The following is a 57,671-nucleotide window of genomic DNA, read 5'->3' on the forward strand; positions in this document are numbered from 1 at the left end:
GCCTACGACGCCCCGCTCTTCACCACTCAACAGGATGAGCGTTAGCTCCTGCAGCTCTTGATCTGTAGGGCGACGTCGGAAGGCTGAGTGGAGGGATTGATCCGGGCGTGGGAGCGCAGCGACCGTTTGGCGCAGCCAAACACAGCGAGAGGAGGTGCAGCGAAGCAAACCGTAGGCGCTGCGCCCGGATCGATCCCGCAGCGAAGGAACCCCGAGCCTTAGCGAGCGGGCCGCACGTAGGAGCAAGCGTTTTTTTGCTTACTTTTTTTAGGCGTTTGAAAAAAAAGTGAGTCGCCGTCAGGGCGAAACCCTAAGTGGCCGTTACCGCAGGAATGGATATGTACTCAGCCAGCCAGAAAATCATCGCCAGCAGGCTGGCTCCCACAGTTGGAACTGGGTACATCTGCCAGAGATTGGTCGGCTGTAAGGCCGCCATCGCTGGCAAGCCAGCTCCCACAAGGATTTGGGTACATCCGCAATGGCAACTGTGTCTGTGAGATAGCTATCGCGAGCAGGCTCACTCCTACAGGTTTAAACCGGTTTCGGCCAAAAGAGCTTGGTCGGCCCGAAGGCCGCCACGTTCACTCCGCCTCAGGATCAACCTTGTTCTGCGTCAAATACCTATTCAGAACATCATCCTGCCCAGGCACAGAAGCGTCCCCCGCCACCTGCCACAAATGCCGCTCAATCCCCTGCGCCACCATATGCCCCACCGCCGCCTCAATCGCCGACAACACACAAAGCTGCGCCGGCTCGTTCGTCGTATACCCAACCTCAGCCTCAAGCAACTTCTTGAACTCGATAAACTTGAAAATCCCGGCACTGCGCGCCACCGAATAAATCGTCTTGCTGGTCATCACATTCGCCAACACCTGCCCGCTACGCACATCCACCGCACGCAAGTTCACCGTCACCTGATCCACCCGATACTCACGCTGCAAATCAATCCCCAGATACCGCGCCCCTTCCCCACCGCTACGCACATTGGTGTCATAAGCGATGATCCCGCCTTCGAGCATCATGTTCGCCGCCTGCAACGGCGGCAGCTCACCCTGAATATTCACCGGCGTATTCGGCTTCTTCTGCGACGCGCGAATAATCTTGCGTTCAGTCAGCAAGTTCTGCAGCCCTTCCCGCTCCAGCACGACAAACCAGCCACTGGCCTGCATCGCGTCCATCAACATCGACGCCGCACCCTGAGTCACGCTGGTGGAAAACGAACTCGCCGGCGTCGGCTTGTACTGCCCGGTCTGGTCACGGAAGCCGTACACCACTGCCATCAACCGGCCCTTGGGTCGCGGCATCTTCAGCAAGTCGTAATACGTCGAAGCCCTTGGAGTCAGGGTCGGGGTTTCGGTGTCCTGCTCGGCCGACATCGGCTCACGCAGACTGCACCCTTGTAATGTCGCCAACAGCAGCCCTAACGCGATGATCTTTTTCATGTCCGTTCTCCCCGGAACCGTCAGCCCGTCATGGGTTGAGGCCGTTCACCTGAATTTCCGAAACCTCACCGGTCGCTCGATCGGTCACTTCAATGCTCAGTGCCCCGGAGTCGTCGATGACGTTGACGATAAAAGAGTCGGTGGACAGGCTCCCCGTGTTGCCGGTGGAGATGTTGTCCAGCAACTGCCCTAGCAACCGCGATTGCAATTGACTGGTGAAGCGCTCCAGCGCCGAGGTGCCGGCCACGCTCGAACGGCTTTTCAGGTCCGGATCGTCGTGATCGTTTTGTGCCTGCGCGTTGTTGAGCAACCAGGTGCCGTTCAGCGGGTTGCCGCCGAACGACGGGTTGACCGGCGTGTAGACCAGTTCAGTGGCCTGGACAGCGGCAGCGCTGGCGAGCCCGATCAACAACCCCGAGATCCACAATCCGCTGCGCCGTGAGAACGTTGTGCTGTTCATAGTTCGTCCTTCTCAAGGTCGGTGGTGTCCTGCAACAGAGCCTCCAGCTTGCGCTGGACAACCTGGCGTCGAACCCAGTCAGCGGCGTCATACGCCTCGTCCTTCAGTTCCACGGTGTTCGGCGGCAGGAAGCGCCGATAAACCAGGCGTTGCTGATATTCCACGGTCACCAGGCTGCCCCAGCGCGCGTCGGGCCGCTCGCGCACCACCAGGTTGAAATCCATCGGGCTGGTGTCGCGCAGGCGTTCACTGAACGAGTAGTAAAAGTCGTGGCCGATGTGCGAGATCGTGTCGTCGACGATGAAGCCCATCATTTCGTCTTCTTCACCGGCGCTGGCGCAGCACGCCACAGCGGTAAAGATCAGCGCGCACCACCACTGACGAGTCATGGCTGCAACGCCTGCGGCAAATTCGACTGGCCTTTGGCCGGGCCATTAGTGCCCTCAAGAAAGGCTTTTTCAGCGACGAACTGCCAATCGGAATAACGCTGCATGCCATCGAAATCCGACCACTGCGTCGGGAAGTCCGCCTGCTTCAACGGCAGCTCGGTCGACGGGCTGTTGAGGCCGGTGATACGCCCGTCGAAACCGCGTTGCAGCGCCCATTCACCCTGACCGATCGGGTCCGGATAAAGCTGACGCATATGATGCTTAGCCTCAGGAAAACGCTGATCGTCGAGCAGGTCTTCAAGCTCTTTCGGGTACTGCGCCAGCCCCGGCGAACTGCGGTAATAGCTGCGCAGCGCCTGGGCGTATTGGGTGCCAACCCAGAGCAACTGGCGTTCACGATCGCGGCGCGAAGCGGTCGACCACAACTCGCCGGCACTGGCCAAACCCATCCCCATCACCACGATCAGGAACAGCACGCCCAGGTAAGTGAAACCACCCTGCTGCGCACGGTTACCACTCGGAATACTGGCTGCCATCACGCGCCCTCCCGGTAGCACCGCTTTTGATATCGGCCACGCCGCCGGCGACGCCGTCCGGTGGCGCGATCAGCACCCACTGGTCTTTGCGTTCGGTGATCGGATCGAGTGGCGCGTTGCGCAGGTAACGCTGTTCGATCAGTTGCTCGATGGAATCCGGATAACGCCCGGTGTCGCCGTAGAAATGATCCAGCGCCTCGCGCATCGCCGACAGGCTCTGGCGCAAGGTGGTTTCCTTCGACGCCTCGAGGCTGTTGAAGTAGCGCGGCAGCGCGATGGTCATCAGCGTGGCGATGATCGCCATCACCACCATCAGCTCCAGCAAGGTAAAACCTTTTTCCCGGCGCATGAGGTTCACCACTCGCGGTAAGCGACACCGTTGAGGCCCTTGCCGCGGGCGTGGGAGTAGACGTCGAAAACGTCCTCGCCATCGCGCGGGTTCTGAGCCGAACTGTTGTAGGCGCGCACGCCCCAACCCCCTTCGTCATCACGTTTGGCCGGCACCAGCGGATCGCGCGGGATACGGCGTAAAAAGTAGAACTTGGCGCCTTTGGCACTGCGCACATCGCGCACGCCTTCGACCAGCACTTTCAGGTTCGGCGGGTAGCCGCTGCTGTTCAGCGACTTCTCGATGTAACCGGCATCGAACGCACGTTTGTAGGCGTCGATACCATCGCGAATCTGGTACAGCGCATTGCGTAATTCCTGCTCCTTGCCACGCCGCACCAGCGTCTCGGTCAGTGGCGCGGCCATGCTCGCCAACAGGCCGATCAGGGCCAGCGTCACCACGACTTCGATCAGGGTGAAACCGCGTTGGGAGGCGTTCATGATCAAGGCTTCTCGACGGTGACGCGGGTGGTGGCCACGGCCGATTCACCGACGGCACGCGGCTGCGCGGCCGGTGACGGCATCACGTAGCTCTGCGAACGATCCGGTGCCTGGATGTGCATGCTGGTTTCGGTGCCGGTGGAGAATTCCATGTCCGACGGGCTCTGATACGGCAGGTTGCGCACGATCCGTGGGGTGATCGACAGCACCAGTTCCGATTTGCCGATGGTGTCTTTGTTGCTGCCGAACAAGCGGCCCAGCCCGGGAATGTCGCCGAGGCCGGGAATCTTGTTGCCGGTGGCGCCGTGATCGTTGCGCACCAGTCCGGCGAGGATCTGCGTTTCGCCGTCGTGCAGACGCAGCGAGGTCTGCGCATTGCGGGTGTCAACCTGCACCGGGATCGTGCCCTGGCGGGTCGGTTCCAGCGGCGTAGCGTTACTCACTTCCAGCGCGATCTTGATCGCCACTTCGTTGTTCAGATGCACGGTCGGGGTCACTTCGAGCTTCAGACCGACATCCAGATAGGTCACGCTTTCGGTGATCACCGGGCCCTGTGTCGACGGCACCGAGGTGGCGCTGATGATCGGCACGCGCTGACCGATGTGAATGCGCGCCTGCTCGCGGTTGCTGACGCGAATCACCGGGCTGGCGAGGGTGTTGATGTCGTTGTCCTGCGCGTTGATCTTGGCCTGCGGCGACGGGCCAATGGAGATGCGGTCAGAGTTGATGCCCTTGAGCTGCCCCAGCAGGGTGACCGGCGAACCATCGGAATTGACCACGCCGAAGGTGCTCGGCCATTGCAGGCCAAGGTCGAGAATGCGCTGGGTGGCGACTTCCATCACCTCGACTTCGAGCACCACTTCCGGGTTGGACTGGTCTTGCGATTGCAGGAGTTTCTCGGCCATGCGCACCGCGTCTTCGGTGTCGCGCATGGTCAGGGTATTGAGGCGTTCGTCGACGAACACGTCGCGGGTCTTGAGCATGGTTTTGACCATGTTCAACGCGGTGTTGGCGTCGATGCTGGTCAGGTAAAAGGTGCGCATCACCAGTTCCTGGTAATCCTTCACTTTCTGCGGCGAATCCGGGTAGATCAGCAAGGTGTTTTCGTTCACCACTTTCTGGTGCAACTGGTTCTGTTGCAGCAGCAGGGTCACGGCGTCTTCGATGCGCACGTCACGTACAAAGATTGTGGCTTTCATGTCCGGGCGCAGGTCTTTGTCGAAGATGAAATTCAGCCCGGCAACCTGTGACAGCACTTCGAAAATGGTCTTGAGGTTGGCGTCGCGAAATTCCAGGGTCACCGGCCGATCGAGCTTGGTGCGCAGTTGCGGATAGGCAATCACGTTGCGGCTCTGCACCAGGCGAATGTTGCCTTGCAGCTCCAGCGCGCCTTGGTTGGCCGGGTCGAGTTCGAGGATCTGTTTGACCTGACGATCAGCGCCGTAGATGTCGCCGCGACGCAGGTCGCCACGGGCCAGTTCGAGTTTCTCGTCCATGCTGCGCAGGTATTCCATCTGCTTCAGCGCATCCTGCGCGCGGCGGTTGTTCGGCTCGATGGTCAGCACGCGCATGTAAGCGGTGCGCGCCGAGGTAAAATCGCGGCGCGAACGGTCGGTATCGCCGGCCGTCAGCAACGCCGTGATCGCCTTGGCCCGACCGGTGTTGAGCAGCAGGTGCAGTTCGGTGTCGCGAGGGTTTTCACGCAGGCCTTCTTCGATCCGCGCCAGCCCCGCCTCGTACTGACCCTGTTCAATCAGGTCGGCGGCTTCCTTGTTGGCCACCTGCGCAGAGCTGCACGCGGCCAGCCCGGCACACAGGCCCAGGCTCATCAGCAAACGGGAACGGTTCATTGCGTACTCCCCACAGACAAGGTCTGCGACAAATGCAAAGGCAGGTAAACCAGGCTCAATTCCAGGTCGGAAATGCCGGTGATCTTCCAGGTGTCGTCGATCACATCCCCGTTGCGCACGACGTAGATTTTTTCGCCGTTCTGCAAAAACACTTGCAGGTCGCTGCGGTCATGCAGCCTGCCGACGAACTGAAACGGCACCGGTGGCAGGCTCGGGGCTTGCACCACTGTGGCCGGGTTGATCGCTTGTTCGGTGACCGTGGCCAGGGTTGGCGCGGCCTTCCAGGATTTGGCGGCGAACAGGTCGCCGGCCGGGCTGAGGTCTTTGATTGGCGCATCCTTGGCCTTGGCGGTGCTGGCCGGCAGCGCGCCACGGGTTTTCCCCGGTGTGGCGACGGCAACCTGGTTCGAATCGGCGTCTTCGCTCGGCGAGAAATACTCCGGCAACCACGCCAGCGCGACCGCTACACCGAAGAACGCTAGCCACCCTGTCACGCGCTTGGTATTCATCACGACCTCGACAGGTAAAGGGTCATACGGATCCGGCCATTGAGGTCGGTGTCGCCAATCTTCTTGCGTTGCAACTCGAGGTCTTCTACTACCACCGCTGGCAACTGGCCGAGCAAGGCGTGCACAAAGCGGCGCAGTTGCGGGTAGCTGCCGCGCACTGGCAGAAGAATCTGATAGCGCGCCAGATGGGTTTTCGGGTCGACACCGAGCGCATATTCACCGCGCGCAAGAGTGATGTGTTCCTGGGCTGCGAGGGCGTAGATGCGGTCGATCGCCACGGTGGCTTGCGGCTGCGCCGGCAGTTTGTTGCGGAAGTCGTCGAGTTGACGCTGCGGCACCACCGGCGGCGCTATGCTGCCGTCCTCAACCTTGGCCAGGTACTCAGTAGCTTCCTGAGTCTGCTGGCTCAAGTGCTGCAACGATTGCCAGCCCGGCAGCAAACCACCGAGCGCCCATGCCACGGCGACCAGCAGCAGCGCCAGCCCGGCCAGGCCCGGAATGCCGAGGCCTTGCAGGTATTCGTGGACGATCAGTCTAGGGATTCGCATCGCCAATCTCCCAAGTCGCCGACAGGTTGAATTGCACCGGTTGTTCCGGCGATTTGACGACGATTTCGTGGCTCAGCAGCGAGACGTCGGACAGCTCGTCGCTGGCTTCCAGACGTTTGTGGTAGTCGAGCATCGCTTGCAGATCCCGCGCTTCAGCGCTGATGCGTACCTGGCCTTTGCGCGCATCCGGGGTCAGGCTGAGCAGTGCGACGTCATCGCGCGGCATCGCTTCGAGCATGGCGAACAGGCGCTCCCACGGGCGGCGCAGTTGCTGCGAGACCTTGCGCATTTCGGCGAGGTTTTGTGCCTGCTCGCGGGTTTCCGCCGGACTCAGAGTGGACTTGGCGCCGCTGTCGCCAGTGAGCTGGCGCTGAGTAGTTTGCAGGTGGCCTTGTTGCTGTTCGGTGTGCGCGTCGAGGTGCTGTTGCACGCCGAAGCACAGCAGCGCCAGCAGCACTCCGCCGCCGAGCAGGCTCCAACCCAACGGGCCCGAACGCGGACGCGGCTGAAAGTCGAGATTGAGCGCGCGCATGTCAGGCCACCGCCCGGGACATGACGTACAAGCCGTCACGCACAGTCATCGAGTCGTCTTCAAGGGTGCGCAACTGCACACCCGCCACGTCCGGATGCGCATCGAGGCGCGCCGGTGCATGCAGATAAACGTTGAAGGCGCGTTCACTGGTCGAGGCCTGCAACTGCCGTTCGCGACCGATCAATGCGCTGAGTGCCACATCACTGTCACTGCCGCCCACCGAACGCACGCCAGCCCAGCGCCCTTCCCTCGCCAGCAACAACACGCTGCGTTGCGGCTCGGCGACAACAAAGAGGAAGTCGCCGGCATCGAGGCTTTTGTCGAAGCGGTTGAACGCCGCCATCAGGTACGGCTGCACCGAGCGCAGGCGCAAACCGCGACCGCTGACCAGCGTGCGCAGGCGTTCGAGCAAGTCTTGCGGCAAGGCGCTGGCGATGCGGTCGTAACCGGCTGGTTCGGCGGACAACACCAGACTCCACGGCTGGGTTGGTGCACCGAACAGGTCTTCGAAACACAGTTGGGCGAAACCACGCAGTTCTTCCGGGCTGCTGATCTGCGCGCTCCATGGCACCAGGCAGAAGCGGCTGAAGTGCCCGGAGATGACCACGCTCAACTCGGCACCGGCACGGGCGTGTTCACCGAGCAGGCAGTCGAGGGTGTCCAGTGCCACCGCGTAGCTCTGGAAGCCTTCGTCGATGTAACCGACGCTGCCCAGCCACAGGGTGTCGCTGCCACGCCGCTGACCCAAGCCAACACCGCTGGCGCCGAGCACGGCGACAAAACGCTCACGCGATAAAAGTGACACGATTGATCTCCTCCAGCGTGGTGCGACCTTGTTCCACCAGCTCCAGCGCCGATTCGCGCAGCAGGCGCAAACCACGGGCACAGGCCAGGGCTTTGATTTGTTTGATCGGTTGGCGCTCGACGATCATCTGGCGCAGCTCGTCGTCGAGGTGCAGCAGCTCGGCAATCGCCGTGCGCCCGCGATAACCACTGCCACGGCAATGCCCGCAGCCCTTGCCGTGAACGAAGTGGTAATGGTCGACTTTCTGCGGATCGAGGCCGGATGCGCGCAGCTCTTCATCGCTCGGATTGACCGGCGCGCTGCAGCTGGCGCAGACCAAGCGAATCAGGCGCTGGGCGAGAATCGCGTTGAGTGCCGAGACCAGGCTGTAGGGGTCGATTTCCATTTGCGTGAAGCGGCCAATCACGTCGAAGACGTTGTTGGCGTGGATGGTGGTGAACACCAGGTGTCCGGTGAGCGCCGATTGCACGGCGATCTGCGCGGTGTCCGGGTCACGGATTTCGCCGACCATGATCTTGTCCGGGTCGTGGCGCAGGATCGAGCGCAAACCCCGGGCGAAGGTCAGGCCTTTTTTCTCGTTGACCGGGATTTGCAGCACCCCCGGCAACTGATATTCGACCGGGTCTTCGATGGTGATGATCTTGTCCACGCCGTGGTTGATCTCGGTGATCATCGCGTACAGCGTGGTGGTCTTGCCGCTGCCGGTCGGGCCGGTGACCAGCACCATGCCGTAGGGTTCGGCGGCGAGGCGACGCAACTGGCGCAGGGTTTCGTCTTCAAAGCCCAGTGCCTGCAATTGCACGCCGCAGACCTTGTCGGCGAGGTCTTGCTTATCCAGCACCCGCAGCACCGCGTCTTCGCCAAAGATGCTCGGCATGATCGAGACGCGGAAGTCGATCTGCCGGCCACTGATGCCGATCTTGAAGCGACCGTCCTGCGGCACGCGTTTCTCGCCGATATCCAGTTCAGCCATGACTTTGACCCGCGAGATCACCTGCTCGGAGAACTCGGTGCCCTGGACTTTGCTGATGTTGTTGAGCACGCCGTCGATGCGATATTTGATCACCAGACCGTTGCCGGTGGTGCCGAGGTGGATGTCGCTGGCGTGCATTTTCAGCGCGTCGTAGAGGGTCGAGTTGACCAGTTTCACCACGCTGCTGGCATCTTCGCTGATGCTGGTCAGCGACAGGCTTTGCAGGGTGTCGATTTCGTGGTGAGTGTCGCCTTGGGCGTTGAGCGATTCGACGGCGTGGAAGCTTTCTTCGTGGCGGGCCAGATAGGCCTTGAGGTCATCGGCGTGCACCAGATACAACGGCGCGCCGTGCAGGCAATCGTCGATCCAGGCCAGCCGCGCCGGGTCGAAGGGGTCGGCAAACACGCCGATGACTTCGTCGTTGTGGCGCAGCAGGATGAATTCACGTTTCAGGCACTGTGCGAGGGTGACCCGGTCGAATACCGGCGTCGCTTGAAACAGGCTGTCGGTGTCGAGCACCGGGTAATGCAGGGTGGCGCCGAGGGTGTGAATAAACGGCATCGCTGCCAGTTCGCACAGCACGCCGAGCGCCTCAAGGACGCGTTCGCCAGAGGTGGCGGCCCGCGCCCGGGCCTGGGACAACTGCTCGCTGGAAAAGTATTCACTGGAAAAGCGCGCGGGGGCGCTTTCGGCCGGCAGTGGTTCGACGACAACGGACAGACGTTCCATGGCTTGCTCTCCAACCGGGGCTCAGAGCCCTGTCGGCGCGGCAAACCTAGGCGGCAAGTGCCGGAACGTCTGTTCGCGCCATTACTCCCCGGTGAGCATTTGATCGTCGTCCGGTGCCATGGCGTGCAACTGTCGTCGCCGATCCGCCAACACCCAACTGCCATCGTACAACTGCAACGGGAAGCTCTCGGTCCTGCTCTGGCGTCGTTCGACAAACCCTTCGGAAGGGCTCGCACCGGGTTTCGCTTCACGCTTGATGCCCAGAAGGTCGCAGACCGCCCGCGCCAGTTCCGCCAATGGAAACGGTTTGAACAGGATGTGGCTGACCCCCAGTTGCCGCGCCCGCTCACAGACTTCAGCGGTCGGGTGACCCGTAATCAGCACAAAATGGCACGTCCTGTTCTGGCGGACCGCGTCGAGCACCTCAAAGCCTTCCATATCGGGCAAGCGGTAATCGAACACCAGCACGTCGGGGGCAAAGGTTTCGGCCAAACCGATAGCCGTCGCCCCGTCATGTGCAATCCGGACGTCCAGCCCTTGCGCCGACAGATAATCCTGAAGGTTCTGTGCAAGCAGCTGCTCGTCTTCGACAACCAGTACTTTGTTAACCAAGGTCGACTCCTTGAAACAGCAGGTCCGATGACCCCGTCCTGAGAGTGCGCCTTACCATCGGTAACGCACACTTCATGCCAGGCTGAGTGCCGGTAATTTTATGTCTTCATGTCCTTGAATTTAATGACAATGCCCGCTCGTCCCGGTACCCCGTTCCCCAGAAACGGGGAAGCACCTGAATGGGCATCGAAGCCATTCCCCACTATTGGGGGGGAACCTTCAATCGTCGTCAATTCGTTCGATCCTGTTCTGCACCCGTAATTGCGCGAGCACTTGGCGACGAGCCTGGGTCTGTTGCTGTCGGGCGAGCTTTGCCCTGACTGAATCCAGCCCCTGCAAATCTGGGACATCGGCGGTCTCCAAGTGGTTCGGCAAATAAATCACATGCCAGCCGAACGGTGAACGCACCGGATCGCTGGCGAAACTCGCCCCGCTGACAATCGAGGCGCGCATTTGCATCAAGCGTAGACGCGCTGCGGCCACTGTGGCGGCATCCGCTTGCGCGGGCACACGGATCAGCAAGTGCCGGGGTTGCAAGGTATTGGCGCGGATCAGCTCGGCGAACATCTGCTGCGCCGCCAGTTCGCGGCGGGTGTACTCGGTGAAGGACGCCTCATCGAAACCGGCGTCCTGCAAGCGACGCACGAATTTATCCGCGCCGCCGATGGCCATGCGGGTTTGCTCGATTTGCTGACGCAGCGCTTGCTCGTCGATCTGCCGGCCACGCTTCTGCGATTCCTGCCACAGCAGTTCTTTGTCGATCAGCATTTGCAACGCCGCCTGGCGCAGTTCCTTGTAGGCCTTGGGGCTGCGAATGCTGGTTACCGCACGGCCCTGATCTTCCAGGTATTCGGCAAAGAAACGCTCGAAGCGAAACCCGGAAATTTCCTCGCCGTTGACCCGCGCCACGGCCGGCTCGTTATTGGCCCACGTCAGCGGCAACCAGCCGGTCAGCAGCCATAGCAGCGCTATGAGTTTCATGATCGGGCCCTCCGTTCAGGGGCTGGCAGCAATCGGTTTATAGGGTGCGACCAGATAGAAACGCTGATCGGGCAAATCCACGGTGACCACGTGTGCACCGCTCAAGCCCAGGCGGCGACCGGGGCCGAAACTCAGGCGCGGGGTCAGGCCGGTGTCGAAGTCGTGCAGGCCTTCCAGCGCTGTAACCAGTTTTTCGCGGCTGGCGTCGCGGCCGGCCTGTTTCATGCCTTCGCTGAGCAGCAGCATCGAGGCGTAGGCGCCGACTTGCAGCACCGCGTGTTGCGCACCGAGACCCTGGCCTTCGCGCAGCAACGTCAGGGCCATGCGCCCGGCCTGGGTCCAGTCGCTCGGCACGAACGGATAGGCGAGAAACACCCGTCGGGTGAATCCGTCGGGCACTTGCAGCAGATCACCGGCCACCTGGCTCGAAGCGGCAAACAGATACGGCACTTGACCGGCACTGTGCAGCCGCGTCGCCAGACGACTGAAACCACCGCCATTGCCCAGATAGAACACTGAGCGCGAGCCCAGCGGCAGCGCGTCCGCCGCCGGGTCGTAGGCTTGCAGATGGACGTTCTGCCAGCCGTGATCCTGTAAGTACTGGCCGAGGTTTTGCGCGGCCAGCGTTTGTACTGGGTCATCGGGATAAGCAATCAGCGTCGGCCCTTGCAGCACGCGCAGGCTGGTCGTGGCGTAATCGGCCAGCGCGATCAACTGTTCACGTAATCCTGGCAATGGCTCGAAAATCTGCGGACTGGCCTGCATCGCCCCGAGCGACGACAAGGCGCCGATCAGCGGCACGCCGGCCTGCTCCAACCGGTTCGCCAGTTCGCCGTCGAGGGCCGGTGCCAGCGGTGCGATCAACGCGAATACTTGTTCACGCTCGATCAACTGCTGCAAGGCTTGCTCGGCGCTGGCGCGATCCGGGCCGGGGTCAACAACCGTCAATCGCAGTTGTCGCCCATGAATGCCGCCGGCCTGATTGATCCGCGCGACGCTGCCGTTAAGCACCGCTGCGATGGTCATGCCCTCCTCCGCCAACGGTCCCTGACTGGGCAACAACGTGCCCAGGTGCAAGGTCTCGGAGTCGAGGCCGGGGTCGCGTTCATCGGCGAGTCTTTTAAGGTACGCAGTGAGGTTGCGCTGATCCTTCATCGACAGCACAAAGCGCGGCATGCTCGGGTCGAGACGATTGTGGCCGGGGTCGCGACCCTGCTCGATGACGGTCGCCAGACTGCTCTCGGTGTACGCCGGATAACTGCGTCCGTTGACCTGTTGCTGACCGTAGGTGCTGGTCAGTCGCGCCCAATTCAATGGCGGCGGACGCACCCCGCCTTCGGGTCGACCGAGGCCATCAGCGCCGTGGCAGTTGGCGCACGGCAGGCTGGTCGCCGGCAGCAACACGTCCGCCGCGCCAACTCGCGCCGTGATCGCCTCGCCACTGGCCGACAAGCCCTGACGGTACAGGCGCTTGCCCGCCGCCTCTTCCGGGGTCAGCGGCGCAGCACCCGCGCCTAGGCTGAGGCCAGCGAGCAGGATCAGGGCGAGTACGCGGCAGCGGTTCATGGCGCGGGCTCAGCGACCGGCCACGGGCATTGTCAGCAACTGCAAGCGCTGGGCAATGGCGGCGGCCGGGGCATCGGGACGGATCTTGCTCCAGCGTTTATTGGCGACGTCGCCGACGATCAACTGCGTCGAGTGCTGCTCGGGCGTCGGCACGATCTGGCCGATGCGACTCAGCACCAGATCCATCTGCGCCTTGTCGCCGGTAAGAAAAAGCCAATGAGGGTCATCGGAACCCTGCTTCAAGGTGTAAGCCTTGAGCACCGCCGGCGTATCGCGCAGCGGGTCACTGGTAAGGGAAATGAAGGTGATGTCCTGTGCCTTGTCACCGAGCAGCTCGCGGACTGCTTTGAGCTTTTGGGTGATCAGCGGACAGGCGTCGTTGCAACTGGTGAAGATCACGTTGAGCAGCACTATGCGGTTTTGCAGCGCGTCGCTGTAGAAGCGCAGTGTCTCGCCGTTCTGATCCTGCAACGGCGTGTCGGTGAACCAGGTTTTCGCATCGTGAGTGCCTTTGGCCGGGGCGGCGGCCACAGCGGTTTGCGGCTCAGAGACGTGGCCATCGTGAGCGAACGCGACGTTACTAAGAATCCAGAAGCACACGGTCAGGGAGATCCAGTCGAGCGTTCTCATGGCTGCTGCTCCATGGCGATGGCGGTGTGTTTGGCGTGGGTGCGCAGGCCACTGAGTTTTTCCACTTCCTTGGCCAGCAGCGCCGGGTCGGTGAAGCCGTAGTAGCGCATCCAGTGGCGGTTGTTGCCGTCACCGACGAGGATCAGCGGTTGATGACTCTTCAGGTCGCTGCTGAAACTGCCGAGGCCTTTGAGGGTTTCATTGATCGACTGCGGCGAACCGGTCAGCCAGCTCCAGCCCGGCCCGCGCTGGAAGGTGCGCGCATAATCCTGCAGGCGTTTCGGATCATCGCGTTGCGGGTCGATGCTGATTGAGACCAACTGCACTTCGCTGCCGACTCGTGCGCCGAGCTGTTTCTGCACCTTGCCCATGATCGACGAGACCACCGGGCACACCGTGGTGCAACTGGTGTAGATAAAGCTCATGACGACGATTTTGCCCTGCACCAGATCCTGCTCCAGGCGCACGGTTTTGCCGTTCTGGTCGAGCAGCGGCACGTTGGCGAATTTCACCTGGGCGTGCTCTTGCGTGTTGCTGGCCGGGGCTTTGTGCCCGGCGTGTTCGTCCGCCGAATGAGCGTGGGCTTGTTGGATGCCGAGGCTCAACAGGCACAGGGTCAGCAGGCCAGTGGATGCAAATAGGTTCATGTCGAAACTCCTCTTCAACGGGCCTGGCCGGGGGCTACCCGCACACTGGCAAAGGTCTTGTCATCGAAACCGGCACCCAGCGATGCCGCGCGCACATGCAGATACCAGGCGCCGCTGCGGTCGAGGGTGATCGGTGCTTCGTACACGCCGTCGGCGACTTCCAGCGCCGCCACTTCACGCGGGTGCGAGGTGGGCGCGAGGTAGTAGCGCAATTGCACGTCTTTGACGCCGCTGCGCTGGGTTTTGTCTTTGCCTTGAACGATGCGGAAACGCACGACGTACGGGTCGTTGAGTGCCACGGCGGTCTTGTCGAGAAGGAACTCGACCTTCGGCTGGCCGAGGTGTTTTTGCGGTTTACCGTCAGGATCAATCTGTGCGGTGAAGCAGTGAATGATGTTCGGCTGATTGAGCAGGAACGCCACATCGAAGCGCCCCGCTGCCGGCAGTTTTACCCGCGCGCTGTACAGGCCCGGCGAGACTTCGCGCAGGCTGCGGTCGATAACCATGGCAGCGCGGGCGATCTGACCACGGTTGGGGTAACCAGACATCGGCGCGTTCATGCCTTCGGCGTAGAAGTAGGTGGTGTTGTCGACCGGATTGACCACGAACACTGCGTTGTCGTCGCGTGAGACGGCGAGGCTTGAGGCCAGCGGCAAGTCACCGGCCAGGCGCGGTGCTTGCGGGCCGGCTTCGAAACCTTGGCTGATCGGCTGGCGACCTTCGCCGAGGGAGGACAGGTTGATCATGGTGACTTTTGGTGAAGCGAGTCCGCGGATGTAGGCATAGGCCTGGGTGAACACCACTTGGTAGGGTTCGGCGCTGACGTCCAGATCATGGATGGCGCTGTTGGTCGCGGCGTCGATGACGCTGGCGCGGTTTTCCACGGTATTGAGTACCACGCCGAAGCGGCCGTCGGCGCTGAATCCCATGGGGCCGAGGCCTTGTTGCAGTTTGATCACCCGGCGAATGGCGTGGGTGCTGGCGTCGATCACGGTGACGGTGCCGTCCTTGCCATCGGCCACGTAGACCGCGCCGGACAGCGCAGAGTAGGCGACTGACAGAGGATGGGAGCCGGTTTTGATCTGCTGGACGATGTTCAGGCTGGCGATGTCGATCACGCTGACAGTGCCGTCGTCGCGGTTGCTGACGAAGGCGAAGCGGCTGCCTTTGCTGAAGCTGATTTCGTGGTGGCCGCGACCGGTCTGCAAATATTTGAGGGGTTTGAGGCTTTGGCTGTCGATCACGGTGACGCCAGAGTCTGCAGGTTTGCTGGCGTTGTTGCCGACCCAGAGCAGGCGTTCGTCCGGTTGCAGGGCGACGCGAAACGGTTGGCTGCCGGCGCTGATCGAGTCGATGACTTTGAATTGTTCACTGTCGATCACCGCCACTTCGCCGGCTGTCGGCATCGAGACGAATACGCGTTTGTTGTCTTTGGGGGTGACCCAGTCCATCGGCGGTTGTTTGAGTTCGATCCGCGCGAGGGTGCTGGTGATGCCGCCGACCGAGACCGACGGATCGACCACGGCGATGCTCGCGTCGCGGTTCATCACCAGCAGGAAATAACTGTTGAGGTCGAGCAACGGCCGCGCGCCGATGTTGGACTTGAGGAACACGCCGACCCGGGCTTTACAGCTCTGGTCGCGGCCTTGGGCTTGATCGGCGGCGAGGGTCTGCGGATCGACCCAGGCGCCCGGGGCCACGCCGGACAGAGGCTGGCCGGAAGCGCTGTCGCTGATGCGGAACTGCACATCGGCGAACTCGCCTTCGCGCAGCTTGCCGTCGGCGGCCAGTGGCTTGAGGTTGAAATCCACCGCCACACCGTCACGATTCAGCGTCTGCCCCGCGCCGGTTTGCGCCAGCGCAATCTCACTCAGCGTCAGCAACGCCCCGGCCATGGCCAGCGTGCAAATACCGATGATGTTGATGATCCTGTTCATACAACCCTCCCCTACACATTCCAACCAAACGACGCGATCCCTGTGGGAGCGAGCTTGCTCGCGAAGGCGTCTTCAACCTCACCCTTAAAAAACCGAGTTGCCCCCATTCGCGAGCAGGCTCGCTCCCACAAGGGATTTGCATACATCCCACTCCCTCACTGCCACCACTGCCCACTGTGGGAGCGAGCTTGCTCGCGAAGGCGTCTTGCGCCGCACCCTCAAAAACCGAGTTGCCCCCATTCGCGAGCAGGCTCGCTCCCACAAGGGATTTGCATACATCCCACTCCCTCACTGCCCACCGCAGACCCTGTGGGAGCTGGCTTGCCAGCGATGGCGTCCTTTCCGTCACATCAATGGCGCCTGTGCCGCCGTCATCGCTGGCAAGCCAGCTCCCACAGGGTTTTGCATTTACAGGTCTTGCGTTTGTGCCTACTGGCTTGGCGGCGCCGGTTCCGGTTCGTTGGTCACCCGCAGCAGTCCCCATAACCCGGAAGTGTTGCCGTAAGCGGCGTAGTCGCGGAACAGGTAATCCCCCGGGATCGCATTGCTACCGCCGGCGCTCGGGATCATGAAGCTGAAGTGCGCGGCCGGCAGGATGCTTTCGTGGGCGCCGATGTACATCGACATCGGGTTGTAGCCGAAGCGCACCGAGCCCACGCCCGGCGAACCCATCGGATAACCACCGACATCGCTCTTCTCGGCCTGGAACGGGTTCACCGACCAGACATGCCCGTCGAGCTGGAACGTGGTGCCGCGACTGCCGCCGCTCGGCATCAGAATATGCGTACGGAACGGCTGCCCCGGTTTGGCGTAAAGCACCGGGGTCTGCGGATCGCCGCCGACCAGCGCATTGCTGTAAGCCATGTGCGCGTTGACCATGTCGCCATAACCCGCGCCATCGGCATGACCAAACGGTGCGTCCGGGGCGAGGCCGAAGCGATACCACAGCGGTTCGGTCTTGTAGTTGATCGCCATGCTCGAGTTGTCCTGCGGATCGGTCGGCACACCGAAGCCCTCAGCAGCAATCCCTTCCACCGGACGGCCATTGGCCCAACGGGTGTTCAGCGCCTTGTGCCAGACCATCGCAAAGTCGCGGTAGCTGGTCTGCCCTGGCGCCGTAACCGTGGCGTTGACCTTGCGCGCATCATCAACCCAGGTCGCGCCGATCGGCAGGATGCTCATCGCCCCGCCAAGGCCTTTTTGCGGTTGCTTGATCACGTCCGCCGGGGTGAAATTCAAACCGCCGAACTCGACCGCCGTGGCATTTATGTTGTCTACGCTGCGGCCCAGTTGCGTCACCGGTTTGCCTTCACGCTCCAAGTGCCCGGCGTAGTACTGATAGGTACGGGTCGGGTACGCGCCGCTGTTGCCAACGCGCGGTGGCACGGTCTGGATCGGGTTGGCGCCGACGTTGGCACCGTCGGATTTGGTGATGTCGTAAGCCAGCAATTGCGCGTGCAGGCCGACGTGGCTGGACGGCCGCATCAGGTTGTTGCTGAAGGTGGTCGAGCCCAGACCGCTGTTGCGATCACGCTTGACCATGCCTTGCATCACCGCCGTCTGGGTCAGGTCAGGCATCACACTCGGCAGACGGTTTTCCAGGGTGATGTTGAGGCAATCCCCCGCCGCTGCACGCAGCACCAGCGGCTCGACAGGGATGCCGGGTTTGAGCTTGCCGCTGATCGGATCGAGATCGGATTTGCGCACATAAAGGATCGCGGTCGGGTCATGCAGCGGCCCGCTCTGCCCGCCAATGGTGATGGTTTCGCCATCCTCCGGATCGGTCACGGTGACTTGTGGAATGCTCACCGTGCGCGAGTTCAGCACCAGGGTGCCGCCCGCCGGATTCAGCGGCCCGCCGACATGCTGCCCGAGTCCTTCGGGATCGCCGATGGTCAGGCCCAGCGAGTTGCCGAGGATGTCGTTGGCCAGCGCCGCCACCACTTCATAGTTGCGCTGTACCGTCGGCCGCGTGCCGATGCCATTAGGGTTGGCACTGATCCGTGGGCAACTGCCCTCGAACGCCACGGTGTTGCGCATGCCCGCCGGGGTCGGGTTGTTCGGGATGGCGAACAGGTCGGCGCGTTTGGCGGTGTAGTTGCGCATCACACCCCAGATACCGCTCCAGTAGCCTTCGATCGAGGCGTCCATCGAGTACAGATAGTCGCCCGTGGTCGCCGCCGAACTGGACAGCATCGAAACCGGCGCAATGAAGCCCATCTGCTCGGAGATGCCGATCATTTGCGACGCGCGCCAGCCGGAGTTGGAGCTGTTGCCGAACCCGGAACCGCTCTGCAGCCATTTCACACCGTGCAGGGTGACGTTGTGCTCTTCTTCATGGCCGCCGGCATGCACCCGCAGCCGCACGTTGTCGCCGGTATAGGTGCGCAGCATCGGCGTGAACGGGTCACCCGGTTCGGCACCGCCCTTGTTGATGTGCGGCGGAAACAGCGTGGTGCCGCCGGTTGGGCCGGTGGCCGAGGTGAGCAGATTCGGCGCCAGGTTCATCGCCGGGATCGCCCGGTCGGTACGGCTTTGCATGGCGAACGACAGATCGCCACCGAGGCCGTCGGCCTGCATGCCGCGCTTGCCGTCCGGGCCGACCTTGTTCGGGTCGTACACGCGCAGGGCCAAAGGTTCGTTGCGATAGTTGACGACGAACATGCCCGGATCATCCACCGAAATCGCCTGCGGACATGGCCGGCTCGGGCAGCCCGGGACCTGACCGCCCTGCACTTCCAGCACGCCTTCAAGCAAGTTGCTGGCGTTGTTACGCACCGGCGGATTGATCGCGTAGCGGAAGCTGTCAGCGGTGGCCGGGAACGCCTGCGCATTCGGCACGCCGTTAGGCCCGGCACCAACATACACGCCAGCTTCATAGGCGTGCTGGAAGTCGCTGTATTCGAGGAAGAACTCGCGGAAGCTGTCGTTCTTGCCGTCGCCATCGAGGTCGCCGGTATTGATCACTGCTTGCCACGAGGTCGGCCCGCCGTCCTGACGCGCGCCGCTGTACAGAGGCTCACCGGTTTCGGCGTGGAACCAGGTCGAACCGGCCGGTTCCGCCAACACGGTGGCGTACAGACCAATTTGCTGATGCGTCGATGGGCCGAGATGGTCGTGAGTGAAAATGGTGCCGAGGCCGCGATCGACGCCTTTGGCGTTGACCACCGGATCGACGAACCAACGCTGCATCGCCGTGCGCGCACCGAGCCAATCGGCGCGGCCGTACTGGCCGAAGAACGGATGGTTTTTGGCTTTCGGGCAAGCCTGTGTGCCGTCGCGCGGATCGGTGGCGGCGCACTGGTTGAACTCGCGAATGGCGTGAATGCGTTCCTGCACGGCGCCGGGCGAGAGCACGCCGTCCTCGTAGTTCCAGCCGTTGGACGAGCCGTCCGCCGAGGTCAGATCCCACTTCGGCAGGTGAATGTGCTGACCGATTACGTCGGTCGGCGTGCGCACCTGATAGTCATCCATTTCATAGGTAGCCGGCACCAGGTTGGTTTGCTGGTATTGCACGCAATCGAAAGTGTTCATGCGCATCACCAGCGGCTCTGGCGGGCGCTGCTTGGTGATCACCGGCCAGGCGTCTTCCCACAGCGCCAGAATGCGTGCCTGCGGAAAGTGGTAACCGACCTTGTTGTACACCGCATCAAACTGAATGTTGGCGGCTTTGTAGATCCGTGGGCGGTCGGCGGTGAAGCTCGAGGCGCCGACGAAGGACATGCCGTCGATGCGCTCACCGCTGGCAAACTCACCGCTGCCGGCGCTGCTGGTCAACCGTTTTTGCCGGTCGTCCATGCACGGTTCGTAGTATGGCGCACCGGCCATCGGCAAGGCACCGTTGGTGCGGAAGGCCTTGGCCACCACTTGATTGCCGGGCAGCAAGGCATAGCTTGGGTGATCTTTTTTCGCGTGGAAAGCCATCGCGGCCTGTTCGACTTCGGTGCCTTCTTCCGGCAGGTAAATCGGTTTGGCGCGGGTGACTTCCTTGGAGAAGTCCAGCGAGGTGGTCACGGTGTGCGCCTCGCCACCGGCCGCGACGCCGTCGAGTGCATGCCGCTGCAAGCCGCCATTCCAACCACCCGACTGCGCCGGGTCGAGGTTGGCCCACAGCGCTTTGCCGCTGGCCTTGAGCGATTGCGCGGTGGCGGCGTCGAGCATGTCCAGCGGCGGAGTGGGTGGCCGTTGGCCGACCGAACTTTCCATGCCGCCGATCCAGAATGGGTAGCCAGGGTTTTTCAGGCTGCCGTCGGCATTGCGGTTGGCTTCGCTGCGATCAACCAGCGCCAGCGAGCCGATGGCTTGACCACCGGCGTTGCCGCCATGGTGTTCACCGTCGTCATCGCCCTCTTCTTCGTCATCGTCGTCATCATTGCCGGCGACCAGGGTTTCGCCGATTTTCGGCACCACCACGACTTTGCCTGGCATCGGCGCCATGGCTTTGCCCGGCAGCGGCACAATCGCCGGAATCGGCGTACCGGCGACGATTTCGCCATCGGGCAAGGCCCGTGCGCCGGCCGCCGGTTTGCCGCTGCGCAAGGCGAACGGTTCGCTGTGATAGCCGTCGGCGCCCTGCTGCGAAACATCTAGTCGAGTGCCTTCTTCGAACACATCGTGCACCCGCCACATGGCCCACATGCCTTGGGCGAAGTGCGGATAGAAATGGCAGTGATAGATCGCATCGCCGGCCACGCGGTTGCGGTTGCCCGAACCACCATTGGCGATTTCATAGGTGTAACCAGCGCCCGGACCGATGCCTTGGGCGTCGACGTAATCGGAGTTGTCATCGTTGGGGTTGAACAGCCACTGATGGCCGTGCAAGTGGAAGATGTGCTGCTCGTGGCCATTGTGGGTATTGCGGAATTTGACGAAGTCACCGATGTAGCTGTGGTTGACGTTCGACGGTTCCGACGGATACAGGGCCATGGTGGCTTTCACACCGATCTGATCGGCGCGCGGTATCTGGCCGGGGCCGATGTTCTCAAGCCCGGTGTTGGCCGGCACATCCACCAGCATCGCCACATCACCGACGGTGTGCGAGCTGAGGAAGAATTCTTCATAGGCACACGACAGGCAGTCATGCATCGGCCCCACGCCCAAGCGGTTGGCGACCACTTCGGCGCCCATACCGCCGGAGCCGTAGTTGATCATGAACGAGTCGCGGGTCGGCTCCAGCACGTGAGCCATCACCGGATCAGCCCAGTACGCAGGAAACGCTTGGGTGGCGGCAGTTTCATCCTGGAATTGCGAGGCAAAATCACGGAACGCTTCGAGGCGGTTGGGGATGGCCGGGTTGCGTTTTCCCATCGACTCCAGCGGGTAGGTGCTGGACGGGAAGCTGCCGTCGGCGTTGCTGCCCATGACAATCGCATCGCTTTCGCTGGAGATGATTTCGTTGCCGTCGACCATACCGATAATCGGCGTACCGGCCTTGCCTTCGCGCAGCCAAGGTTCGCGCTGCGGGTAGCGCGCCTGGTAATCGACGATCGGTTGGCCAGTGGGTGCGCGGCCCGTGGTGGCCAGGCGCATTTCTTCTTCGGTGAGGGTATTGCGATAGGTGCGACCGCCCTTGGGTAGGACGACGACCTGACCGAACAGACCATTGGCAACGTTGCCGGCCGCACCCTCGCCACCAAACGTCGCGCCACGGCTGCTGACGGCAAACGCGCCTTCGCGCTCGGCGTACAGCGTGTAGGAGCGGCTCGCGCCGGGTGGCACCAGGCTGTTGGCGTTACGCCCGGTGAACGAAGAAATGTCATCGATGCTGTTCACCGCTTGCAGGCCATTGACCTGGAAACCGACATGACGATCCGCTACTTGCTCATCGACTTTGAAGTCTTCAGCGCCGTTGGCGTTTTCGATGCCCTCTTCTTCGCCCTCGTTTTCAAAATGCTTGTTCGGGTTGGCCTGATAGTCGAGCAGGTTCTGCAGATTGATCGTCAGGCAATCGCCCGCCGCCACGCGCAACACCAATGGCCGTGGACGCTTGTCCGGGCGCAACGAGACTTTGCCCGGCACCGCGGCGCCGCCGTAAGCCAGCGACTGCTCATGCTCATCCACCACATCGCGGTGCAAGGCGAACATCATGCCGTTGATGTTCTGCGCACCGAGGCGGTTGAACATCAGCGGTTGATCGAAGGCGACGACGTTGGCCACCAGGTTGCGCTCGCAACGCACGGCCGCGCTGGCCAGCTCGACGCTGAGCATCGAAGCCAGAAGCACCAGCCAGTTGAACACAGACGGAGCGTGATGAATGCCAACCATGATCAGTAACCTCGTAGTGGGTGCTCTTGGGAACACTTCTCGACAAATGCCTCGGAGCAATCCGCGTGCCACAAAAAATCTCATTACCGTTCAATCAGTTACCGCGACGATTTGAGAGTCCGGGGGATATTCCCCACCCGTTTCCCCCACTTTTCGGGCCTCGGCGGTTTGCCCCGAAAGTGGGGAAAACCGGGTTGGGGTCACAACGGCGCATCCATGGCCAGGCCCTGCAGACGCCGGTACTGACGCAATACATTCGGCACATAACGCTGGGTTTCGGCGAACGGTGGAATCACCCGGCCACGGCTGAGCACCGCGTCGGGCCCGGCGTTGTAGGCCGCCACGGCGAGGGCGATGTCGTTGTCGAACAGGGTCATCAAACGCTTGAGGTATTTCGCTCCGCCCTGGATGTTGGCCTTGGGGTCATAGACGTCGGTCACACCCAGTTCGCGCGCGGTATCGGGCATCAACTGCATGAGCCCGCCCGCGCCTTTGGCTGAAGTGGCGCCGGGGTTGTAATGGGACTCGGCATTGATCACTGCATGCAGCAGCGCTTCGGGCAATTGATTGACCTTGGCGGCTGCCGAGACCAGTTCCGCATAAGGCTGATTGGCGATCATTTGCGGCTGTTGGTCGAGGCTGGCCACCGGCATTTCAGCCTCGTGGATCACCCGTTCGTAGGTACGTCCGGGCCGGTGAACGTTGGACAGCACGTAGCTGCCCTTGGCGTCCACCGAGATGAATACATCGGCCTGCGCGGCGCCGCTGAGCAGCACACAACCGAGCAATCCGCTGGCAAGGAATTTCATGTCGGGCCTCCCCGGATCGACCCCGATAAATTGGGGGAAATGCCCCAATGGCCGATCACGTTTGAGCCATACGCAAGCACTGTGCCGACTCTTGAAAGGCCCGTACTACAAGGGTTCTGGCGTACCGATGGGCTTTCAGTGGGGGCTGAGCATGGCAATTGCATAAGCCCTTCACGCGACACGGCTGCCACTCACGGGAGGTCATCATGAAGCTGCAATTTCGTCCGCGTGGCCAACGCGGTTTTACCCTGCTCGAACTGCTTGTGGTGCTGGTGGTGCTCGGCCTGTTGGCCGGGATCGTCGCGCCGAAATACTTCGCTCAACTCGGTCGCTCGGAAGTGAAAGTGGCCAAGGCGCAGATCGAGGGGCTGAGCAAAGCGCTGGACATCTATCGCCTCGAAGTCGGCCATTACCCGTCCACCGAACAGGGCTTGCAGGCCTTGGTCACCGCACCGAGCGACGAGGCGAAATGGACCGGCCCGTACTTGCAGAAAAAGCTGCCGCAAGATCCGTGGGGGCGTAACTACGCCTACCGCTACCCCGGCGAAAACAGCGAGTACGACTTGCTGTCGATGGGCAAGGACGGCCAGCCCGGTGGCGAAGGCGAAAACGCTGAAGTGACCAATTGGCAATGAGCGGAGCGCGGCCCATGCGATTTCATTTGAAAGCGGTCGGCAAGGCTGGCGTGGTGTCCTTGAGCGTGGAAGCGCCGGGTGACAGCGAGGCGCGGCGCATTGCCGAGGATCAAGGTTTACGTGTGCTCAGCTCGCACGCCGACAAGCATTGGCGTTCGCTGAAACTGCGCCAGCGAGAGACGTTCAATCTGGTGTTGTTCAGCCAGGAACTGACCACGTTGCTCAACGCCGGTCTGCCGTTGATCGATGCGCTGGAAAGCCTCGCCGAAAAAGAAACCGCCCCCGCCGCCCGGAAAACCTTGAGTGAACTGGTGCGCCTGCTGTACGAGGGCAAATCCTTTTCGCAGGCGTTGGGCCAGTTGTCGGCGGTTTTCCCGCCGCTGTACGTGGCGCTGGTACAGTCTAGCGAGAAGACCGGCGCGGTCGGCGATGCGCTGGGCCGTTACGTCAGTTATCGCCAGCGCATGGATGAGGTGCGGCAGAAGATCATCAGCGCTTCGATCTACCCGATGCTGTTGCTGATAGTTGGCGGTGGTGTGGTGCTGTTCTTGATGGGGTATGTGGTGCCGCGCTTCAGTCTGGTGTTTGAAGGCTTGGGCAATAACCTGCCGTGGCTGTCGCAGGTGTTGATGAGCAGTGGCATGTTCCTGCATGCGCATCAGGCGGAATTCTTTGGCGCGCTGGCGGCGATTGTCATCGCCCTCGCCGTGCTGCAAAAACAACCGGCGTTTCGTCGCGGGCTGGATCGGCTGGTGGAAAAACTGCCGGCGGTGCATCAGCGGATTTTCATGTATGAACTGGCGCGGTTTTATCGCTCGCTGGGGATTCTGCTGCAAGGCGGGATTCCGCTGGTGACTGCCATGGCCATGGTCCGAGGTTTGCTCACCGTGGCTTCGCGAACGCGACTGGATCAGGCCTGCGAGCGGGTGCGCGAGGGGCAATCGTTGTCTACCGCGCTGGAGCTCAATCACCTGGTAACGCCAGTGTCCCTGCGCCTGCTCCGGGCCGGCGAACAGTCGGGCAACCTCGGGCAGATGATGGAACGCAGCGCCGACTTCTACGACGAGGAAATCAGCCGCTGGCTGGAGTGGTTCGTGAAGTTGTTCGAGCCGCTGCTGATGACGTTTATCGGCCTGCTGATCGGGGTCATCGTGATCCTGATGTACATCCCGATTTTCGAACTGGCTTCGAGTATTCACTGACCCCCGGGAACGGGTCCGGTCCCTGCAACAACGCACTTTTACGTTCCCAACAAGACCACAAAGACGGAGAACGATATGCACATTAAAAAGCTCGTGCTCGCAATGGCCATCGGCGCAGTTCTGTCGGCGTCTACGGTGTTGGTTCCGGAGGGTTTGTCCGGGGTGTCCAGTGCTTATGCCAAGGATGGGGGGAGTGGTGGTGGCAGTGGTGGCGGTAGCGGAGGGGGCGGCGGAGGAAGTGGAGGCGGAGGAAGTGGCGGGGGCGGCGGCGGTCACGGTGGCAGCGGTGGTGGCAGCGGTGGAAATGGTGGGGGCGGAAGTGGCGGCGGAGGCAGTCACGGCGGTGGCGGCAACAGTGGTAGTGGCGGTGGCGGTGGCAACAGTGGCCACAGCGGCAGCGACCACGGCTCGGGACACTCGGGCGACAGCGGCTCATCCGGCCGCAGCGGCACCCATGCTGAAGCGGGGGATGACCATGGCGTCCACCGCGCGGGTGAAGTCGGTGATGACCACGGCGTCCACCGCGCGGGTGAAGTCGGCGATGATCGTGGCGTCCATGCTGCGGCTGAAGCCGGCGATGATCGCGGCGTGCATGTCGGCGGCGAGCCGGGCGATGACAAGCGCGCCAACTGATCCATCCTGAAAACACCACACCCCCTGTGGGAGCTGGCTTGCCAGCGATGAGGCCGGGTCAGGCAAAATTGTATTGCCTGACACACCGCCATCGCTGGCAAGCCAGCTCCCACAGGGTTTTGTGGCGTTTACATATTCCGCAGACAACCATAATCCAATGTGGGAGTGAGCTTGCTCGCGAATGCCGTGGGTCAGCCAATGATGTTTTGACTGACACACCGCTTTCGCGAGCAAGCTCGCTCCCACAGGGTTTTGTGGCGTTTAAATATTCCGCAGACAACCACCATCAATTGTGGGAGTGAGCCTGCTCGCGATAGCGGTCATTCAGACACTGAAGCTGTGACAGACAGAATGCTATCGCGAGCAGGCTCACTCCTACAGTTTGATCTGCGTACGGCTCAAAGGGCGACGTTGTTCTGATTCAGGCGTTCACGCAGGAATTCGATCAGCGCCTGCACCGGTCTGGACGCCTGACGATGCTGCGGATACACCGCCGACAATGTCAGCGGTTCCGGCCGCAAATCATCCAGCACCGGCACCAATCGGCCATCCTTCAACGCCGCGCCGACAATGAACGTCGGCAGATAAGTAATGCCCATCCCCTGCACCGCCGCATCCCTGAGCAACTCGCCGTTGTTCACGCGCATGCGCCCGGTGACGTTGACCAGCAGCGGCTTGCCCTGCCCGGCATTGAAACGCCATTGCACCGAGCGCCCATGACCGTACGGCAGGCAGTCATGGCTGAGCAGATCTTCGGGTTGCAGTGGCGTGCCGCGCTCGGCGAGATACGCCGGGCTGGCGCAGTACACCCGCTCGATCGACGCGATGCGCCGGGCAATCAGTGTCGAGTCTTCCAGCACACCAATGCGCAGCGCCAGATCGTAACCCTCACCGAGCAAATCCACCGGGCGATCACTCAAGTCGACCTCAACCGTGACCTCGCGATAGCGCTGCAAGAACATCGGCAGCAGACACCCCAAGTGCGCCACGGCAAACGACAGCGGCGCACTCAAGCGAATCGTACCGCGCGGCTCGGCAGTCTGCCCGGCGATGCCCTGCTCCACCTGTTCGACTTCACCGAGCAGGCGCAATGCCGATTCGTAATAACTCTGCCCCAGCGGTGTGACGTCGAGGCGCCGGGTCGAGCGGTTCAACAACCGCACGCCAAGGCGCTCCTCCAGTTGCATCAAGCGCCGGCTGACGAACTGCTTGGACAGGCCCAACTGATCGGCCGCTGAGGTGAAGCTGCCGGAGTCCATGACCTGGCAAAAAATACGCATGTCTTCGAACGGGTTCATTGTCACTCTCTGGTGGACAGTTAAACGCTTTATAGCCGCTTTTTCACTTTTCGGCAGCCTATTAATCTGTGCTCACGGTGTTGCTGAGGCCTGAAGCCCAGCGCCACAGCAGCCCGCAACCCAGGCATAAAAAATCAAAAACATTCAAAAGGATTTCCACCATGAACATCGTCAAGAAAACCCTCACCGCTTCCCTCCTCGCCCTGTCCATCGGCAACGCCTTCGCCGCCGACAGCAGCGGTGTCGAACACAACACCCAAGCCTTCCTCAACGCCCTCGCCGCCGGCGGTGGCAAACCCCTTGAGCAACTGAGCCCGAAAGAAGCCCGTGCAGTACTGACCGGCGCGCAGGCTTCGGTGAAGGTGGACTTGTCCGGTGTTGAAGTCAGCGACAAGGCGATCAAGGTCGACGGCCAGACGATCAACCTGAAAGTGGTGCGTCCGGCCAAGGTCAAAGGCGAGCTGCCGGTGTTCATGTTCTTCCACGGTGGCGGCTGGGTCCTCGGTGATTACCCAACGCACCAGCGCCTGATTCGTGATCTGGTAGTGGGTTCTGGCGCGGTTGCGGTGTACGTCGACTACACGCCATCGCCGGAAGCGCAGTACCCGACCGCGATCAACCAGGCCTACGCCGCGACGAAATGGGTGGCCGAGCACGGCAAGGACATCGGTGTCGACGGCAAACGTCTGGCGGTGGCCGGCAACAGCGTCGGCGGCAACATGGCGGCAGTCGTGGCGTTGATGGCCAAGGAACAGAAAGCCCCGGCGCTGCGCTTCCAGCTGCTGATGTGGCCAGTGACCAACGCGCAGTTCGACGACGGTTCGTACCAGCAATTTGCCGAAGGCCATTTCCTCACCAAAGGCATGATGCAGTGGTTCTGGGACAACTACACCACCAACCCGGCCGAGCGCGCGCAGATCCATGCCTCGCCGCTGAATGCCAGCGCCGAACAGCTCAAGGGTTTGCCTGCCACGCTGGTGCAGACCGCCGAATTCGACGTGCTGCGTGATGAAGGCGAAGGCTATGCGCGGCACCTCGATGCGGCCGGTGTGGCGGTGACCTCGGTGCGTTACAACGGGATGATTCATGACTTTGGTTTGCTCAATCCGCTGAGTCAGATTCCTGAGGTGAAAGCGGCGGTGCGTCAGGCGGCGGCTGAGCTGAAAACTCATCTGAATCCATAACAGCAAAAGATCGCAGCCTGCGGCAGCTCCTGCATTGGAATACGTTCTCCTGTAGGAGCTGCCGCAGGCTGCGATCTTTTCACTTGCAGACACCACGGAGCCAAGGTCATGAGATTTTTCTACACCCACCTGCTGTCCTTGAGCGCCGCTCTGCTGCTGCTCGACGCTGTGCTCTGGCACTTCTCGCCCTTCACCCATCGTGCCCCGAGGGTCGGTGTGCGGTTGGTGCTGTTTCTGGCGTTCACGGCGCTGGTGATCAACGCCGGCGTCAGTCCGTTGCAGGCTCCGCTGTTCGCCGATGACCGCGTGGCGCAACTGGGTGCAACGGCGTTGGGGATTCTCTGGTGGCTTTACGCTGCGCGGGTGCTGACCGAAATCATCGGCCTGGCGCTGATGCGTCGTATCGGCCACAGCGGCCGTTTGTTGCAGGACGTCATCGGTGCACTGGTGTTTCTGGTCGCTACTGTCGCCGCAGCCGGTTACGTGTTGGAGCTGCCGGTAAAGGGCTTGCTGGCGACGTCCGGTGTGGTGGCCATCGTTGTCGGTCTGGCGCTGCAAAGCACCTTGGCCGATGTGTTTTCCGGGATTGTGCTCAACACCACAAAGCCCTATCAGGTGGATGATTTCGTGGTGATCGACGGCGTCGAAGGCAAAGTCTTCGACATCGACTGGCGCGCAACGCACCTGCTGACCAGCGCCGGGACCATGGCCGTGGTGCCGAACTCGGTGGCGGCCAAGGCGAAAATCGTCAACCTCAGCCGCCCGAACAACATGCATGGCGTGTCGATCAGCATTCAGGTGCCGAATCACATCCGCCCGCGCCGGGTACTGGATGCGCTTGATCGCACCTTGCAGGGCAGCAGTTCTCTTCTTCTCAGCCCCGCACCGAAGGCCGTGGTGAAAGAAGCCGGTGAAACCATGTCGGAATACGTCGCCAGCGGCTTCATCGCCGAGCTGGGCAAAAAAAGCGAAGTGCGCAATCAACTGTTCGACCTCGCCCACCGGCATCTCGAAGCAGCGGGCATTTCGCGCCATCCCGACGGCGTGATCGAACCGTCGACCCGCGCACGTGCGCTGCTTGATGAAGTAAAAATCTTCCGCTCGCTGAGCAGTGATGAGCGTGATCGCCTCGCCGAATCGATGGTCGCTCAGCAGTACACAGCAGGCCAGGTGGTGCTGGGTCTGGATGAAGTACCGGACAGTTTGTTCGTGATTGCCACGGGCGTGGTCAGTGCGACGGTGCCGGATGGTAATGAGCAGACTGAAGCCGGGCGCATGGGGCCGAGTGAGGTCATGGGTGAGCAGAGTATTCTGGCTGATACGCCGTCGCAGGCTACGTTTACCGCGCTGACGTCGAGCATCATTTATCGACTCGACAAGAACCTCACTCGTCAGTGCATGGAACAGCGCACGGAGGTGGGTCGGGCGTTGAATAAATTGCAGGCGGTACGTCAACAGAACAGTCGCCTCGCGTTGATGGCCAAGCCGGTGGCGGTGAGGAAAGGTGGGTTTTTGGGGTGGCTGCAGAAGCGTTGAGGCGTAGATTTTTAAGATCAAGAGCCTACCCCCTCACCCCAGCCCTCTCCCCCAAGGGGGCGAGGGGGAAAGGGAGCCGATCTTCAAGCTTTTCAAAATTGAAGTTCCACTCGGTATTGCAGGTCGGCGTACCTCGCAAGAACCCCTCGGTCAGTCCCCTCTCCCTCCGGGAGAGGGCTAGGGTGAGGGGCTCTTCCAGCTCACACCCAATTACTTGGCAGTGAACTTGGTATAGCTGTTAATCAAATTGCGATAGTTCGGCAAACGCTCCGACAGCAAGTGCGCCAGACCTTCCATATCGTTGCGCCAGTCACCCTGCAGCTCGCACGCCACCGAGAACCAGTTCAGCAGGTGTGCACCCGCCGCCGACATCCGCGCCCACGCCGCCTGCTGCACGGTGGTGTTGAAGGTGCCCGACGAGTCAGTCACCACAAACACTTCGTACCCTTCAGCAATCGCCGACAAAGTAGGGAACGCCACGCAAACATCCGTCACCACACCGGCGATGATCAGTTGCTTGCGACCGGTGGCCTTGATCGCCTTGACGAAGTCTTCGTTGTCCCAGGCATTGATCTGGCCCGGGCGCTGAATGAACGGCGCATCCGGGAACTGCTCACGCAATTCAGGCACGATCGGGCCGTTTGGACCTGCGTCGAAACTGGTTGTGAGGATCGTCGGCAGCTTGAAGAACTTGGCGATGTCGCCCAGCGCCAGCACGTTGTTCTTGAACTCGTTCGGGGTGAAATCCTGGACCAGCGAGATCAGGCCGGTCTGGTGATCGACCAGCAGTACAACCGCATCATCTTTGTTCAGACGTGTGTAAGGAACGCTCATGGGAAAACTCCTGATGGACGGATGGATGAAGCGTGAAGCGCCGACCGGTCGACCGGCGCTTTGAGGGAGAATCAGAAAGCGAAGCAGGAGCAGCCGAACGCGCCCCAGAAACCGGCGAAGTCGCTGACCGGTGCGTTCGACATCCGCGCCTTTTCATGGCTGTGGGTGTGTACGGCGCACGGGCCGCTGCACTGGTGCACCTGCGCCTGCAATGGCGAATTCGGCCGCCAGTGGCCCGGGACTTTCACCACCGGCGACCAGTCCGGCAGTACTGGAATCGAGCGCGGGCCGAGGTCTTCGAAGTCGCCGGCGGCGTAGACAATCTTGCCGCCGACCACGGTCATTACCGATTCGATCCACTTGATCGCTTCTTCTTCGACATGGAAGAAGTCCGCGCTCAGCGCCGCGAGATCCGCCAGTTGGCCGACCTTGATCTGGCCCTTCTTGCCCTGCTCTGAAGAGAACCAGGCACTGCCGTGGGTGAACAGTTCCAGCGCAGTGGTGCGCGGCAAACCTTCTTCGTACAAGGCCAGACCACCGACGGTGCGGCCACTGACCATCCAGTACAGCGAAGTCCACGGGTTGTAGCTCGACACCCGCGTCGCATCAGTGCCGGCGCCGACCGGTACGCCTTCGGCGAGCATGCGTTTGATCGGTGGCGTCGCTTCGGCGGCTTGCTTGCCGTAACGATCAACGAAGTACTCGCCCTGGAACGCCATGCGATCCTGAATCGCGATGCCGCCGCCCAGCGCTTTCACCCGCTCGATGTTTTGCGGGGTGATGGTTTCGGCGTGGTCGAAAAACCAAGGCAAACCGTTGAACGGAATGTCACGGTTAACCTTCTCGAACACGTCGAGCATACGGCTGATCGATTCGTTGTACGTGGCGTGCAAACGGAACGGCCAACGTTGCTCGACCAGGTGGCGCACCACCGGCTCCAGCTCTTCTTCCATGGTTTGCGGAAGGTCCGGGCGCGGTTCGAGGAAGTCTTCGAAGTCCGCCGCCGAGAACACCAGCATCTCGCCGGCGCCGTTGTGGCGCAGGTAGTCGTCGCCCTGATGCAACTTGACGCTGCCAGTCCAGTTCTGGAAATCGCTCAGTTCTTCTTTCGGTTTCTGGGTGAACAGGTTGTAGGCGATGCGCACGGTCAACTGGTCGTCTTTGGCCAGTTGCTCGATCACTTGATAATCGTCCGGGTAGTTCTGGAAACCGCCGCCGGCATCGATTGCGCTGGTCAGGCCGAGGCGATTGAGTTCGCGCATGAACTGGCGGGTCGAGTTGACCTGATATTCCAGTGGCAGCTTCGGCCCTTTGGCCAGCGTCGAGTAGAGAATCATCGCGTTCGGCCGCGCGACCAGCATGCCGGTCGGGTTGCCATTACTGTCGCGGACGATCTCGCCACCCGGTGGGTTCGGCGTGTCGCGGGTGTAACCGGCCACACGCAGCGCGGCGCGGTTGAGCAGCGCACGGTCGTACAAATGCAGGATGAACACCGGGGTGTCCGGCGCGGCCTGATTGATTTCTTCAAGGGTTGGCATGCGTTTTTCGGCGAACTGGAATTCGTTCCAGCCTCCGACCACACGCACCCATTGCGGAGTTGGCGTGCGGTCAGCCTGATCCTTGAGCATGCGCAGGGCATCGGCCAGCGACGGCACGCCTTCCCAGCGCAGTTCGAGGTTGTAGTTCAAACCGCCACGAATCAGGTGCAAGTGCGAGTCGTTGAGACCGGGGATGACGCAGCGACCGTGCATATCGACCACTTGCGTGTTCGGCCCGCGCAGGGCCATGGCCTGGTTGTCGTTGCCGACGACCACGAAGCGCCCATCGGTGATCGCCACGGCACTGGCCAGCGGTTTGGTGCGGTCGACGGTATGAAATTGGCCATTGAACAGAATCAGATCGGCGCTCATCGCAGTTCCTCAAGCAAAGTGAAAAGGAGCAAACCCCGCGCGCTCAGCGTGGCGAGGTTTCTTGGGAATCGAGGTGTTCATGGGCCTGGCTGGTTTCGAGCCACGGCGTGAACAAACGGGTGACGGGCGGCATCACCACGTACACCACCGACAGGACGATGGTCAGGGTGATCAGGAACGTGGCGACCACGTAGTTGGAAAGCAGCGGGTGCAGCGCCAGCAGCGGCCCCCAGATCAGCGGCACGAGCAACGTGTGCGGCAAAATCACCAGTAGCGTGACCACGGCTTGCTTCCAGCGCGGCGGCGGCGAAGCGGCGTCGGCCAATGGGGTAAACCAGAATTCATTGATCGGCGCGACTTCGGTCTGATCGCCATCAGCCAGCATCGGTGCGGCTTCGGCGACCAGCGCCTGACGCTGCGACGACTCCAGCCAGCCTTGCATCGCTTCGGTGCTGCTGAAACGCAGCACGCAGGTGTAGAAGTCGAGACGGCCGCGCTTGCCGCGCACCACGTCCACGCCCAAATGACCTTCACGCTGCCCCGCCACGCGGACGATATTGCGCAGCCAGGCCTCGTACGCCGACTCGAAACCGGCCTTGACCCGGTGCTTGATGATCAATGTGACCGTCTCATCGGCCCCCGGTGACTGTGGATTGAGGACTTCAGGCATAACGCAACACTCCGGGCAAACGAACAGAAATCGCCAGCCGTCCCGGCCCGGCGATCAACACAGTGGTAAACAGGATCAGCAGCAACCAGCCGAACTGCCCTTCGGCCACACTCCATTGCGGATGCACGACCAGCAACGCCACCAGCAGCACAAAGAGAATAGGCACGCAGGCCAATCGCGCCAGTAACCCGGCGACGATCAGTAGTGGGCAGAGAACTTCGGCGAAGATCGCCAGGATCAGGGTGAGGTGAGAACCGAGGTGGAACGGGTCTTCGATCAGTTGCAATTGCGCGGTGAAATCCAGCAGCTTGGGCAAGCCGTGGACCCAGAGTAAAAACAACCCGCCACTGACCCGCAGGAACAGCAAACCGATGTCGCGTGCCTGTTCATCTGTTGAGGCATTCATGACCCGACCCTTGAAATGTCATTGGCCAGAATCATGCCAATGATGGTCGGGAGGAAATTGGATAGATGTGCTCAGTTCTGCGGCATTCCAAAATTCTTGAAACACCGCAAATCCCTGTGGGAGCGAGCTTGCTCGCGAAAGCGGCGTGTCATTCAAAGTATTTATAACTGACCCGACGCCTTCGCGAGCAAGCTCGCTCCCACAGGGAATGGGTTCAGGCCGGTGGCTCGAGGTTATCCAGCACCCGGTTCACTGCCAGCTCACCGAGCATGATCAACTGCGCAACCCCCCAACAACGCCCGGCGCTGCGGCGCGGGCAACAGGTTGGCGACGTCCTGGGCGATGGTCTTGGCCGAGGCGAGTGTTTCGCTGGCGTCGGTCAGCAGTTCTTCGTTTTTGGTGTCGGCGGTCACGGCATACATGCCACGGGTTCTGCGTGGGGGTGGCGTGGAGCCGGGTGGAAGGAGGTAATGGTCGAGCGCGCGGTCGGCGGCTTCGTGGAGTTTTCGGGAATCGATGGATTCGTAGGGGGATGTGGGGTCGATGTCTGGCGGGTTGGGTGTGACTTTGAACATGGTGAATCTCCTTTTTAGAGCCGGGATCACCACGTCCTGTCGCTAAACAGGATGGGTGGCGACCGTATGCAGGTTAGCGAACCGGTAAAAAGGCAACCCGGTAGACCCGAAGGTCTCCCGCATACAGCCGCCATAGCGAAGTGCAGACGATAGCCTGCAACGAAGCATGGAGCGCTGATGCACTTTTTTTGGTCCGAGTCGCTAAACCCGATCGCTGAGTTTTCAGCGACCACCAAACGATAGAGACGGGACCACAAGCGCACAAGCCGGCGGATTCTGGCGTAGCTGTAGGCAAAGGCGCAAGGTTGCGTAGCCTGAAAGAGTGTCTGAGGGTGTTGCTTAAACGGCGATGTTTAAACCACCGACAACTCAAGGTTCACACCTCCCCCTGTGGGAGCGAGCTTGCTCGCGAAAGCGGTGAGTCATTCGAAGTATTTATCGACTGATACGACGCCTTCGCGAGCAAGCTCGCTCCCACAGGGGATCAGTGCTGTATTTGAGATTTGCGCAGGGATTCAGCTAGCCGGAATATCCAGCGGCGCCGCCATGAACTGGCTGATTCGCGCGCGCAACCATTTCTCCGCCGGATCGTTGTCATGCACCCCGCTCCAGGCCATCGACAGTTGCGCCGCATCGATCGGGAACGGTGGATCTTCGGCGCGCAGCGCACACCCTTCAACCAGCGCGCAGGCCGCGTAATCCGGCACGGTGGCGATCATCTCGGTGCCGGCGAGCAAGGCGCGCAAGCCGCTGAATTGCGGCACGCCCAACACCACGCGGCGCGTACGGCCGACCTTGGCCAGGTCCATGTCGATATTGCCGCTCAGGTCGCCCGAAAACGACACCATCGCGTGCGGGCGCTCGCAGTATTCATCCAGCGTCAGCGGCCCCGGACGGTCGTCGCCGCGCAGAACCTTGCAGGGAATATCGCGCAGTTTTTTGCGCTTGGCGTTGGCCGGCAATTCAGTGGTGTAACTGACGCCTACGGAGATTTCCCCCGATGCCAACAGCGCCGGCATCAACAGGTAATTGGCGCGGCGCACCACCACGACAATCCCCGGCGCCTCTTGCTGAAGCTGGCGCAGCAACGGCGGAAACAGGCCGAATTCGGCGTCGTCCGACAGGCCAATACGAAACACGTCGCAACTGCTCGCCGGTTCGAACTCCTTGGCCCGACTGACCGCGCCAGAGATGACGTCCATCGCCGGTTGCAGCTCTTTGAGAATCGCCAGCGCCCGCGCGGTCGGCTCCATGCCGCGACCGTTGCGCAGCAGTAACGGATCGTCGAACAGATCGCGCAAACGACCCAACGCAGCGCTGACGGCCGGCTGGCCCATGAACAGTTTTTCAGCGACGCGGGTCAGGTTCTTCTCGAACATCAGCGCTTCGAAAATCACCAACAGGTTCATGTCGACGCGACGCAGATCGTTACGGTTCATGGGCATGTTTTCCTTTTCGGTGTAGGCCGTTTTTGCGGGTGGGCGCTGCGCACTTTACTCGATTAACGGCACCTTGGCCGCGCGCTTGTACGGACCGTATTCCACGGGCACCCACTGAAAGTGTTTGCCTTGCGCGGTGATGTGACCGATGCCCGGAAACGGCAGGTGCGCCGCCGTCACCCACGTCTTGCTCGCCACCGCCGCACTGAAGACTGCCTGACGAGCGTTGATCGCTTGCGCACTGTTGACATCAAAGCCAATTGACACTCGCGGATGCTCAAACTGTACAGCCAGGTTATGCACCAGATCCCCCATGAAGACGATGCTCTGGTTCTGCGAGGTGAATCGGTAGGTGGTGCTGCCCGGCGTATGTCCGGCTTCGAGTGTCGCTTCGACTAATCCCGGCAATGGCGACTGGTCAGCGGCGAATGTCTTGAAACGCCCGGCGTCGACGTAGGGCGCGGTGGAGTCCTGGGCAATCTTGAAAAATTCTCTGGCGCCGGCGGGAGCTTTGGCCAGCGCGGCCGGATCGAGCCAGTAGTCTGCTTCCGCCTTGGCGGCATACACCGAGGCATGGGTGAACAACGCTTGTTTCTGTGCATCGACCAGACCACAGACATGATCAAGGTGCAGGTGCGTCAGCAAGATCGTATCGACCTGCTCTGGCTGGTAGCCGGCCGCCCGCATATTCCCCAGAAGCTGTCCGGCGGTGGCGCCAATGCATTGCCCGGCACCGCTATCGACCAGAATCAGTTGCTTGCCGGTATTGACCAAGAAAGCATTGAACGCCGTCTGTACCCCCGGAGTTTCAATCGAACGGCGTGCCAGCAGCGCACGAATTTGGGACTGACTCATGCCCTGCAACAGCTTCGGCGACAGGTCGTTGTACCCATCGAACAATGCGGTGACCTCGTAATCTCCCAAGGCCAGGCGGAAATAGCCGGGCGCCTGAGTGCCCTGCTGTGGTGCCTGTGCCATGGCGCTGGACGTTACCAGCGCGAACGTCAGCGCCGCCGCTGCTTTGGAAATGCCTTTCATTTGATTCCCCCTGGACCTGCCGATTGCGACGCCCCAACGGCTCGCCACGCTTGCAGTCATCGTGCCGCAAACAGCGGGGCGCAGACTTGCAGGGATGTGCTGAGTTCAGGTCAATGCGCTGGAATTAACAACGATTAACTCGTCAGTTCCCGGCCCTCGCCCAACAATGAAGTCCTCTGCGCAGCGTTGTTTTTTTGACCTGAGGGGATGCGCCGACCGTGCATTCCCCATCGACACGGACTTTGGCCATGGCTCATTTACAGCACAGCGTCGCCCTCGCCCCTGCCAGCGAACCACGCAAGACCGGGATCGGCGGGCTAAGCCCGCAGCGCGAACGACAGGTCAAACAGCTGATCCTCGAACGTCTGGGCGAAAGCCTCGAGGTCACCGAACTGGCCCGCGCCTGTTCGCTGTCACGCAGCCATTTTTCCCGCGCCTTCAAATGCAGCACCGGGTTGTCGCCACAAGACTGGATTCGCACCCAGCGCATCGCGCGGGCCAAGCTGCTGATCCAGCACACGGACCTGAGCCTGACGCAAATCAGCCTCGAATGCGGATTCTGCGATCAGGCGCACTTTTGTCATATGTTCACCCGCAGCGAAGGCATCAATCCGTTTGCCTGGCGCTGCCAGATCACGAGAGAACCGAGGACTCACCGTTCCCAGCACGCCGTGTTTTGATCGCGGCCCCCGTTGCACTGAGGCTCAAACCTGAGGATTATGCCGGAACACCCCGGATTAGAAGGCCTGCGCACGCACCTGGCCCTACTCCGCTCTGTCCCTCGCAGCACCGCAGGAGTGAGCTGTTGAGTCTTTCCCCGAATCAGGCCCTCGGCTTTGGCCCCTATCGGATTCATCCCGGACAACGGCGGGTGCTCGAAGGTGAGCAGCCGTTGCGCCTTGGTCGACGGGCGATGGACATCCTCCTGATTCTGCTGGCCCATGCCGGCGAAGTGGTGAGCAAGCAACAATTGATGGCCGGGGTCTGGCCGGACACTGTCGTTGAAGACATCAACCTGCGCGTACACATGGCGGCGTTGCGCAAGGCGCTCGGTGACGGTCAGGCCGGCCAGCGCTACATCATCACCGTGGCGCAACGCGGTTACAGTTTTGTCGCACCGGTATTAATGGAATCCATGGAGGAGCGCCCTGTGGGCAAGGCTGGCGGTCGGCACAATCTGCCCTTGCGGCGCACGCGCATGATCGGTCGCCAGGCGCTCGTCGACAGCTTGATGACGCAGTTGCCGCGCCAGCGCTGCATCACTCTGGTCGGCCCCGGCGGGATCGGCAAGACCACTGTGGCCTTGCGCGTGGCCGAGCAGTTGATCGGGCATTACCCCGATGGTATTCGGCTGGTGGACCTGGCACCGCTCAACGATCCCCGGTTGATTTACTCGCATCTGGCCGCCCTGCTCGATCTGGCGTTACTCGAAGGTGATCCACTGGCAGCGCTGGTCAATGGTTTGCAACAGCGACAAATGCTGTTGCTGCTCGACAACTGCGAACACCTGATCGATGCCGTCGCGGCACTCAGCGAAAGCATCCTGCGCGGGGCACCGAAGGTGCATATTCTCGCCACCAGCCGCGAGAGCCTGCGGGCCGAAGGCGAATGCGTGCAGCGTTTGGACTCCCTCGAATACCCGTCGATGAGCGCGACATTGAATCGTCAGCAAGCGCTGGATTATTCGGCGCTGCAACTGTTCATCGAACGGGCCACGGCCGCGCAGGAAAGCTTCGAACTGAGCGATACCCAATTGCCGCAAGCGATCGAGATCTGCCACCGACTCGACGGTATTCCACTGGCGCTGGAACTGGCCGCAGCGCAGGTCGCCGAACTGGGTCTGGACGGTCTGTTGACTCAGTTACAGGGCCGCTTGCCACCGCTGGCAGCGGGCAATCAAAACAGTCTTGAGCGCCATCTCACCCTGCGCGCCACGCTGGATTGGAGTTTCAATCTGCTCGACCGCTGCGAGCAAACCTGCCTGCGCCGTTTGGGCGTGTTTCGCGGAGGGTTCACCCTGGAGTCAGCGGCGGCCGTGATCGTCGGCCAACAAATCGACCCCAGCATGGTGTTTGTGTCGATCAGCCAACTGGTGGCGAAATCCCTGCTCAGCGTCGAGGTCGGTGATGAAGAGGTGTTTTATCGCCTGCTCGACACGACCCGCCGTTATGCTCTGGAAAAACTCGATCACGCTGCCGAGTGCGAGGAAACCCGTGAACGCCATGCCGAACGTTGCCTCGCGTTGATGCAGCAGGCGCAAAACGATTGGGAAAACACGCCAACGCTATTGTGGATCGAGCGTTACGCACGAGGGCTGGAAGATCTGCGAGCAGCGCTGGACTGGAGCCTGAACGGTGTCGGCCCGGGTGGTTTGGGGATTCGCCTGACGGCAGCGTCGGCACCCTTGTGGCAAGAGTTGTCGCTGCTCAAGGAGTACGGCGGCTATGTACGGCGGGCGCTGAGCCTGCTTGATGAACTCGGCGAACCCTGCCTGCGCCTGAAAGTTGCGCTGAAACTGGCTCTTGGCAGCGCCTGCTACCACACATGGGGCGGCACTGCAGAAACCATCGAAGCCTTCATCGATGCCCGCCGGTTAGCGCACGAAAACGAAGACGTCGCCGGGCAGTTACGCGCAGTGTCCGGGCACATGGCGGTCAACCTCAGCTGCGGCCACTACCGCATGGCGCTGGCACAGAGCGAGCACTTCGACCGCCTCGGTCTGCACGGTGACCCACTGTTGTCACTCAGCACCCACCGTTTGCGGGTATTGGCCCTGCACTATGCCGGCGATCAGCCGCAGGCGCGCCTGCATGCCGAGCAAGTGTTGCAGTGCATGGCGCAGAGCGGTCACGTTAACCGCTTCACTCACGGCTTTGGCGTGCAATACGACCAGAGCGTCGCGTCACTGACGGTGCTGGCGCGTGTGCTCTGGATGCAGGGGCTGCCGGAGCAAGCGTGGCGCACGGCCCGGCAGGCGCTGGACATCGCCGTGCAGATCGACCATGGCACCTCTATTTGCTACACCCTGGCGCTGGCCAGCTGCCTGATCGCCCATTACAACGGCGATCAACAAAACGCCCGGGCGCTGTTACAGCTGTTGCTGGAGCAGTCGCAGAAGCATTCGGTGCTGCTGTTCAACACCTGGGCGCGGCACTATGCGCAGGTGCTCGATGCGTGCACCATCACGCACGTGCCGAAGGACAGTAGCGGGCTGATTCGGGAAATCATGGTCACGCTGGATTGCCGTTTTGTGGATGACGCGCTGGTTGAGCGGGCGTTGAGTGGTGATGCGGGGTGGAGCACAGCGGAAATCTTGCGGGCTCGGGCGGACACGCTATTGAATGGAGAGATGGTTTGTCTGGATGGGCCCCTTCGCGAGCAAGCTCGCTCCCACATGGGTTCTGGGCCCACCCAAAATCTCTGTGGGAGCGAGCTTGCTCGCGAAGAGGTCCTCCTAAACACCACCAACATTCAGGAAGCCGAAGCACTCCTGCAACAATCCCTGACCACCGCCCGCACCCAAGGTGCGCTCGCCTGGGAACTGCGCAGTGCCACGTCACTGGCGCAACTCTGGCAGCGCCAATCGCGCTGCCAAGAGGCGCTGGATTTGCTCAGCCCGCTCTATCGACGCTTTACCGAGGGCTACGCGACTCCGGACCTGCGCAAGGTGCGCTTGCTGATCGACGATTTACGCGAGCACGTGCACGCCTGAGGCCTGGCGAGTCCGGTTGAGGTATCGCGCATGCCGACGCTCCAGATCAATCCCTTCACCACTGCGCTCAAGTTGCTCGCGAGCATGGCAGCGGATGATATTGAGCATCCGGTATCGGCCTGAAGTGCCACCCCGTTCCACCGTCAACAATGACTTGCGCACCAGCCCTTCGATGATCGCGGCAAGCCGCGGTACAGCCAGTTGCGGACAGCTGATCACCGCCAGCGCCGCCTCCAGCGTAAATGCCATTTTGAATACCGATAAGCGCTGCAGCACGATTTGTTCCTGCTCACTCAAGCGCTGATAGCTCCAGTCGAGGGCCGCCTGCATGGATTGGTGCCGCGGCACAGCCGTGCGCCGGCCATGGCTGAGCACTTGCAGACTGTTGGCTATTTGCGCCTGCAAGCCGACCAGTGCCAGTGCATCGATCTGCGCCGCCGCCAGTTCGATCGCCAGCGGTAAACCGTCGAGTTGGCGACAGATATCGAGGACGGTTTTGACGTCCTGCTCACGCAAGCGGAAATCATGCTGTCGCGCCCGAGCACGGCTGACGAACAACTGCACCGCAGAATGGCCCATGGCTTCAGTGATGCAATCGCCTGACGAGCGTTTCGGCAGGGTCAGCGGTGGCACGTACTGAAGGGTTTCCAGACTGACCTGCAAGGCTTCGCGGCTGGTGGCGAGAATCGACAGTCGGGGAGCGGCTTCGAGCAGCGTTTCGACCACTGCTCGGCAGGCAACGCGACGGTGATCAACGTTATCCAGCAGCAGCAACGCATGGCGAGTCGACAGTCCGGGCAAATCGCTTTCGAGGGTGCCCAGCACCTGATCGAGCAGCGGTGTGTCGTCGTCGACCAAGCTCAGATCAATCTGCCACACGCCGTCTCGGTAGTATTGCAACAGCAGCTCCGCGACCCGCAACGCGACAGTGGATTTACCCACACCCGCCGCGCCCGTGACGGTCATCAGCCGACACAGCGGCATTTGCCGCACCAGCCCGCCAACCAGCGAATCGCGGCCGGCGACCGGGGTCAGTCGCGCAGGCAGATTATGCTGGGGGGTTTGCAGGCCCTCGAAGACCACTTGCGCGGCACTGTCGCAACGGACCGGGGCAATAAAACTGTAACCGCATTGGGGCACGTTAACGATGTAACGCTGACCGTTTTCGCCATCACCCAAGGCCCGCCGGAGCGCGGCGATGTGTACACGCAGGTTGATCTCCTCAACCACCGACGTCGGCCACACCAGAGCGATCAACTGCTCCTTTTTGACCACTCGACCGGCACGCTCGACCAGCACCTGCAAGATGTCCAGCGCACGCCCACCCATGCGCAATGGCCGATCTCCGTCGAGTATCAGCCGCTGGCGCAGGTGGAATGCGTAAGGGCCGAAATGCAGCACCGACGCAGTGTTCAAATCAATGAGACTATTCATGCCAACTATCTTGGCAGCCTCAGATGACGCGACAACCGCTACACGGGGCGCAGCACGGACATACGGGTGCGCCAGACGGACACAAGCGCTCTAGCTGAACTGTTCGCGGTACTGCACAGGGATCAGGCCGAGCTTTTCAGCAAACAGTGAACGCATATGCCGCACACTGCCGAAACCACTTTTGTAAGCCACGGTTTTAAGCGGAAGATCGCTGGTTTCCAGCAGATTGCGCGCGCAGTCGATGCGCGCACTTTGCAGAAACTCCATCGGCGTCATGTTGATGTCGCGCGTAAACACCCGCGCGAAGTGCCGCGCGCTCATGTTGGCAATGGACGCCATGCGCTCGACCGTAAAGGCTTCATCGAGATGTTCCAGCACGTAACTCTGCGCGCGGGTGATCGGCGTTTCCTGCGGTGCCACGGCAGCCATCAGCGGACTGAACTGCGCCTGCCCGCCCTGCCGTTTCATCACCACCAGCAAGACTTTGGCCACATCCTGGGCGAGTTTCTTCCCGTGATCGCGGGCAATAACGGCTAGCGCCATATCGATGCCGGCAGTGACTCCACCCGAGGTGATCAGGTTGCGATCCTCGACATAGATCTGGTCGGTCGTGACCTGGGCTTTCGGAAATCCCTTGATCAGGCGCTCGGTGTAGTTCCAATGCGTGGTCACACGGTAACCATCAAGCAATCCCGCGTGCCCCAGCACAAAGGCGCCGGTGCAGATCGAACCGTAATGATCGACGCGCTGAACAGCACCCTTGAGCCAAGCGAACAACGACGGAAATTGTTGGCTGTAGGCACCCGGACCGCCCGGCACCAACAGCAGATCATAATGTTCAGTGTTGTCGTCGATAGTCCTGTCGGCCTGCACCATCACACCATTGGAGGCACGCAGCGGGCCATCTTCGGTGCCAAGCGTGATCAGTTGATAATGCGCATCGGGTTTCAGGTAGCGATTGGCAACCGAAAAAACCTCCAATGGCCCGGCCATGTCGAGCAGGAGAAAGTCGGGGAACAGCACCATTGCCACGGTTTTCATGGGCAGACATCACTTCAATCAAAGAAACATGGAACAGGCCAGACATTATGGCCAAGTCAGACATCGCGGGCAGCAAGAGTTTGTGTGAAGGGCATCGCACAACTGTCAACCTGATCAGGACAGTCTTTCAATTTTCAGCCACTTTTTGCCTAATTCAGTAAACAGTAACCTTCTCCTCACTCGGACGAATTCACGTCCTGCAAGGAGATTTCATCATGCTGACTCTTCGCAAAGCCTCCGATCGTGGCCTCGCCAATCATGGCTGGTTGAAGTCCTTTCACACCTTTTCCTTCGCCAGCTATCGCGACCCTCGCGAACAGGGTTTTTCCGACCTGCTGGTGATCAACGATGACCGCGTTGCCGCCGGTAAAGGCTTCGGCCAGCACCCGCACCGCGACATGGAGATCTTTTCCTATGTGCTGGAAGGTGCGCTGGAACACAAGGACACGCTGGGCACCGGCTCGGTCATCCGCCCGGGTGACGTACAGTTGATGAGCGCCGGCAGCGGTGTGGCGCACAGCGAGTTCAATCATTCGGCGACCAAACCGGTGCACTTCCTGCAGATCTGGATCGTGCCGGAAGTCAGCGGCGCCAAACCGCGCTATCAACAGGAACATTTCAGCGCCGGGAAAAAACGCGGTCGTCTGCAATTGATCATTTCGCCGGACGGTCACGACGGTTCACTGAAAGTGCGCCAGGATGCACGGGTCTTCGCCGGGCTGTTCGACGGCAAGGAAAGCGCCACGCTGGAACTGCCGGCCAACCGCTATGCCTATGTGCATGTCGCACGTGGCAGCGTTGAACTCAATGGCCAGCAACTGCGCGAAGGTGACGGCGTGCGGGTTCGCGAGGAACAGTTGCTGACTTTGAGCAACGGTGTCGATGCCGAGGTGTTGGTGTTCGACTTGCGGCCGCAGGAATTGCCTGAGATGCCATGACCTGGTACTTCAATGCTCACGAAAAACGGCCTTCTTTGAAGGCCGTTTTCTATTGTGGTGATTCGGTTGCTTGTTGCGAAGCAGGTCTTGGTGCGCCTATATCTTTACCTACCTGGATCGCCGCGAGTGTCGTCTGCAAGGTAGTTAACACCGCTGCCTGATTGGCGAAGTGCGCCCCCACGACGACGGTGATCATTCCGAGAAAATGGACGGCTGTCGTCGCCCAGTAATGCGCCTTCACTGTCGAGGCCTGTTTGATGGCTTCTTTTGATTCTTCGGCGATCCGTTGTACACCGTCCCACATCAGATCGTATCGTTTATCCCTCTCCATTTGAGCCTTGTCTCGCTCAGCCTGAGTCAACAGGTAAGCATCGATTCTCGCCGACACACCCTCGACCCGAGCGTCCATCCTGGTCTCAATGGTTTCGATCCTGGCATTGAATTCTTCACGGCTTATAGCGTTCATGGCTTGGGTATTCCGACTTTTACTCGATAGATCACTGATTGAATTTTGACTGAATTCCGTGGTTTTCAATTCGACACCTTCCTGGGTCTACCGATACCGTCCCTGGTATTAAAGCGGTGAGAGTCCAACGTCCCTCACGAGCTGACGAAAACAATAGGCCGCATACAGAATGCTTACAAGCCGGGAGATTCTGCCTCTGGTGTAGGCCGTTTCGTCAGAGGCTGTAGCCCTGCCAAAAGAACGTCTCCCTAGTCATTCTCCGATGCGAACACGTCGACAATCTGCTCAATCACCGCCCTCACCCGCGCGGTATGCCGCAGATCCGCGTGGGTCACCAACCACACTTCGTACGGCAGTGGTCGCGTGCGTTGCGGCCAGAGCCTGATCAGGCCATCGCGCTCGCCCATGTACACCGGGATTTCTCCTACGCCTAATCCTGCTGCAATCGAACGGCGCACGAGCAGGCTGGAGCTGAGGCTGGCGACGATGCGGCCGCGACTTAGCGGCTCCGACACCAGGGTCAGGTCCTTTTTGCTTTGCAGATACGGTTGATAGACCACCAGATCATGCCCTTCGAACGCCGAGTCCGGTTGCGGCACGCCATTGGCGTCTATATAGGTTTGAGAGGCGAACAGCCCCACTGGCCATCGGGCAATGCGCCGGGCGATCAGGTCAGGATTGTCCGGCCGGGTGTTGCGCACAGCGATATCCGCCTCACGCTTGGCCAGGCTAAGAATCTGCGTGGACGCGTCCAGTTGCACTCGCACGTCCGGGTGCTGCTCGTGCAAACGGGCAATGGCCGGAATCAGGAAATCGATGGCCAGCGAATCGGTGGTACTGACGCGCACCGTGCCGGTCAGGCGATCGTCCAGGCCTTGAATCTGCCGCTCCAGCTCCAGCGCCGAATGCTCCATTTTCTCAACGCTTTTAAGCGCTGCTTCGCCGACCGCTGTCAACGCGTACCCGTCAGAGGTACGCAGGAACAACGTCGCGCTCAGGGATTTTTCCAGTGCCGTGATGCGCCGCCCGACAGTCGCCTGATCCACCCCCAGAATCCGTGCGGCCCCGCGCAGTGTCGACTCGCGGCAAACGGCCAGAAATACCCGTGCGTCATCCCAATTCATGCTGTCTCCTGATGATGCAAATACGCATCAGCGTGCCGCTTAATCGCTGCATTAACGCAGCAAAGATAGCCGATATGCTGAGCGCCATAAACCTTCCACGAGATTGCTGACATGCGCACTCCAAGTCCCACCGGTATCTGGTTGCCGATCTTTGCTGGCCTGTGCGCCAGCCTGGTCAGCATCGGGCTGGCGCGTTTCGCTTACACGCCGCTGATTCCTTCTCTGATTGAAGCGCAGTGGTTCAGCGCCAATGATGTGGTCTACCTCGGTGCGGCCAATCTGGTCGGCTATCTGATCGGCGCCCTGCTCGGCCGGCCGGCAGCGCGCCAGCTCGGCAATAAAAATGCTTTGCGGCTGATGATGCTGGTGGTCACGGCGGCATTTTTTGCCTGCGCGTTTCCGTTGTCGGTGAGCTGGTTCTTCGGCTGGCGGCTGCTGTCGGGGATTGCCGGCGGCGCGATCATGGTGTTGGTGGCGGCGACGGTACTGCCGCATGTTCCGGCGGCGCGAAAAGGGCTGGCCAGCGGCGCGATTTTTCTCGGCATCGGTCTTGGCATAGCTGGCTCGGGGACGCTTGTTCCGCCGCTGTTGACCCTCGGGTTGCAGGCGACATGGCTGGGCCTGGGGGCTTTGGCACTGTTGCTGACTGCGTTGAGCTGGTTCGGTTGGCCGTCCGATTTTGCGCACCCAGTGGCTCCGCACGACACGGCGTCTGTTGAACCGACGCCGCGCGGGGTGTATTTGCTGTTCGCTCAATACGCCTTTATGGCCGCAGGCCTGGTGCCGGCCATGGTGTTTCTGGTGGATTACGTTGCACGTGGACTCGGTGCCGGGGCGCATATCGGCGCGTTGGTCTGGGTGATGTATGGCTTGGGTGCGATTGTCGGGCCAGTGACTTATGGCTTCCTCGCCGATCAGCTGGGCGCGCGGTCCGGCATTCGCCTGGTGCTGGTGGTGCAGGCGGTTGCCCTTGGGCTGCTGGCGCTGACTCACTCATTTCTGCCGCTGGCGTTGCTGGCGGTGATTATCGGTTCATTTCCGCCCGGCATTGTGCCGCTGGCGCTGGCGCGGGTGCATGAACTGGTGCCGGACCATCATCGCCAGCAAATCGCCTGGAGCCGTGCCACGGTGTCATTCGCTACGTTTCAGGCGCTGGCCGGTTTTGCCTATTCGGCGCTGTTCAATGCCAGCGGCGGTCATCACGCGTTGTTGTTCGTGATTGCCGCTGGCGCAATCGTCGTGGCGTTGCTGCTGGAGCAAGCCCTGAAATGGCTGCCCGCCCCGATTGAGCCGCGCTGCTGTGCAAATTGAAGGGAATCATTGCCGGCTCGGCAGGCTCCCACTTACACAACTCAAGCCAAGAGAAACGATATGTCCCTGCCCAATGAAATGACCCGAATCGAAATCACCGAACCCGGAGGCCCCGAGGTCTTGCAACCTCGACGCGTGCCGCTGCCGGTCGCGGCACAAGGCGAAGTACTGATCCGTGTACACGCCGCCGGGATCAACCGGCCGGACGCCTTGCAACGGGCCGGCAAATACCCGATGAAACCCGGCATGAATCCGATTCCCGGGCTGGAGGTCGCCGGTGAAATCGTGGCGCTCGGGGCCGGTGTCAATCAGTTCGCCGTGGGCGACAAAGTCTGCGCGCTGACCAACGGCGGCGGTTATGCCGAATACTGCGCAGTCCCGGCCGGCCAGACCCTGCCGATTCCTGATGGCCTGGACTGGCTGCACGCCGCTGCGATCCCGGAAACGTTCTTTACCGTGTGGGCCAACCTGTTCGGCCTAGGCGGCGCCAGCCGTGGTCAACGCGCGCTGATTCACGGCGGTACCAGCGGCATCGGCACCACCGCACTGATGCTCTGCCGCGAATTCGGTATAGAAGCGTTCGCCACCGCCGGCAGCCCGGACAAATGCGCAGCGATCAGCAAACTTGGCGGCTTGCCGATCAACTATCGCGAGCAGGAGTTCGCCGAAGTCATCGCCGATAAAACCGCAGGCCAGGGCGTCAATGTGATCCTCGACATCATGGGCGGCTCGTACCTCAACGCTAACGTCAGCGCTCTGGCGATGGACGGTCGTCTGGTCATGCTCGGTTTCCTCGGCGGCGCGCGGGCCAACGATTTTGATCTGTTGGCAATGATGGCCAAACGCGCGGTCATCACCGGTTCCCTCTTGCGCGCCCGCACCGCTGTGGAAAAAGCCGCGATTGCCGATCAACTGCGTGAGCACGTATGGCCAGCGCTGGCTTCCGGGCGTTGCCTGCCGATGATCGACAAGGTTTATTCGCTCAACGATGCGGCTCAGGCTCACGCGCACATGGAGGCCGGCGACCATATCGGCAAGATCGTGCTACGGGTGGTGTGAGTCGTTGCAGCATTTGGTAATCGTTGCGCTGGGACGGTGGTCGAAAAACTCACGCGCAGAGCTAGGCATCTGGTAAAAAGCGTTCTTTGTCCACGCTTTGGTGAAACGTTTAATGTTCCTGTCCTTCATGACTCGTCTGCGACGCCGCCGCTTGGCATTCGCCTGCATGGCCGCGCTGATTATCGGCGTGCCGACCAGTTGTGCCGTACTCGAACACACCGAACGCAAACTGCTGTTTCGCATCGAACCGGGCACCGCCGGCTGGTATCACGGCTTACCCGGCAGCGTGCAGGAACTCGACCTGCAACCGAAAAGCTTCAAGGCCGGGGAAAACATCCATGCCTGGTGGTGGCCGGCGGAAAAGGCCAATGCGCCGGCCATTCTCTATCTGCATGGCGTGCGCTGGAACCTTACCGGGCAGTTGTTCCGCATCGAACAACTGCGCGCGGCGGGTTATTCAGTACTGGCCATCGACTATCGCGGATTCGGCAAGAGTCACGGTGATCTGCCGTCGGAAAGCAGTGTCTACGAAGACGCGAGGGTGGCGTGGGAGCGCTTCAAACTGCTGCAACCGGATCCGGCAAAACGCTTGATCTATGGGCACTCCCTCGGAGGTGCCGTGGCGATCGATCTGGCCGCTGAACTTGGCCAGGATGCGGTGCGTAATCGCACCCCGCTCCCCGTGCGCGGGCTGGTAATCGAGTCCACCTTCACCACGCTGGCGGATGTTGCCGCGTCAGTCGCCAACACTTCTCTGCCGGTGCGCTGGCTGCTCTCGCAGAAATTCGATTCGATCGACAAGATTGCCGACATTCACATGCCACTGCTGGTGGTGCACGGTCTGGCTGACGCTTTCGTGCCGCCGCGTTTCAGCGAGCAACTGTTCAACGCCGCGCAACAACCCAAACGCCTGTTGCTGGTGCCGGGCGCGACGCATAACAACAGCATGGCGCTCGGCGGACAGAATTACCGCAAAGCGATCGACAATCTGATGCAAAGCAAACCGGCCCCCCGAGTCGCCGGACCTGCGAACATGCGCAGCGGGCGGGACACTTAACGGTAGCCGCGAGCCTGCAAATCGAACAGTTGCGCGTAATACCCGGCAGCGGCGATCAGTTGATCGTGGCCGCCCTGCTCGAGGATTTGGCCTTGTTGCAGCACGATGATGTGATCGGCATTGCGCACACTGGAAAAACGATGGGAAATCAGCAAGGTCATGCGACCTTCGCTGTGCTGGCTGAAATGCTCGAACACCGCCGCTTCGGCCGCTGGATCAAGGGCGGAAGTTGGCTCATCGAGGATCAGAATGTCGGCCTCACGGCGCATGTATGCACGGGACAAGGCAATCTTCTGCCACTGCCCACCAGACAATTCCTGGCCACCGGCAAACCAGCGTCCCAATTGCGTGGCATAGCCCTTGTCGAGCCCTTCGATAAAGGGGGCAGCCATACCTTGGGCAGCGGCCTCTTTCCATCGTTGCGAATCGTTAAACGCCAAGGTATCGCCGACGCCGATGTTTTCTCCGACGCTGAACTGGTAGCGAATGTAGTCCTGAAAAATCACGCCAATCCGCCGACGCAACGCGGTCTCCTGCCAATCCTGCAAATCGCTGCCGTCGAGCAGAATGCGCCCTTGATCGGGGCGGTAGAGCCGGGTCAGTAATTTGATCAGTGTGGTCTTGCCAGAACCGTTCTCGCCGACCAACGCCATGCTTTGGCCCGGCACCAGTTGCAGATCAATGTTTTCCAGCGCTGGCCGACTGGCTCCCGGATAACGGAAACCGACGTCCTCGAAACGCAAACCATCGCCCGGGCGGACGCCGACGGTCAGGTGGCCCGTATCGACCTGAACCGGTTCGGCCAGATATTCATAAAGACTGGTCAGGTAGAGGCCATCTTCGTACAAGCCGCTGATCGCACTCAGACTGCTGCTCACCGCGCTTTGGCCTTGCTTGAACAGCACCAGATACATAGTCATCTGGCCGAGGCTGATCTGGCCATGTACGGCATCGATCACCACCCAGGCATAGGCCACGTAAAAAGCCGCAGTACCGAGCAGACCGAGACCGAACCCCCAGCCGTCGCGCCGCAGCGTCAAACGGCGATCTTCGGCATACAGCCTGGCGAACGTGTCGCGGTAGCGTTTTAGCAACAGCGGTGCAAAGCCGAACAGCTTGACCTCTTTGATATACGTTTCGTGGGACAGCAAGGTTTCGATGTAGCTCTGCTGCCGACTCTCCGGCGCGCGGCGGGTGAACAGTCGAAAGGCGTCACCGGAAAAATGCGCCTCGGCAAAGAACACCGGCAACGCACCGACCACCAGCAGCACCAGCGCCCAAGGGGAAAAATGCACCAGCAGCACGCCAAAGCTGATCAGCATGATCAGGTTCTGAATCAAGCCCAACGACTTCATGACCAGCGCCAGTGGCCGGGTCGACGCCTCGCGACGGACACGCACCAGTTTGTCGTAGAACTCGGAGTTCTCGAACTGCACCAGTGACAGGGTCTGCGCTTTTTCCAGGATCAGCGTATTGACCTTCTGCCCCAGTTGCACCCGCAACAGCGACTGCTGCACCGAGAGTGCCCGTTGTGTACCGGACAACAGCGCCAACACCCCGGCCTCCAACAAAACGTAACGCAACACTGGCCACAGCGGCGCACTGCCGTGTTGCGCGTGCAACTGCATCGCTGCCACCACGGCATCGACAATCCGCTGCCCCAACCATGCCGCCAGTGCCGGCAGCAAACCGGCAACCAACGTTGCCAGCACCAGCCCCAGAAACAAGCCACGCGATGTCCCCCAAACCAAACACAAGGCGCGTTGCGCCTGATCGAACAAGGAGGTGAAACGCGATAGATCAGGCATGGGGCATTGGACTCGGCAGGCGATGGCGGTGCGTTATGGTACTCCAGCGCTACAACTGAATTTCAAACGACGAGCGCGTTATTGTCGACGCGTTTTTCAGAACAAAAACATCTGGAAGACTCGGGCCTTTGCGGCGTCCAACGCTCTGCTATGTTTTAACCGCCCAACGCGGAACCCGGCGAACACCCGCCACGCTCCGCGCCTGACTGCCGGGAGCAGAGAGATGAAAATCAACCCGTACCTGATCTTCAATGGTGACTGCCGCGAAGCCTTCACCTTCTACGAACAAGCCTTGTCGGGAACACTCGAGGCCATGATGACGTTCGGCGAAACGCCCGCCGCCGAGCACGTGCCCAAAGAACACCACCATCTGATCATCCACACCTGCCTGAAAGTGGGTGATCAGATGATCATGGCCTCGGACACCACGCCCGACCGCCCGACTCAAGGCATGAGCGGCTGCTCGATTTCGTTGAACGTCGACAGCATTGCCGAGGCCGAGCGAGTGTTCAACGCGCTGGCCAAGGACGGTCGCGTCGATATGCCGCTGGAGGCGACCTTCTGGGCGGTGCGCTTCGGCATGCTGGTGGATCGTTTTGGCGTGTCGTGGATGGTCAATTGCGAGAGCGAAAAGTGACCCTGACATTTCCTCAGGCATGAAAAAGCCCAACCTGAAAAGATTGGGCTTTCTGCGTTACCGCTGGGCCAATTCGTGGCGTACGCATTGTTCGTAATACGTCTGTTTGACCGCCGCCGGCTTGAGCTTCGATGTGCTGTTGTAGGTTTGCTCGGTAATCCCCATCGCGGTCATGCGCATCCACGGTTGCTGGAAGCGGCGCACCTGCAATTGTTTGCGTGCGCCGTACAGCGAGACGCCCGACAACTTCGATTGCTGGGCACCGGCAGCGATGTCCGAGCCCCAGGTGCAGGCAAAGCGATGGCTTTTGCTCAGTTCTTTCGCCTGCACTCCCACCGCGAAAACAGCCAGGGAAAGCGTTGCAACGGTGATGACAATCGTCCGCATAGAGCCAACCTAACCTTTTGAAAAAAGGCGATTTTGCCGGGGAAGCAAAAATCCGGGGGCCAGCAATTTGCCGCCTTTCGCGAGTTTTTTGCGGACGTAAAAAAGGGTGGTGGGATTTCCTGATGAAATCCCACCACCCCTAGGCTGAGTATCAATTGGCGCTGACCTCAATGCGCAATCGATCAGCGCCCTCCTCCCGACAATCGATGCGAACCGGCAAAAACAACTCGATCACCGCGATATTGCTGTGCAGATGCTCGGTCATGCGCGGCGTAGTGAAGGAGCCGCCACCGGCAAGCGCCATTGGCAACAGCAACTGATCGGCAAGGTGCTCGGCCACCGCAGCACCACTGCGCAACCAGTCGGCGGCCTGATTGATCGCGGCGTCGGCGACCTTTTCAGCCCGCAGCGAAACTTGGCCAAACGCACTGAACACCTCGGTGACGTGCTCGAATGCATACTCCAGCAACAACACGTTGCCCGGCCCCCGCGCCGGATCGAGCGTGACATGTTGCAGCGCCGCAGGCGGCAGACTCAAGCGCTTGGCAACCTGGCTCAGCTCTCGCTCGGCCACCGTCGGCGCCAGCCCGGCGGTGAGCGCCGATGCCTGTTGCGAGATGGCCTCGCCGCGTTCACACAGATCCAGCCGAGTCAGGTTCGACGGCTGCACGTTCACTTCGATCTCGCCACCGCCTGCCGGGACAAATCCATGTCGCAACAAGTCCAGCTCGACGTTGGCGCCCATACGCCGGAGCAACGGCAGCCAACTGCGCGTGAGGAAATCGGTCGGCGGCGCCAGCGGATTATGCGTGCCACCGGAAATGCGCACCCGACTCGCCTCTGGTGCCCGCAACAGCGCTGGCAACAAGGTCTGCAACACCAGCGTGCAACTGCCGGCCGTGCCGATGGCGAACTGGTAATCGCCAGCGCGAATCGCGCCGGGTTCAAAACTCAACGCTTGCGAGCCCAATTGCGCACCTGAAACTGTCGCGCCGCAGACCTCGGCCGCCGCCATGACGGCCGTCAAATGTTGCCTCAGCAGTCCCGGACGGCTGCGTTTGGCGCGGATCTGTTTAATGCGAAACGCCCGGCCTGTCACCATCGACAGGCTCAAGGCACTGCGCAACACCTGGCCGCCACCGATGGCACCGTCCAGTTCTATCACTTCCTGTTTCATTGCATTCCTTACGCGTATCGCCCGACGGTATCCCTGAGGTACCGATCCAGGCGTCGCGAGTCTTCCTGAGTTCTGAGTAATGTGGGCACTTCGCGCTCAAGCTCGGCGGCGATGAACCCGTGCAACGCCGGACGACGCGGCCCGTAGGCGCTCTCGTCGGCATTGCGTTTAAGGGCCAGCAATTCGTCGACTTCCGCGAGCAGCGCGCGATCGTCGACCGTGGTCAGCAGATCGGCGAACGTCATCGGCGGTCGGCCTCGGCCCTGGTCGATCCAGCGCACCGCCAGCAGCGGCCGCAGCACGTAGAAGTACTTCTTGAAACGGACGGTTTCACCTTGCAGGTAACCGCGAAAGTTCTTCTTCGCCATCGACAGGTAGTGATTGCGCGCGGCGGGCGGGCTGTAGAACGCTTCGGCGAGTTCGCGCAGTTGTGCCACCTGCGCGGTTTCACTGCGATAAACCAGCGGCGAGTCTAGCCACTCGAGCAACGTCGGATTGGATTTGCGCAACAACCCGAGGGTCTTGCGCAGTTCCCAGCCACTGACGTCGAGCTCATCGTCCAGCGGACGTTCGATCACATCACGCGGCGCATCGACCTGGACGAACCAATCGGGCTTTTCCACATAGACAAACCGCACGTCGTAATCGCTGTCGGTCGAGGCAAAACCCCAGGCCCGGCTGCCGGACTCACAGGCATACAAAACGGTGACATTGCGTTCACGCTCCAGGCGCGCCAGCTCTTCCATTACCCGCGCACGCATCGTGTCGCACAGCGGATGACGCTCTTGCAGTTCCATGACTTGCTTTTCCTTTTATCCTTTGACGCACACCACCTGACGCAAGGTGTGCAGCACTTCCACCAGCTCACGCTGGGCGTGCATGACTTTGTCGATGTCCTTGTAGGCCATCGGAATTTCGTCGATCACCGCTTCGTCCTTGCGGCACTCCACATGGGCAGTGGCGCGAATCTGATCTTCAACGGTGAAGGTGTTCTTGGCCTTGGTGCGGCTCATGGTGCGGCCGGCGCCGTGGCTGCAGGAGCTGAACGACTCTTCGTTGCCCAGACCGCGAACGATGAAACTCTTGGCGCCCATCGAGCCTGGAATAATCCCCAACTCGCCCTTCTTCGCCGACACCGCGCCTTTGCGGGTGACCAGCACCTCTTCACCAAAATGCCGCTCTTTCTGCACGTAGTTGTGGTGGCAGTTGACCGCTTCCAGCGCCACTTCAAACGGCTTGCGAATAATCTGCCGTGTCGCCTGAATCACTGCGCGCATCATCAGCTCACGGTTTTGCCTGGCGAAGTCCTGCGCCCAACCCACCGCTTCCACATAATCATCAAAGTGCTGGCTGCCCTCTTCGAAGTAGGCCAGGTCACGGTCCGGCAAGTTGGCGATGTGCTGACGCATATCCGCCTGAGCCATCTGGATGAACAGGTTGCCGATGGCGTTGCCGACACCGCGCGAGCCACTGTGCAACATGAACCAGACCCGGTTGGCTTCATCCAGGCACACTTCGATGAAGTGGTTGCCGCTACCGAGCGTACCGAGGTGCCCACGGTTGTTGGTGTTGGCCAGTCTCGGGTACTTGTCGGTAATCAATTTGAACCGTGGTTGCAGTCCCGCCCAGGCCTGATCGGCTTGCTGCGGGATTTCATCCCAGGCGCCCTTGTCGCGTCGCGAGCGGTTTGAACTGCGGCCATGCGGCACGGCTTGCTCGATGGCGCTGCGCAGTCCGAGCAAGTTGTCCGGCAAATCAGCGGCGGTCAGCGACGTACGCGCGGCGATCATGCCGCAGCCGATGTCGACGCCGACCGCTGCCGGAATGATCGCGCCGACGGTCGGGATCACGCTGCCGATGGTCGAGCCCTTGCCCAGGTGTACGTCCGGCATGACCGCCAGATGTTTGAAGATGAACGGCATTTTCGCGGTGTTCATCAACTGCTCGCGGGCCTCGTTTTCCACCGGGACGCCTTCGGTCCAGAGTTTGATCGGTTTGCCGTTGGCGACTTCGAGCAGTTGGTAAGTGTGTTCTTTCATGTCTTCATTCTTTATTCATTGGCCGATGATTCGGCGTTGTTCTGTAAGTCGCAGCGACAAAAACACAGGCACTGTGGCTCTGCCAGTTGAGCCCCCGTTGCCGGGGCGGGAGTCGAACCCGCGTTCCGATGTAGTACCTGTCGCATTCGCTGCCAATAACTGCAAAAAAGGTGGCACGACAAAAGTTGATGACTGGTGCGCGTTGCCGCGCTCCGGACTTAACCGGCCTTGGATGTACAGCCATCAGGCATTCGTGCCGTCACTGGCGCTGACAAGGGCTTGATGAGACGTCTTGGATGTAGTCCCATCGGCATTCAGCGCCGGTGATCAATCAATTCATGACGCGCTTTCGATCGCCTCGACCCAGTGCTGCGCACTGTATTGGCCGCTGGTGAACTGCTCGATCACATCGAACACCGCATCGCTGAAACCGCCGACATTCAAGATGTCATCACGATCCGCCGCCTGTGTTGCATGGCCTGGCTGGATGTCGATGCACACCAGCCGGGCCTGTGGGTTGAGCGTCTTGATCCGCTCCCATTGGCGCATCGTCTCGCTGGCGCCGCGACGCTGCGCATCGATCCACGATTCGTTGTCCGAGACCATGATCAACGTATCGACCCTGGCCTTGCTGTCCGCCAACCTCTTCAGCGGTGCCGAGCAGTTGGTGCCGCCGCCAAAAATGCCGGCGAGCTTCTCGGCGTTGCTGATCACACTGTCACGCGGGTTGAGCTGGATATCCACCACGTTGATCTCGAACGGCATGACCCGGGCAGCCGGCTGTTTGCGCAAGACCGCTGCGGCGACCAGCGCCGCCACGTCGATGCAGCGCACCTGCGAGGTCGCACCAGGGCGATAACCAGTCACCGGGCTGCCCATCGAACCCGACACATCCGGGCAAACCACCACCGCGCCCTCAAGCGTGGGCACGTTGACCAGCGACAACTCCAGCGCCTCCTGCAAGGCTTCGCGGATCACCGCCGGGGTGTTTTCGCCCATCATCCGATAAGCCGACAACAACTGGTACGGATACACCCGCGCCTTCGCCACTTCCTGTGGATCGGCCAACCGCGCCGCGACATAGTCGATGCAACCCGGCACTTCAAACGCGCCGTGCCGCGCCAGGGTGTTGAGGTTGATGCGCAGTCCCTGCCAGCCCATGTTGCGGGCTTGATTGGCCCATTGTTCCTTGCTCAATGTTTCGTTGCCGAGCAACTGAAACGGCACCGCCGGCACTTCATCACTCGCGCCGCTGCGAAACGCCAGCAAATCGCGAGTCAGCTCCGGCAAGGCCTTTGCCTCCACCGGTTTACCGATCAACCAGGCGAAAAACGCTTCGCGCCACGCTTCGACAGGTTTGGGGTGAACCATCTTCACCACGTCCGCCAACGACGGTTGATTGCCGATCGACGCTTGCAGCAATTGCCGCTCGGTCGCGCTGTTCAGCCAGTTCTGCACCAGACGCTTGGGTTGCGAGCCAAGGGATTTACGCCCAGTGGCACCACTACGGAGGATCTGTACAAAGTTGCGCAGCATCTTGCCGCTGTCGATGACTTGCTCGAAAAGCTCTGGCACCAGACTTGAACGCTGCGCGGTCAATGCCGCCAGCAACAATGCCGGCATGTCTTTCATGTGACCTTTCTTGCGAGCGTAGATCGCGGCTTTCGCCACGAAGCGACTGTCGAGTTCGGCTACCAGCTTCAGCACTTGATCCAGCTGACTTTCTGCGGAGGCGTAAAAGGTCTGATTCAGGCAACCGGTCACTGCCAGTTGCGCCAGTTGGTGCTTCGGGCTGTAGGCATAAGCGCTGGCACCGGAAGCATTCAAGGTGTCGCAGGCGGGCAAGTGATTCGATTGCGTGTTGAAGAGATTTGAGTTGGCCATCTCGGCGTCTCGCTGTGTTGTCCTGTTCGTTGCGATAGACATTGCAGCGGCTGTGCCAGCTTTTAATTTCCAACGAAAAATATTTTTATCTTATTGATTTACAACGTTTTTATTTTTTATGTTGTGTTTCATCGAATGAACTGACGACAAACCCATCGCCGAATATTTATCATTGGATATCGTTTTTTATCTTTTGAGATAAACATGCCAAACAAGCAAACCGTCGCCATCGGTTTTATCGGCGCCACCCTCGATCGCGTCGGCAAAGGCGCCAATCGCTGGAGCCATTGGCGCCCCAGTGTTGGCCTTTGCCAACAGCAGGACGTGCTGATCAACCGGCTCGAGCTGATTCACGGTATCGACGCCCGCGACGTCAGCCTCGCAGAGCGGGTGCGCGTCGACATCCAGCAGGTTTCGCCAGAGACCGAAGTGCGCCTGCACCCGATGTCATTGCGCAACCCATGGGATTTCGAAGAGGTCTACGGCGCACTGCACGACTTCACCACCGCCTACGATTTCGACACCGAGCGCGAGGATTACCTCGTCCACATCACCACCGGCACCCACGTCGCGCAGATTTGCTGGTTCCTGCTGACCGAGGCGCGCTACTTGCCCGCGCGGCTGATCCAGACCTCCCCGGCCAAGCGCAACAGCGAAAGCGATCACGCCATCGGCACGCATGCCCTGATCGATCTCGACCTGTCGCGCTACGATCGCATCGCTTCGCGCTTCGCCAACAAACGCCTCGAAGGTCTGGAGTTCTTGAAGTCCGGCATCGCTACTCGCAACGCCGCCTTCAACCGCTCAATCGAACAGATCGAGCGCGTCGCCGTGCGCTCGAAGGCGCCGATGTTGCTGATCGGCCCGACCGGCGCCGGCAAATCGTTCCTCGCCCGACGCATCTACGAACTCAAACGCAGTCGCCATCAGATGCAGGGGCGTTTTGTCGAAGTGAACTGCGCAACCCTGCGTGGCGATGGCGCGATGTCGGCGTTGTTCGGCCATGTCAAAGGCGCCTTCACCGGCGCACAGAATGCTCGCGACGGCCTGTTGCGCGCTGCCGATGGCGGCATGCTGTTTCTCGATGAGATCGGCGAGCTGGGCGCAGACGAACAGGCGATGCTGCTCAAGGCGATTGAAGAAAAACGCTTCTTTCCGCTGGGCTCGGACAAGGAGGTCGAAAGCGATTT

50 protein-coding genes and 1 pseudogene (1 of these 51 running past the window's edge) are annotated in these 57,671 nt (G+C 61.0%); 13 read left to right on the forward strand and 38 right to left on the reverse strand.

The window, feature by feature from the left end; genetic code table 11:
- Positions 1-581: 581 nt before the first annotated feature.
- The 20 genes from FGA82_RS08345 to FGA82_RS08440 all read right to left on the reverse strand — a co-directional run bounded on the left by FGA82_RS08345 (position 582) and on the right by FGA82_RS08440 (position 23,047).
- A complete protein-coding gene (locus FGA82_RS08345) occupies positions 582-1,442 on the reverse strand; it encodes a CsgG/HfaB family protein (protein WP_093439231.1) in 861 nt (286 codons plus the stop codon).
- Positions 1,443-1,470: 28 nt separating this feature from the next.
- Entirely contained in the window at positions 1,471-1,902 is a 432-nt protein-coding gene (locus FGA82_RS08350; RefSeq protein WP_064120104.1) for a curli assembly protein CsgF, read from the reverse strand.
- Positions 1,899-2,291: a curli production assembly/transport protein CsgE gene (csgE, locus tag FGA82_RS08355; protein ID WP_141126716.1), complete on the reverse strand. Its 393-nt coding sequence runs from the start codon at positions 2,289-2,291 to the stop codon at positions 1,899-1,901. Before csgE ends, FGA82_RS08350 begins: the two co-directional genes overlap by 4 nt.
- Positions 2,288-2,827 (reverse strand): type II secretion system protein, encoded by a 540-nt coding sequence (locus tag FGA82_RS08360; protein WP_141126717.1) that lies wholly within the window; start codon positions 2,825-2,827, stop codon positions 2,288-2,290. Before FGA82_RS08360 ends, csgE begins: the two co-directional genes overlap by 4 nt.
- Entirely contained in the window at positions 2,802-3,176 is a 375-nt protein-coding gene (locus FGA82_RS08365) for a type II secretion system protein (protein WP_007919395.1), read from the reverse strand. Before FGA82_RS08365 ends, FGA82_RS08360 begins: the two co-directional genes overlap by 26 nt.
- 5 nt (positions 3,177-3,181) lie before the next feature.
- On the reverse strand, positions 3,182-3,655 hold the full coding sequence (locus tag FGA82_RS08370) for a type II secretion system protein (protein ID WP_083368631.1): 474 nt from the start codon (positions 3,653-3,655) through the stop codon (positions 3,182-3,184).
- Positions 3,656-3,657: 2 nt separating this feature from the next.
- Positions 3,658-5,505 carry a secretin N-terminal domain-containing protein gene (locus tag FGA82_RS08375; RefSeq protein ID WP_016987879.1) on the reverse strand — a complete coding sequence of 616 codons (1,848 nt, stop codon included), beginning with the start codon at positions 5,503-5,505 and terminating at the stop codon, positions 3,658-3,660.
- Entirely contained in the window at positions 5,502-6,014 is a 513-nt protein-coding gene (locus FGA82_RS08380) for a hypothetical protein (RefSeq protein WP_141126718.1), read from the reverse strand. The genes FGA82_RS08375 and FGA82_RS08380 overlap by 4 nt, the downstream gene beginning before the upstream one ends.
- Positions 6,014-6,562 carry a GspMb/PilO family protein gene (locus tag FGA82_RS08385; RefSeq protein WP_016987881.1) on the reverse strand — a complete coding sequence of 183 codons (549 nt, stop codon included), beginning with the start codon at positions 6,560-6,562 and terminating at the stop codon, positions 6,014-6,016. The genes FGA82_RS08380 and FGA82_RS08385 overlap by 1 nt, the downstream gene beginning before the upstream one ends.
- Positions 6,549-7,094 carry a PilN domain-containing protein gene (locus FGA82_RS08390; RefSeq protein WP_141126719.1) on the reverse strand — a complete coding sequence of 182 codons (546 nt, stop codon included), beginning with the start codon at positions 7,092-7,094 and terminating at the stop codon, positions 6,549-6,551. Before FGA82_RS08390 ends, FGA82_RS08385 begins: the two co-directional genes overlap by 14 nt.
- Before the next feature lies 1 nt (position 7,095).
- Positions 7,096-7,899 (reverse strand): hypothetical protein, encoded by an 804-nt coding sequence (locus tag FGA82_RS08395; RefSeq protein WP_141126720.1) that lies wholly within the window; start codon positions 7,897-7,899, stop codon positions 7,096-7,098.
- On the reverse strand, positions 7,880-9,601 hold the full coding sequence (locus tag FGA82_RS08400; RefSeq protein WP_141126721.1) for a GspE/PulE family protein: 1,722 nt from the start codon (positions 9,599-9,601) through the stop codon (positions 7,880-7,882). The genes FGA82_RS08395 and FGA82_RS08400 overlap by 20 nt, the downstream gene beginning before the upstream one ends.
- 81 nt (positions 9,602-9,682) lie before the next feature.
- Entirely contained in the window at positions 9,683-10,213 is a 531-nt protein-coding gene (locus FGA82_RS08405) for a response regulator (RefSeq protein ID WP_008086646.1), read from the reverse strand.
- A 219-nt stretch (positions 10,214-10,432) separates the two neighbouring features.
- Complete coding sequence (locus tag FGA82_RS08410; protein ID WP_141126722.1) at positions 10,433-11,194, reverse strand: SurA N-terminal domain-containing protein; 762 nt, start codon at positions 11,192-11,194, stop codon at positions 10,433-10,435.
- 15 nt (positions 11,195-11,209) lie between these two features.
- Positions 11,210-12,760, reverse strand: coding sequence for an ABC transporter substrate-binding protein (locus FGA82_RS08415; RefSeq protein WP_141126723.1), 1,551 nt, complete (start codon positions 12,758-12,760; stop codon positions 11,210-11,212).
- 9 nt (positions 12,761-12,769) lie between these two features.
- Positions 12,770-13,390, reverse strand: a complete 621-nt coding sequence (locus tag FGA82_RS08420) for an SCO family protein (RefSeq protein WP_141126724.1) — start codon at positions 13,388-13,390, stop codon at positions 12,770-12,772.
- Complete coding sequence (locus tag FGA82_RS08425) at positions 13,387-14,037, reverse strand: SCO family protein (RefSeq protein ID WP_141126725.1); 651 nt, start codon at positions 14,035-14,037, stop codon at positions 13,387-13,389. Before FGA82_RS08425 ends, FGA82_RS08420 begins: the two co-directional genes overlap by 4 nt.
- A gap of 14 nt (positions 14,038-14,051) precedes the next feature.
- A complete protein-coding gene (locus FGA82_RS08430) occupies positions 14,052-15,974 on the reverse strand; it encodes a YncE family protein (protein WP_141126726.1) in 1,923 nt (640 codons plus the stop codon).
- A gap of 429 nt (positions 15,975-16,403) precedes the next feature.
- Positions 16,404-22,238, reverse strand: a complete 5,835-nt coding sequence (gene mnxG, locus FGA82_RS08435) for a manganese-oxidizing multicopper oxidase MnxG (RefSeq protein WP_141126727.1) — start codon at positions 22,236-22,238, stop codon at positions 16,404-16,406.
- A 200-nt stretch (positions 22,239-22,438) separates the two neighbouring features.
- Positions 22,439-23,047, reverse strand: a complete 609-nt coding sequence (locus FGA82_RS08440) for a lytic transglycosylase domain-containing protein (protein ID WP_093439292.1) — start codon at positions 23,045-23,047, stop codon at positions 22,439-22,441.
- Between the two features lie 206 nt (positions 23,048-23,253).
- Between FGA82_RS08440 and gspG the strand changes: the two genes are divergently transcribed.
- From gspG to FGA82_RS32680, 3 genes are all read left to right on the forward strand, one after another.
- Complete coding sequence (gene gspG / locus FGA82_RS08445; protein ID WP_007913548.1) at positions 23,254-23,682, forward strand: type II secretion system major pseudopilin GspG; 429 nt, start codon at positions 23,254-23,256, stop codon at positions 23,680-23,682.
- Positions 23,683-23,696: 14 nt separating this feature from the next.
- Positions 23,697-24,884 (forward strand): type II secretion system F family protein, encoded by a 1,188-nt coding sequence (locus tag FGA82_RS08450; protein WP_064120122.1) that lies wholly within the window; start codon positions 23,697-23,699, stop codon positions 24,882-24,884.
- Positions 24,885-24,959: 75 nt separating this feature from the next.
- Positions 24,960-25,517 carry a hypothetical protein gene (locus FGA82_RS32680; RefSeq protein WP_212760532.1) on the forward strand — a complete coding sequence of 186 codons (558 nt, stop codon included), beginning with the start codon at positions 24,960-24,962 and terminating at the stop codon, positions 25,515-25,517.
- Between the two features lie 398 nt (positions 25,518-25,915).
- Here FGA82_RS32680 and FGA82_RS08465 read toward each other — a convergent pair whose 3' ends face one another.
- The gene (locus FGA82_RS08465) at positions 25,916-26,815 is read right to left on the reverse strand and encodes a LysR family transcriptional regulator (protein WP_141126729.1); all 900 of its coding nucleotides are present in this window, start codon (positions 26,813-26,815) and stop codon (positions 25,916-25,918) included.
- Between the two features lie 161 nt (positions 26,816-26,976).
- Here FGA82_RS08465 and FGA82_RS08470 point away from each other — a divergent pair, with 161 nt between their 5' ends.
- Together FGA82_RS08470 and FGA82_RS08475 are read left to right on the forward strand one after the other, a co-directional pair.
- Positions 26,977-27,999: an alpha/beta hydrolase gene (locus FGA82_RS08470; protein ID WP_141126730.1), complete on the forward strand. Its 1,023-nt coding sequence runs from the start codon at positions 26,977-26,979 to the stop codon at positions 27,997-27,999.
- 108 nt (positions 28,000-28,107) lie between these two features.
- A complete protein-coding gene (locus FGA82_RS08475; RefSeq protein WP_141126731.1) occupies positions 28,108-29,535 on the forward strand; it encodes a mechanosensitive ion channel family protein in 1,428 nt (475 codons plus the stop codon).
- 210 nt (positions 29,536-29,745) lie between these two features.
- Here FGA82_RS08475 and ycaC read toward each other — a convergent pair whose 3' ends face one another.
- From ycaC to FGA82_RS08510, 7 genes and pseudogenes are all read right to left on the reverse strand, one after another.
- Positions 29,746-30,369, reverse strand: coding sequence for an isochorismate family cysteine hydrolase YcaC (gene ycaC, locus FGA82_RS08480; protein ID WP_007913541.1), 624 nt, complete (start codon positions 30,367-30,369; stop codon positions 29,746-29,748).
- 71 nt (positions 30,370-30,440) lie between these two features.
- A complete protein-coding gene (locus FGA82_RS08485; protein ID WP_008079742.1) occupies positions 30,441-32,279 on the reverse strand; it encodes an amidohydrolase in 1,839 nt (612 codons plus the stop codon).
- Positions 32,280-32,322: 43 nt separating this feature from the next.
- Complete coding sequence (locus tag FGA82_RS08490) at positions 32,323-32,949, reverse strand: antibiotic biosynthesis monooxygenase (protein WP_141126732.1); 627 nt, start codon at positions 32,947-32,949, stop codon at positions 32,323-32,325.
- Positions 32,942-33,355: a DoxX family protein gene (locus FGA82_RS08495; protein WP_102902852.1), complete on the reverse strand. Its 414-nt coding sequence runs from the start codon at positions 33,353-33,355 to the stop codon at positions 32,942-32,944. Before FGA82_RS08495 ends, FGA82_RS08490 begins: the two co-directional genes overlap by 8 nt.
- 214 nt (positions 33,356-33,569) lie before the next feature.
- Positions 33,570-33,930 (reverse strand): annotated as a pseudogene (locus FGA82_RS08500) (DUF6124 family protein).
- A 515-nt stretch (positions 33,931-34,445) separates the two neighbouring features.
- Positions 34,446-35,369, reverse strand: coding sequence for a LysR family transcriptional regulator (locus FGA82_RS08505; protein ID WP_141126733.1), 924 nt, complete (start codon positions 35,367-35,369; stop codon positions 34,446-34,448).
- Between the two features lie 54 nt (positions 35,370-35,423).
- Positions 35,424-36,407, reverse strand: a complete 984-nt coding sequence (locus FGA82_RS08510; protein ID WP_141126734.1) for an MBL fold metallo-hydrolase — start codon at positions 36,405-36,407, stop codon at positions 35,424-35,426.
- Between the two features lie 248 nt (positions 36,408-36,655).
- Between FGA82_RS08510 and FGA82_RS08515 the strand changes: the two genes are divergently transcribed.
- On the forward strand, positions 36,656-37,087 hold the full coding sequence (locus tag FGA82_RS08515; protein WP_141126735.1) for a helix-turn-helix domain-containing protein: 432 nt from the start codon (positions 36,656-36,658) through the stop codon (positions 37,085-37,087).
- A gap of 125 nt (positions 37,088-37,212) precedes the next feature.
- Entirely contained in the window at positions 37,213-40,119 is a 2,907-nt protein-coding gene (locus FGA82_RS08520) for an ATP-binding protein (protein WP_141126736.1), read from the forward strand.
- Here the strand turns inward: FGA82_RS08520 and FGA82_RS08525 are convergent.
- Positions 40,096-41,553, reverse strand: a complete 1,458-nt coding sequence (locus FGA82_RS08525; protein WP_141126737.1) for an ATP-binding protein — start codon at positions 41,551-41,553, stop codon at positions 40,096-40,098. The genes FGA82_RS08520 and FGA82_RS08525 overlap by 24 nt on opposite strands.
- Positions 41,554-41,643: 90 nt before the next feature.
- On the reverse strand, positions 41,644-42,594 hold the full coding sequence (locus FGA82_RS08530; protein ID WP_141126738.1) for a GlxA family transcriptional regulator: 951 nt from the start codon (positions 42,592-42,594) through the stop codon (positions 41,644-41,646).
- Positions 42,595-42,809: 215 nt separating this feature from the next.
- Between FGA82_RS08530 and FGA82_RS08535 the strand changes: the two genes are divergently transcribed.
- Complete coding sequence (locus FGA82_RS08535; RefSeq protein WP_141126739.1) at positions 42,810-43,532, forward strand: pirin family protein; 723 nt, start codon at positions 42,810-42,812, stop codon at positions 43,530-43,532.
- A gap of 49 nt (positions 43,533-43,581) precedes the next feature.
- On the opposite strand, the gene FGA82_RS08540 is transcribed toward FGA82_RS08535, so the two are convergent.
- Both FGA82_RS08540 and FGA82_RS08545 read right to left on the reverse strand, forming a co-directional pair.
- On the reverse strand, positions 43,582-44,067 hold the full coding sequence (locus FGA82_RS08540) for a hypothetical protein (protein ID WP_249384228.1): 486 nt from the start codon (positions 44,065-44,067) through the stop codon (positions 43,582-43,584).
- A gap of 179 nt (positions 44,068-44,246) precedes the next feature.
- Positions 44,247-45,122, reverse strand: coding sequence for a LysR family transcriptional regulator (locus tag FGA82_RS08545; RefSeq protein ID WP_141126740.1), 876 nt, complete (start codon positions 45,120-45,122; stop codon positions 44,247-44,249).
- A 111-nt stretch (positions 45,123-45,233) separates the two neighbouring features.
- Between FGA82_RS08545 and FGA82_RS08550 the strand changes: the two genes are divergently transcribed.
- The 3 genes from FGA82_RS08550 to FGA82_RS08560 all read left to right on the forward strand — a co-directional run bounded on the left by FGA82_RS08550 (position 45,234) and on the right by FGA82_RS08560 (position 48,549).
- Positions 45,234-46,433 carry a YbfB/YjiJ family MFS transporter gene (locus FGA82_RS08550; RefSeq protein WP_141126741.1) on the forward strand — a complete coding sequence of 400 codons (1,200 nt, stop codon included), beginning with the start codon at positions 45,234-45,236 and terminating at the stop codon, positions 46,431-46,433.
- Positions 46,434-46,493: 60 nt separating this feature from the next.
- The gene (locus tag FGA82_RS08555; RefSeq protein ID WP_141126742.1) at positions 46,494-47,492 is read left to right on the forward strand and encodes an NAD(P)H-quinone oxidoreductase; all 999 of its coding nucleotides are present in this window, start codon (positions 46,494-46,496) and stop codon (positions 47,490-47,492) included.
- Between the two features lie 112 nt (positions 47,493-47,604).
- Complete coding sequence (locus FGA82_RS08560) at positions 47,605-48,549, forward strand: alpha/beta hydrolase (protein ID WP_141126743.1); 945 nt, start codon at positions 47,605-47,607, stop codon at positions 48,547-48,549.
- Here FGA82_RS08560 and FGA82_RS08565 read toward each other — a convergent pair.
- Positions 48,546-50,357, reverse strand: a complete 1,812-nt coding sequence (locus tag FGA82_RS08565) for an ABC transporter ATP-binding protein (protein WP_141126744.1) — start codon at positions 50,355-50,357, stop codon at positions 48,546-48,548. The genes FGA82_RS08560 and FGA82_RS08565 overlap by 4 nt on opposite strands.
- 223 nt (positions 50,358-50,580) lie before the next feature.
- On the opposite strand from FGA82_RS08565, the gene FGA82_RS08570 reads away from it, so the two are divergent.
- On the forward strand, positions 50,581-50,994 hold the full coding sequence (locus FGA82_RS08570; protein WP_141126745.1) for a VOC family protein: 414 nt from the start codon (positions 50,581-50,583) through the stop codon (positions 50,992-50,994).
- Between the two features lie 57 nt (positions 50,995-51,051).
- Here the strand turns inward: FGA82_RS08570 and FGA82_RS08575 are convergent, their stop codons facing one another.
- The 5 genes from FGA82_RS08575 to FGA82_RS08595 form a co-directional block, all read right to left on the reverse strand.
- Entirely contained in the window at positions 51,052-51,381 is a 330-nt protein-coding gene (locus FGA82_RS08575; RefSeq protein WP_016987808.1) for a hypothetical protein, read from the reverse strand.
- A gap of 151 nt (positions 51,382-51,532) precedes the next feature.
- Positions 51,533-52,558, reverse strand: a complete 1,026-nt coding sequence (rtcA, locus tag FGA82_RS08580; protein ID WP_141126746.1) for an RNA 3'-terminal phosphate cyclase — start codon at positions 52,556-52,558, stop codon at positions 51,533-51,535.
- Positions 52,559-52,566: 8 nt separating this feature from the next.
- Positions 52,567-53,355, reverse strand: a complete 789-nt coding sequence (locus FGA82_RS08585) for a nucleotidyltransferase domain-containing protein (RefSeq protein ID WP_141126747.1) — start codon at positions 53,353-53,355, stop codon at positions 52,567-52,569.
- Between the two features lie 15 nt (positions 53,356-53,370).
- Positions 53,371-54,597 (reverse strand): RtcB family protein, encoded by a 1,227-nt coding sequence (locus FGA82_RS08590; protein ID WP_141126748.1) that lies wholly within the window; start codon positions 54,595-54,597, stop codon positions 53,371-53,373.
- A 336-nt stretch (positions 54,598-54,933) separates the two neighbouring features.
- Positions 54,934-56,481, reverse strand: coding sequence for a TROVE domain-containing protein (locus FGA82_RS08595; protein ID WP_141126749.1), 1,548 nt, complete (start codon positions 56,479-56,481; stop codon positions 54,934-54,936).
- A gap of 204 nt (positions 56,482-56,685) precedes the next feature.
- Between FGA82_RS08595 and rtcR the strand changes: the two genes are divergently transcribed.
- A protein-coding gene (gene rtcR / locus FGA82_RS08600; protein WP_141126750.1) for an RNA repair transcriptional activator RtcR crosses the window boundary here: on the forward strand, positions 56,686-57,671 show its 5' portion. 619 nt of this gene lie beyond the right edge of the window; only the first 986 of its 1,605 coding nucleotides appear in the window; its start codon is at positions 56,686-56,688; its stop codon lies off the right edge, out of view.

Origin of the sequence: Pseudomonas fluorescens (genome assembly GCF_005938625.1) — a bacterium.
Classification (GTDB): Bacteria; Pseudomonadota; Gammaproteobacteria; order Pseudomonadales; family Pseudomonadaceae; genus Aquipseudomonas; species Aquipseudomonas fluorescens_BD.

What these genes read in the sequence shown, in the direction of transcription:
- FGA82_RS08390 (WP_141126719.1), bottom strand. Translation starts at nt 7,094, where the DNA reads ATGCGCGCGCTCAATCTCGACTTTCAGCCGCGTCCGCGTTCGGGCCCG.
- FGA82_RS08345 (WP_093439231.1), bottom strand. Translation starts at nt 1,442, where the DNA reads ATGAAAAAGATCATCGCGTTAGGGCTGCTGTTGGCGACATTACAAGGG.
- FGA82_RS08465 (WP_141126729.1), bottom strand. Translation starts at nt 26,815, where the DNA reads ATGAACCCGTTCGAAGACATGCGTATTTTTTGCCAGGTCATGGACTCC.
- FGA82_RS08545 (WP_141126740.1), bottom strand. Translation starts at nt 45,122, where the DNA reads ATGAATTGGGATGACGCACGGGTATTTCTGGCCGTTTGCCGCGAGTCG.
- FGA82_RS08585 (WP_141126747.1), bottom strand. Translation starts at nt 53,355, where the DNA reads ATGGAACTGCAAGAGCGTCATCCGCTGTGCGACACGATGCGTGCGCGG.
- ycaC (WP_007913541.1), bottom strand. Translation starts at nt 30,369, where the DNA reads ATGAGCGTTCCTTACACACGTCTGAACAAAGATGATGCGGTTGTACTG.
- FGA82_RS08410 (WP_141126722.1), bottom strand. Translation starts at nt 11,194, where the DNA reads ATGAAACTCATAGCGCTGCTATGGCTGCTGACCGGCTGGTTGCCGCTG.
- FGA82_RS08505 (WP_141126733.1), bottom strand. Translation starts at nt 35,369, where the DNA reads ATGAACCGTAACGATCTGCGTCGCGTCGACATGAACCTGTTGGTGATT.
- FGA82_RS08560 (WP_141126743.1), top strand. Translation starts at nt 47,605, where the DNA reads ATGTTCCTGTCCTTCATGACTCGTCTGCGACGCCGCCGCTTGGCATTC.
- FGA82_RS08555 (WP_141126742.1), top strand. Translation starts at nt 46,494, where the DNA reads ATGTCCCTGCCCAATGAAATGACCCGAATCGAAATCACCGAACCCGGA.
- FGA82_RS08450 (WP_064120122.1), top strand. Translation starts at nt 23,697, where the DNA reads ATGCGATTTCATTTGAAAGCGGTCGGCAAGGCTGGCGTGGTGTCCTTG.
- FGA82_RS08590 (WP_141126748.1), bottom strand. Translation starts at nt 54,597, where the DNA reads ATGAAAGAACACACTTACCAACTGCTCGAAGTCGCCAACGGCAAACCG.
- mnxG (WP_141126727.1), bottom strand. Translation starts at nt 22,238, where the DNA reads ATGGTTGGCATTCATCACGCTCCGTCTGTGTTCAACTGGCTGGTGCTT.
- FGA82_RS32680 (WP_212760532.1), top strand. Translation starts at nt 24,960, where the DNA reads ATGCACATTAAAAAGCTCGTGCTCGCAATGGCCATCGGCGCAGTTCTG.
- FGA82_RS08575 (WP_016987808.1), bottom strand. Translation starts at nt 51,381, where the DNA reads ATGCGGACGATTGTCATCACCGTTGCAACGCTTTCCCTGGCTGTTTTC.
- csgE (WP_141126716.1), bottom strand. Translation starts at nt 2,291, where the DNA reads ATGACTCGTCAGTGGTGGTGCGCGCTGATCTTTACCGCTGTGGCGTGC.
- FGA82_RS08595 (WP_141126749.1), bottom strand. Translation starts at nt 56,481, where the DNA reads ATGGCCAACTCAAATCTCTTCAACACGCAATCGAATCACTTGCCCGCC.
- FGA82_RS08485 (WP_008079742.1), bottom strand. Translation starts at nt 32,279, where the DNA reads ATGAGCGCCGATCTGATTCTGTTCAATGGCCAATTTCATACCGTCGAC.
- FGA82_RS08375 (WP_016987879.1), bottom strand. Translation starts at nt 5,505, where the DNA reads ATGAACCGTTCCCGTTTGCTGATGAGCCTGGGCCTGTGTGCCGGGCTG.
- FGA82_RS08530 (WP_141126738.1), bottom strand. Translation starts at nt 42,594, where the DNA reads ATGAAAACCGTGGCAATGGTGCTGTTCCCCGACTTTCTCCTGCTCGAC.
- FGA82_RS08425 (WP_141126725.1), bottom strand. Translation starts at nt 14,037, where the DNA reads ATGAACCTATTTGCATCCACTGGCCTGCTGACCCTGTGCCTGTTGAGC.
- FGA82_RS08515 (WP_141126735.1), top strand. Translation starts at nt 36,656, where the DNA reads ATGGCTCATTTACAGCACAGCGTCGCCCTCGCCCCTGCCAGCGAACCA.
- FGA82_RS08565 (WP_141126744.1), bottom strand. Translation starts at nt 50,357, where the DNA reads ATGCCTGATCTATCGCGTTTCACCTCCTTGTTCGATCAGGCGCAACGC.
- FGA82_RS08570 (WP_141126745.1), top strand. Translation starts at nt 50,581, where the DNA reads ATGAAAATCAACCCGTACCTGATCTTCAATGGTGACTGCCGCGAAGCC.
- FGA82_RS08510 (WP_141126734.1), bottom strand. Translation starts at nt 36,407, where the DNA reads ATGAAAGGCATTTCCAAAGCAGCGGCGGCGCTGACGTTCGCGCTGGTA.
- FGA82_RS08360 (WP_141126717.1), bottom strand. Translation starts at nt 2,827, where the DNA reads ATGGCAGCCAGTATTCCGAGTGGTAACCGTGCGCAGCAGGGTGGTTTC.
- FGA82_RS08380 (WP_141126718.1), bottom strand. Translation starts at nt 6,014, where the DNA reads ATGAATACCAAGCGCGTGACAGGGTGGCTAGCGTTCTTCGGTGTAGCG.
- FGA82_RS08440 (WP_093439292.1), bottom strand. Translation starts at nt 23,047, where the DNA reads ATGAAATTCCTTGCCAGCGGATTGCTCGGTTGTGTGCTGCTCAGCGGC.
- FGA82_RS08365 (WP_007919395.1), bottom strand. Translation starts at nt 3,176, where the DNA reads ATGCGCCGGGAAAAAGGTTTTACCTTGCTGGAGCTGATGGTGGTGATG.
- FGA82_RS08420 (WP_141126724.1), bottom strand. Translation starts at nt 13,390, where the DNA reads ATGAGAACGCTCGACTGGATCTCCCTGACCGTGTGCTTCTGGATTCTT.
- FGA82_RS08490 (WP_141126732.1), bottom strand. Translation starts at nt 32,949, where the DNA reads ATGCCTGAAGTCCTCAATCCACAGTCACCGGGGGCCGATGAGACGGTC.
- FGA82_RS08470 (WP_141126730.1), top strand. Translation starts at nt 26,977, where the DNA reads ATGAACATCGTCAAGAAAACCCTCACCGCTTCCCTCCTCGCCCTGTCC.
- FGA82_RS08550 (WP_141126741.1), top strand. Translation starts at nt 45,234, where the DNA reads ATGCGCACTCCAAGTCCCACCGGTATCTGGTTGCCGATCTTTGCTGGC.
- FGA82_RS08495 (WP_102902852.1), bottom strand. Translation starts at nt 33,355, where the DNA reads ATGAATGCCTCAACAGATGAACAGGCACGCGACATCGGTTTGCTGTTC.
- FGA82_RS08415 (WP_141126723.1), bottom strand. Translation starts at nt 12,760, where the DNA reads ATGAACCGCTGCCGCGTACTCGCCCTGATCCTGCTCGCTGGCCTCAGC.
- FGA82_RS08400 (WP_141126721.1), bottom strand. Translation starts at nt 9,601, where the DNA reads ATGGAACGTCTGTCCGTTGTCGTCGAACCACTGCCGGCCGAAAGCGCC.
- FGA82_RS08535 (WP_141126739.1), top strand. Translation starts at nt 42,810, where the DNA reads ATGCTGACTCTTCGCAAAGCCTCCGATCGTGGCCTCGCCAATCATGGC.
- FGA82_RS08475 (WP_141126731.1), top strand. Translation starts at nt 28,108, where the DNA reads ATGAGATTTTTCTACACCCACCTGCTGTCCTTGAGCGCCGCTCTGCTG.
- FGA82_RS08430 (WP_141126726.1), bottom strand. Translation starts at nt 15,974, where the DNA reads ATGAACAGGATCATCAACATCATCGGTATTTGCACGCTGGCCATGGCC.
- gspG (WP_007913548.1), top strand. Translation starts at nt 23,254, where the DNA reads ATGAAGCTGCAATTTCGTCCGCGTGGCCAACGCGGTTTTACCCTGCTC.
- FGA82_RS08370 (WP_083368631.1), bottom strand. Translation starts at nt 3,655, where the DNA reads ATGAACGCCTCCCAACGCGGTTTCACCCTGATCGAAGTCGTGGTGACG.
- FGA82_RS08525 (WP_141126737.1), bottom strand. Translation starts at nt 41,553, where the DNA reads ATGAATAGTCTCATTGATTTGAACACTGCGTCGGTGCTGCATTTCGGC.
- FGA82_RS08350 (WP_064120104.1), bottom strand. Translation starts at nt 1,902, where the DNA reads ATGAACAGCACAACGTTCTCACGGCGCAGCGGATTGTGGATCTCGGGG.
- FGA82_RS08385 (WP_016987881.1), bottom strand. Translation starts at nt 6,562, where the DNA reads ATGCGAATCCCTAGACTGATCGTCCACGAATACCTGCAAGGCCTCGGC.
- rtcA (WP_141126746.1), bottom strand. Translation starts at nt 52,558, where the DNA reads ATGAAACAGGAAGTGATAGAACTGGACGGTGCCATCGGTGGCGGCCAG.